General features: G+C 68.5%; 59 protein-coding genes and 1 riboswitch (2 of these 60 only partly in view). Of the genes, 23 read left to right on the forward strand and 36 right to left on the reverse strand.

Features of this window, described 5'->3' with window-relative positions:
* Together recA and ACFWZ3_RS03300 are read right to left on the reverse strand one after the other, a co-directional pair.
* Positions 1–330, reverse strand: the beginning of a protein-coding gene (gene recA, locus ACFWZ3_RS03295; protein WP_439706360.1) for a recombinase RecA. It extends 705 nt beyond the left edge of the window; the window shows 330 of its 1,035 coding nt (coding positions 1–330); the start codon lies at positions 328–330; its stop codon lies beyond the left edge, outside the window.
* 127 nt (positions 331–457) lie between these two features.
* Positions 458–964: a CinA family protein gene (locus tag ACFWZ3_RS03300; RefSeq protein ID WP_439706361.1), complete on the reverse strand. Its 507-nt coding sequence runs from the start codon at positions 962–964 to the stop codon at positions 458–460.
* A 259-nt stretch (positions 965–1,223) separates the two neighbouring features.
* Between ACFWZ3_RS03300 and mutS the strand changes: the two genes are divergently transcribed.
* Positions 1,224–3,809, forward strand: coding sequence for a DNA mismatch repair protein MutS (gene mutS / locus ACFWZ3_RS03305; RefSeq protein WP_439706362.1), 2,586 nt, complete (start codon positions 1,224–1,226; stop codon positions 3,807–3,809).
* Positions 3,810–3,855: 46 nt separating this feature from the next.
* Here the strand turns inward: mutS and ACFWZ3_RS03310 are convergent, their stop codons facing one another.
* Positions 3,856–5,049 carry a trans-sulfuration enzyme family protein gene (locus ACFWZ3_RS03310; protein ID WP_439706363.1) on the reverse strand — a complete coding sequence of 398 codons (1,194 nt, stop codon included), beginning with the start codon at positions 5,047–5,049 and terminating at the stop codon, positions 3,856–3,858.
* A gap of 95 nt (positions 5,050–5,144) precedes the next feature.
* On the opposite strand from ACFWZ3_RS03310, the gene ACFWZ3_RS03315 reads away from it, so the two are divergent.
* Complete coding sequence (locus ACFWZ3_RS03315; protein WP_439706364.1) at positions 5,145–5,618, forward strand: Lrp/AsnC family transcriptional regulator; 474 nt, start codon at positions 5,145–5,147, stop codon at positions 5,616–5,618.
* Positions 5,619–5,622: 4 nt separating this feature from the next.
* Here the strand turns inward: ACFWZ3_RS03315 and ACFWZ3_RS03320 are convergent, their stop codons facing one another.
* Both ACFWZ3_RS03320 and ACFWZ3_RS03325 read right to left on the reverse strand, forming a co-directional pair.
* Positions 5,623–6,027 (reverse strand): RNA-binding S4 domain-containing protein, encoded by a 405-nt coding sequence (locus ACFWZ3_RS03320; protein ID WP_439706365.1) that lies wholly within the window; start codon positions 6,025–6,027, stop codon positions 5,623–5,625.
* Between the two features lie 39 nt (positions 6,028–6,066).
* Positions 6,067–6,966, reverse strand: coding sequence for an AEC family transporter (locus tag ACFWZ3_RS03325; protein ID WP_439706366.1), 900 nt, complete (start codon positions 6,964–6,966; stop codon positions 6,067–6,069).
* A 134-nt stretch (positions 6,967–7,100) separates the two neighbouring features.
* On the opposite strand from ACFWZ3_RS03325, the gene ACFWZ3_RS03330 reads away from it, so the two are divergent.
* From ACFWZ3_RS03330 to ACFWZ3_RS03345, 4 genes are all read left to right on the forward strand, one after another.
* Positions 7,101–8,234 (forward strand): phosphotransferase enzyme family protein, encoded by a 1,134-nt coding sequence (locus tag ACFWZ3_RS03330; protein ID WP_439706367.1) that lies wholly within the window; start codon positions 7,101–7,103, stop codon positions 8,232–8,234.
* Positions 8,235–8,370: 136 nt separating this feature from the next.
* Positions 8,371–8,468, forward strand: a riboswitch (TPP riboswitch).
* A 63-nt stretch (positions 8,469–8,531) separates the two neighbouring features.
* Positions 8,532–10,694, forward strand: a complete 2,163-nt coding sequence (locus tag ACFWZ3_RS03335) for a TonB-dependent siderophore receptor (protein ID WP_439706368.1) — start codon at positions 8,532–8,534, stop codon at positions 10,692–10,694.
* Complete coding sequence (pnuC, locus tag ACFWZ3_RS03340; RefSeq protein WP_439706369.1) at positions 10,694–11,263, forward strand: nicotinamide riboside transporter PnuC; 570 nt, start codon at positions 10,694–10,696, stop codon at positions 11,261–11,263. The genes ACFWZ3_RS03335 and pnuC overlap by 1 nt, the downstream gene beginning before the upstream one ends.
* A 56-nt stretch (positions 11,264–11,319) precedes the next feature.
* Complete coding sequence (locus ACFWZ3_RS03345) at positions 11,320–11,754, forward strand: nuclear transport factor 2 family protein (RefSeq protein ID WP_439706370.1); 435 nt, start codon at positions 11,320–11,322, stop codon at positions 11,752–11,754.
* Between the two features lie 9 nt (positions 11,755–11,763).
* On the opposite strand, the gene ACFWZ3_RS03350 is transcribed toward ACFWZ3_RS03345, so the two are convergent.
* Together ACFWZ3_RS03350 and ACFWZ3_RS03355 are read right to left on the reverse strand one after the other, a co-directional pair.
* Complete coding sequence (locus tag ACFWZ3_RS03350; protein ID WP_439706371.1) at positions 11,764–13,035, reverse strand: FAD-dependent oxidoreductase; 1,272 nt, start codon at positions 13,033–13,035, stop codon at positions 11,764–11,766.
* Between the two features lie 84 nt (positions 13,036–13,119).
* Positions 13,120–13,581, reverse strand: coding sequence for a metallophosphoesterase family protein (locus ACFWZ3_RS03355; RefSeq protein WP_439706596.1), 462 nt, complete (start codon positions 13,579–13,581; stop codon positions 13,120–13,122).
* A 248-nt stretch (positions 13,582–13,829) separates the two neighbouring features.
* Here ACFWZ3_RS03355 and ACFWZ3_RS03360 point away from each other — a divergent pair, with 248 nt between their 5' ends.
* Positions 13,830–13,985 carry a hypothetical protein gene (locus ACFWZ3_RS03360; protein ID WP_439706372.1) on the forward strand — a complete coding sequence of 52 codons (156 nt, stop codon included), beginning with the start codon at positions 13,830–13,832 and terminating at the stop codon, positions 13,983–13,985.
* 67 nt (positions 13,986–14,052) lie between these two features.
* A complete protein-coding gene (locus tag ACFWZ3_RS03365; RefSeq protein WP_439706373.1) occupies positions 14,053–14,994 on the forward strand; it encodes an oxygenase MpaB family protein in 942 nt (313 codons plus the stop codon).
* Between the two features lie 99 nt (positions 14,995–15,093).
* Here the strand turns inward: ACFWZ3_RS03365 and ACFWZ3_RS03370 are convergent, their stop codons facing one another.
* From ACFWZ3_RS03370 to htpX, 6 genes are all read right to left on the reverse strand, one after another.
* On the reverse strand, positions 15,094–16,242 hold the full coding sequence (locus tag ACFWZ3_RS03370; RefSeq protein ID WP_439706374.1) for an acyltransferase family protein: 1,149 nt from the start codon (positions 16,240–16,242) through the stop codon (positions 15,094–15,096).
* Positions 16,243–16,324: 82 nt separating this feature from the next.
* Positions 16,325–17,011 (reverse strand): hypothetical protein, encoded by a 687-nt coding sequence (locus tag ACFWZ3_RS03375; protein ID WP_439706375.1) that lies wholly within the window; start codon positions 17,009–17,011, stop codon positions 16,325–16,327.
* The gene (locus ACFWZ3_RS03380; protein ID WP_439706376.1) at positions 17,008–17,892 is read right to left on the reverse strand and encodes an ATP-binding cassette domain-containing protein; all 885 of its coding nucleotides are present in this window, start codon (positions 17,890–17,892) and stop codon (positions 17,008–17,010) included. The genes ACFWZ3_RS03375 and ACFWZ3_RS03380 overlap by 4 nt, the downstream gene beginning before the upstream one ends.
* A complete protein-coding gene (locus tag ACFWZ3_RS03385; RefSeq protein WP_439706377.1) occupies positions 17,889–18,311 on the reverse strand; it encodes a GntR family transcriptional regulator in 423 nt (140 codons plus the stop codon). The genes ACFWZ3_RS03380 and ACFWZ3_RS03385 overlap by 4 nt, the downstream gene beginning before the upstream one ends.
* Positions 18,312–18,426: 115 nt before the next feature.
* Positions 18,427–20,295: a molecular chaperone HtpG gene (htpG, locus tag ACFWZ3_RS03390; RefSeq protein ID WP_439706378.1), complete on the reverse strand. Its 1,869-nt coding sequence runs from the start codon at positions 20,293–20,295 to the stop codon at positions 18,427–18,429.
* A 151-nt stretch (positions 20,296–20,446) separates the two neighbouring features.
* Positions 20,447–21,340, reverse strand: a complete 894-nt coding sequence (gene htpX / locus ACFWZ3_RS03395; protein ID WP_439706379.1) for a protease HtpX — start codon at positions 21,338–21,340, stop codon at positions 20,447–20,449.
* A gap of 198 nt (positions 21,341–21,538) precedes the next feature.
* On the opposite strand from htpX, the gene gluQRS reads away from it, so the two are divergent.
* Together gluQRS and phbB are read left to right on the forward strand one after the other, a co-directional pair.
* Positions 21,539–22,402, forward strand: coding sequence for a tRNA glutamyl-Q(34) synthetase GluQRS (gene gluQRS, locus ACFWZ3_RS03400; protein ID WP_439706380.1), 864 nt, complete (start codon positions 21,539–21,541; stop codon positions 22,400–22,402).
* Positions 22,403–22,586: 184 nt separating this feature from the next.
* Positions 22,587–23,327 (forward strand): acetoacetyl-CoA reductase, encoded by a 741-nt coding sequence (phbB, locus tag ACFWZ3_RS03405; protein WP_439706381.1) that lies wholly within the window; start codon positions 22,587–22,589, stop codon positions 23,325–23,327.
* Between the two features lie 168 nt (positions 23,328–23,495).
* On the opposite strand, the gene ACFWZ3_RS03410 is transcribed toward phbB, so the two are convergent.
* The gene (locus ACFWZ3_RS03410; RefSeq protein ID WP_439706382.1) at positions 23,496–24,281 is read right to left on the reverse strand and encodes a tRNA threonylcarbamoyladenosine dehydratase; all 786 of its coding nucleotides are present in this window, start codon (positions 24,279–24,281) and stop codon (positions 23,496–23,498) included.
* Positions 24,282–24,418: 137 nt separating this feature from the next.
* Between ACFWZ3_RS03410 and ACFWZ3_RS03415 the strand changes: the two genes are divergently transcribed.
* Genes ACFWZ3_RS03415 through ACFWZ3_RS03425 form a run of 3 tightly spaced genes read left to right on the forward strand, consistent with a single transcriptional unit; the run spans position 24,419 to position 27,216 of the window.
* Complete coding sequence (locus tag ACFWZ3_RS03415; RefSeq protein ID WP_439706383.1) at positions 24,419–24,814, forward strand: cytochrome c; 396 nt, start codon at positions 24,419–24,421, stop codon at positions 24,812–24,814.
* Between the two features lie 24 nt (positions 24,815–24,838).
* The gene (locus tag ACFWZ3_RS03420; RefSeq protein ID WP_439706384.1) at positions 24,839–26,203 is read left to right on the forward strand and encodes a sensor histidine kinase; all 1,365 of its coding nucleotides are present in this window, start codon (positions 24,839–24,841) and stop codon (positions 26,201–26,203) included.
* A complete protein-coding gene (locus ACFWZ3_RS03425; protein ID WP_439706385.1) occupies positions 26,200–27,216 on the forward strand; it encodes a response regulator in 1,017 nt (338 codons plus the stop codon). The genes ACFWZ3_RS03420 and ACFWZ3_RS03425 overlap by 4 nt, the downstream gene beginning before the upstream one ends.
* A gap of 82 nt (positions 27,217–27,298) precedes the next feature.
* Here the strand turns inward: ACFWZ3_RS03425 and ACFWZ3_RS03430 are convergent, their stop codons facing one another.
* The 6 genes from ACFWZ3_RS03430 to ACFWZ3_RS03455 all read right to left on the reverse strand — a co-directional run bounded on the left by ACFWZ3_RS03430 (position 27,299) and on the right by ACFWZ3_RS03455 (position 31,613).
* Entirely contained in the window at positions 27,299–27,601 is a 303-nt protein-coding gene (locus ACFWZ3_RS03430) for an Mpo1-like protein (protein ID WP_439706386.1), read from the reverse strand.
* 235 nt (positions 27,602–27,836) lie between these two features.
* Positions 27,837–28,712 carry a pirin family protein gene (locus tag ACFWZ3_RS03435; protein WP_439706387.1) on the reverse strand — a complete coding sequence of 292 codons (876 nt, stop codon included), beginning with the start codon at positions 28,710–28,712 and terminating at the stop codon, positions 27,837–27,839.
* 12 nt (positions 28,713–28,724) lie between these two features.
* Complete coding sequence (locus ACFWZ3_RS03440; protein WP_439706388.1) at positions 28,725–29,798, reverse strand: NADH:flavin oxidoreductase/NADH oxidase; 1,074 nt, start codon at positions 29,796–29,798, stop codon at positions 28,725–28,727.
* A gap of 171 nt (positions 29,799–29,969) precedes the next feature.
* On the reverse strand, positions 29,970–30,836 hold the full coding sequence (locus ACFWZ3_RS03445; protein ID WP_439706389.1) for an alpha/beta hydrolase family protein: 867 nt from the start codon (positions 30,834–30,836) through the stop codon (positions 29,970–29,972).
* 95 nt (positions 30,837–30,931) lie between these two features.
* Entirely contained in the window at positions 30,932–31,141 is a 210-nt protein-coding gene (locus ACFWZ3_RS03450; RefSeq protein WP_091333775.1) for a cold-shock protein, read from the reverse strand.
* Between the two features lie 262 nt (positions 31,142–31,403).
* On the reverse strand, positions 31,404–31,613 hold the full coding sequence (locus tag ACFWZ3_RS03455; RefSeq protein WP_209614482.1) for a cold-shock protein: 210 nt from the start codon (positions 31,611–31,613) through the stop codon (positions 31,404–31,406).
* 307 nt (positions 31,614–31,920) lie between these two features.
* Here ACFWZ3_RS03455 and ACFWZ3_RS03460 point away from each other — a divergent pair, with 307 nt between their 5' ends.
* Positions 31,921–32,409, forward strand: coding sequence for a hypothetical protein (locus ACFWZ3_RS03460; RefSeq protein WP_439706390.1), 489 nt, complete (start codon positions 31,921–31,923; stop codon positions 32,407–32,409).
* Here ACFWZ3_RS03460 and ACFWZ3_RS03465 read toward each other — a convergent pair.
* Entirely contained in the window at positions 32,406–33,689 is a 1,284-nt protein-coding gene (locus ACFWZ3_RS03465; protein ID WP_439706391.1) for a winged helix-turn-helix domain-containing protein, read from the reverse strand. The two genes, ACFWZ3_RS03460 and ACFWZ3_RS03465, sit on opposite strands and share 4 nt — an antisense overlap.
* A 121-nt stretch (positions 33,690–33,810) precedes the next feature.
* Between ACFWZ3_RS03465 and ACFWZ3_RS03470 the strand changes: the two genes are divergently transcribed.
* Positions 33,811–34,494, forward strand: a complete 684-nt coding sequence (locus ACFWZ3_RS03470) for a hypothetical protein (RefSeq protein WP_439706392.1) — start codon at positions 33,811–33,813, stop codon at positions 34,492–34,494.
* A 176-nt stretch (positions 34,495–34,670) separates the two neighbouring features.
* Entirely contained in the window at positions 34,671–35,759 is a 1,089-nt protein-coding gene (locus ACFWZ3_RS03475; RefSeq protein ID WP_439706597.1) for a phospholipase A, read from the forward strand.
* Positions 35,760–35,850: 91 nt separating this feature from the next.
* On the opposite strand, the gene ACFWZ3_RS03480 is transcribed toward ACFWZ3_RS03475, so the two are convergent.
* Positions 35,851–36,333, reverse strand: a complete 483-nt coding sequence (locus ACFWZ3_RS03480) for an FKBP-type peptidyl-prolyl cis-trans isomerase (protein WP_439706393.1) — start codon at positions 36,331–36,333, stop codon at positions 35,851–35,853.
* Positions 36,334–36,433: 100 nt separating this feature from the next.
* Here ACFWZ3_RS03480 and dacB point away from each other — a divergent pair, with 100 nt between their 5' ends.
* Complete coding sequence (dacB, locus tag ACFWZ3_RS03485; RefSeq protein ID WP_439706394.1) at positions 36,434–37,933, forward strand: D-alanyl-D-alanine carboxypeptidase/D-alanyl-D-alanine endopeptidase; 1,500 nt, start codon at positions 36,434–36,436, stop codon at positions 37,931–37,933.
* Between the two features lie 83 nt (positions 37,934–38,016).
* Here dacB and ACFWZ3_RS03490 read toward each other — a convergent pair whose 3' ends face one another.
* Positions 38,017–38,502: a glutathione peroxidase gene (locus ACFWZ3_RS03490; protein ID WP_439706395.1), complete on the reverse strand. Its 486-nt coding sequence runs from the start codon at positions 38,500–38,502 to the stop codon at positions 38,017–38,019.
* Between the two features lie 100 nt (positions 38,503–38,602).
* Here ACFWZ3_RS03490 and ACFWZ3_RS03495 point away from each other — a divergent pair, with 100 nt between their 5' ends.
* Positions 38,603–38,734: a hypothetical protein gene (locus tag ACFWZ3_RS03495; RefSeq protein WP_439706396.1), complete on the forward strand. Its 132-nt coding sequence runs from the start codon at positions 38,603–38,605 to the stop codon at positions 38,732–38,734.
* 6 nt (positions 38,735–38,740) lie between these two features.
* Here the strand turns inward: ACFWZ3_RS03495 and pncB are convergent, their stop codons facing one another.
* The 8 genes from pncB to ACFWZ3_RS03535 form a co-directional block, all read right to left on the reverse strand.
* Positions 38,741–39,922 (reverse strand): nicotinate phosphoribosyltransferase, encoded by a 1,182-nt coding sequence (gene pncB / locus ACFWZ3_RS03500; protein WP_439706397.1) that lies wholly within the window; start codon positions 39,920–39,922, stop codon positions 38,741–38,743.
* A gap of 46 nt (positions 39,923–39,968) precedes the next feature.
* On the reverse strand, positions 39,969–40,355 hold the full coding sequence (locus ACFWZ3_RS03505; RefSeq protein ID WP_439706398.1) for a hypothetical protein: 387 nt from the start codon (positions 40,353–40,355) through the stop codon (positions 39,969–39,971).
* A gap of 189 nt (positions 40,356–40,544) precedes the next feature.
* Positions 40,545–41,633, reverse strand: coding sequence for an aminopeptidase (locus ACFWZ3_RS03510; RefSeq protein ID WP_439706399.1), 1,089 nt, complete (start codon positions 41,631–41,633; stop codon positions 40,545–40,547).
* Between the two features lie 52 nt (positions 41,634–41,685).
* The gene (locus tag ACFWZ3_RS03515) at positions 41,686–42,093 is read right to left on the reverse strand and encodes a hypothetical protein (protein WP_439706400.1); all 408 of its coding nucleotides are present in this window, start codon (positions 42,091–42,093) and stop codon (positions 41,686–41,688) included.
* A gap of 110 nt (positions 42,094–42,203) precedes the next feature.
* Positions 42,204–42,995 (reverse strand): hypothetical protein, encoded by a 792-nt coding sequence (locus ACFWZ3_RS03520; RefSeq protein WP_439706401.1) that lies wholly within the window; start codon positions 42,993–42,995, stop codon positions 42,204–42,206.
* Positions 42,996–43,130: 135 nt separating this feature from the next.
* Entirely contained in the window at positions 43,131–43,931 is an 801-nt protein-coding gene (locus tag ACFWZ3_RS03525) for a metallophosphoesterase family protein (RefSeq protein WP_439706402.1), read from the reverse strand.
* A complete protein-coding gene (locus ACFWZ3_RS03530) occupies positions 43,928–44,866 on the reverse strand; it encodes a diacylglycerol/lipid kinase family protein (RefSeq protein WP_439706403.1) in 939 nt (312 codons plus the stop codon). The genes ACFWZ3_RS03525 and ACFWZ3_RS03530 overlap by 4 nt, the downstream gene beginning before the upstream one ends.
* An 8-nt stretch (positions 44,867–44,874) precedes the next feature.
* Positions 44,875–45,477: a rhomboid family intramembrane serine protease gene (locus tag ACFWZ3_RS03535; protein ID WP_439706404.1), complete on the reverse strand. Its 603-nt coding sequence runs from the start codon at positions 45,475–45,477 to the stop codon at positions 44,875–44,877.
* A gap of 138 nt (positions 45,478–45,615) precedes the next feature.
* Between ACFWZ3_RS03535 and ACFWZ3_RS03540 the strand changes: the two genes are divergently transcribed.
* The gene (locus ACFWZ3_RS03540; RefSeq protein WP_439706405.1) at positions 45,616–46,497 is read left to right on the forward strand and encodes a PhzF family phenazine biosynthesis protein; all 882 of its coding nucleotides are present in this window, start codon (positions 45,616–45,618) and stop codon (positions 46,495–46,497) included.
* Entirely contained in the window at positions 46,494–46,958 is a 465-nt protein-coding gene (locus tag ACFWZ3_RS03545; protein WP_439706406.1) for a YaiI/YqxD family protein, read from the forward strand. The genes ACFWZ3_RS03540 and ACFWZ3_RS03545 overlap by 4 nt, the downstream gene beginning before the upstream one ends.
* A gap of 186 nt (positions 46,959–47,144) precedes the next feature.
* Here ACFWZ3_RS03545 and ACFWZ3_RS03550 read toward each other — a convergent pair whose 3' ends face one another.
* Together ACFWZ3_RS03550 and ACFWZ3_RS03555 are read right to left on the reverse strand one after the other, a co-directional pair.
* Positions 47,145–48,020 carry an NAD(P)-dependent oxidoreductase gene (locus tag ACFWZ3_RS03550; protein WP_439706407.1) on the reverse strand — a complete coding sequence of 292 codons (876 nt, stop codon included), beginning with the start codon at positions 48,018–48,020 and terminating at the stop codon, positions 47,145–47,147.
* Positions 48,021–48,170: 150 nt separating this feature from the next.
* Positions 48,171–49,346: an NAD(P)/FAD-dependent oxidoreductase gene (locus ACFWZ3_RS03555; RefSeq protein ID WP_439706408.1), complete on the reverse strand. Its 1,176-nt coding sequence runs from the start codon at positions 49,344–49,346 to the stop codon at positions 48,171–48,173.
* 90 nt (positions 49,347–49,436) lie between these two features.
* Here ACFWZ3_RS03555 and ACFWZ3_RS03560 point away from each other — a divergent pair, with 90 nt between their 5' ends.
* Positions 49,437–49,919, forward strand: coding sequence for a YajQ family cyclic di-GMP-binding protein (locus tag ACFWZ3_RS03560; RefSeq protein ID WP_439706409.1), 483 nt, complete (start codon positions 49,437–49,439; stop codon positions 49,917–49,919).
* Between the two features lie 64 nt (positions 49,920–49,983).
* Here the strand turns inward: ACFWZ3_RS03560 and ACFWZ3_RS03565 are convergent, their stop codons facing one another.
* Positions 49,984–50,664: a DUF1345 domain-containing protein gene (locus ACFWZ3_RS03565; RefSeq protein WP_439706410.1), complete on the reverse strand. Its 681-nt coding sequence runs from the start codon at positions 50,662–50,664 to the stop codon at positions 49,984–49,986.
* A 63-nt stretch (positions 50,665–50,727) separates the two neighbouring features.
* Positions 50,728–51,003, reverse strand: a complete 276-nt coding sequence (locus ACFWZ3_RS03570) for a GNAT family N-acetyltransferase (RefSeq protein ID WP_439706411.1) — start codon at positions 51,001–51,003, stop codon at positions 50,728–50,730.
* 142 nt (positions 51,004–51,145) lie between these two features.
* Between ACFWZ3_RS03570 and ACFWZ3_RS03575 the strand changes: the two genes are divergently transcribed.
* Positions 51,146–51,571, forward strand: coding sequence for an OsmC family protein (locus tag ACFWZ3_RS03575; RefSeq protein ID WP_439706412.1), 426 nt, complete (start codon positions 51,146–51,148; stop codon positions 51,569–51,571).
* 76 nt (positions 51,572–51,647) lie between these two features.
* On the opposite strand, the gene ACFWZ3_RS03580 is transcribed toward ACFWZ3_RS03575, so the two are convergent.
* Positions 51,648–52,841 (reverse strand): diguanylate cyclase, encoded by a 1,194-nt coding sequence (locus ACFWZ3_RS03580; protein WP_439706413.1) that lies wholly within the window; start codon positions 52,839–52,841, stop codon positions 51,648–51,650.
* A 177-nt stretch (positions 52,842–53,018) separates the two neighbouring features.
* Between ACFWZ3_RS03580 and ACFWZ3_RS03585 the strand changes: the two genes are divergently transcribed.
* Positions 53,019–53,699, forward strand: partial view of a 3'-5' exonuclease gene (locus ACFWZ3_RS03585; protein ID WP_439706414.1) — the 5' end (the start) only. 1,194 nt of this gene lie beyond the right edge of the window; 681 of the gene's 1,875 nt are visible here — the first part of the coding sequence; its start codon is at positions 53,019–53,021; the stop codon falls past the right edge of the window.

Raw genomic sequence — 53,699 nt, forward strand, 5'->3', positions numbered from 1 at the left:
CACGTTGACGCCGAGCTTCTCGGCATAGGTCGGGTCGAGTGCGTGCTCGGCGTCGACGAACGCGGCGGTGCCGCCGTTCTTCTGGCAGTTGGCGATGGCCTGCAGGGTCAGCGTCGTCTTGCCGGAGGATTCCGGGCCATAGATCTCGATCACGCGGCCGCGCGGCAAGCCACCGATGCCCAGCGCGATGTCCAGCCCGAGCGAACCGGTGGAGACCGTGTCGATGGCCTCGTTGGTGCGGTCGCCCAGGCGCATCACGGCCCCCTTGCCGAACTGCTTTTCGATCTGGCCAAGTGCGGAGGCCAGCGCTTTGCGCTTGTTGTCGTCCATCGTGGGAATCCCGGTGGTGTGGCGAGGAATGGAAGCGATCTTGCCCGGTTCGAATCTCACAGGCTGCGATCTGCTAAGGCCTTGATTATCCCACAGCCGTCAAGCCCCGCCGCCGGCGCAGGGCGCCTCATTCCGTCAGCGCTTTCCGCACGCCGTTGAGCGCGGCGGCCACGCTTTGCCGGCGGATCGCCTCACGGTCGCCATCGAAATGGAACAGCTGCGCGTGGGCGTAGCCGCCGCGTCGTTTCCAGCCGATCCAGACCGTGCCGACGGGCTTTTCCGGCGTGCCGCCCGACGGCCCGGCAATGCCGGTGACCGCCACGGCGACGCCAGCGCCGTAACGCGCCATCGCGCCGGAAACCATCTCCAGCACGGTCTCCTCGCTGACCGCGCCGGTGTGTTCGAGCGTGCGCGGATTGACGCCCAGCAACGCCTCCTTGGCCTCGTAGCTGTACACCACGACGCCTGCGTCGAACCAGGCGGAGCTGCCCGGCTGGTCGGTGAGCGTCTTGGCGATCCAGCCGCCGGTGCAGGATTCAGCGGTGACGAGCATCAGCCTGCGCTGCTGAAGATCGATGGCGACTTCGGCGGCCAGTGCGGAGAGTTCCGCGTCGGTAGGGGCGGGCAGGGGCACAGCGGGCGATCCGTCGGGGACAAGGGGCCGTTCTACCCGCTTGTGGGACGCCACGGCAAGACAAGTCGCTGCCGTGGCCTGCTGTAGGAGCGCACCCTGTGCGCGACCGCCATGCATCCAGGTCGCGCACAGGTGCGCTCTTACAGGAATGCGGGCCATTGCCTCCCATCGACGGGGCCGGGCGACGGCTCACGCCGTGTACACTCCGGTGCCTCCCGCGTGATTACCGCCGCCGGCGACCGCCCGCCTGATTTCCTGCATGAACCTCAACGATTCCGCCTCGCACACTCCCTTCATGCGCCAGTACCTGGCCCACAAGGCCGAGCACCCGGACGTGCTGCTGTTCTTCCGCATGGGCGACTTCTACGAGCTGTTCTACGACGACGCCCGCAAAGCGGCGCGGCTGCTCGACATCACGCTGACCCAGCGCGGGCAGTCGGCGGGCGCGCCGATTCCGATGGCCGGCGTGCCCTACCACGCGGCGGAGAATTACCTTGCGCGGCTGGTGAAGCTCGGCGAGTCGGTGGCGATCTGCGAGCAGATCGGCGACCCGGCCACCTCCAAGGGCCCGGTCGAACGCAAGGTGGTACGCATCGTCACGCCCGGTACGGTGACCGACGCGGCGCTGCTGGAAGAGCGTCGCGACAACTTGCTGCTGTCGATCCACGCCGGCGCGCAGGGCGCCTTCGGGCTGGCCTGGGTGGACCTGAGCTCCGGCCGCTTCCTGCTCAGCGAAGTGCCCCACGCCGAGGCGCTTGCCGCCGAGCTCGCGCGCCTGCAGCCGGCCGAGACGCTGGTCGGCGAGGATGGCGGCTGGCCGAAGCTGGTCACCGCCCTGCCCGGCCTGCGCAAGCGCCCGCCGTGGCATTTCGACCTCGATGCCGCGCGACGCGAACTCAACCGCTTCTTCGGCACGCGCGACCTGTCCGGCTTCGGCGTCGACGGCCTGCCGCTGGCCATCGCCGCCGCCGGCTGCCTGCTGGGTTACGTCGAGGAGACCCAGAAGAACGCACTGCCGCACCTCACCGGCATGGCGGTGGAGAACGCCGGCGAGACCATCGCGCTGGATGCAGCCACGCGACGCAATCTGGAACTGGACACGCACCCGAGCGGCCGCATCGAACACACCCTGCTCGGCGTGCTGGACGAGACGGTGACGCCGATGGGCGCACGCCTGCTGCGCCGATGGCTCAACCGCCCGCTGCGCTCGCGCGACACGTTGCGCCTGCGCCACCAGGCGATCGCCACGCTGATCGAGGCGCGCGCCTACGAGCCGCTGCGCGAGAAGCTGCGCGGCATCGGCGACCTGGAGCGCATCCTGGCCCGCGTGGCGCTGTGCTCGGCGCGCCCGCGCGACCTTTCGACGCTGCGCGATGGCCTCGCGGCCGCGCCGGTGTTGCGCGAGCAACTTGCCGCACTGGACAGCCCGCTGCTGCACACACTGGTCGCGCGTATCGGCGACCACGCCGAGACGGCCGCGCTCCTGCAGCGCGCGGTCGTCGCGCAACCGCCGGTGTTGCAGCGCGACGGCGGCGTCATTGCCGAAGGCTACGACGCGGAACTGGACGAACTGCGCCGCCTGTCCACCAACGCCGACCAGTTCCTGGTCGAGCTGGAGGAACGCGAGAAGGCCGCCAGCGGCATCAGCACGCTCAAGGTCGGCTACAACCGCGTGCACGGCTACTACATCGAGATCACCCGCGCGCAGGCCGACAGGGCGCCGACGCACTACACCCGCCGGCAGACCACCAAGAACGCCGAGCGCTACATCACCGAAGAGCTCAAGGCCTTCGAGGACAAGGTGCTCTCGGCGCGCGAGCGCTCGCTGATGCGCGAGCGCGCGCTGTACGAGAACCTGCTCGCCACGCTGATCGAGCGTCTCGCGCCGCTCAAGGACGCCGCGTCCGCCATCGCCGAGCTGGACGTGCTGGCCTGCCTGGCCGAGCGCGCCGAAACGCTGGACTGGCGCCAACCGGACCTCACCGACGCGCCGGGCATCTGCATCGAGCGCGGCCGTCATCCGGTGGTGGAGAAGGTGCGCGAGGAACCCTTCGAACCCAACGACCTGGACCTCACCGACACCCGCCGCATGCTGGTGATCACCGGCCCGAACATGGGCGGCAAGAGCACCTACATGCGCCAGAACGCGCTGATCGTGCTGCTCGCGCACATCGGCAGTTACGTACCCGCATCGCGCGCGTGCATCGGCCCGGTCGACCGCATCTTCACCCGCATCGGCGCAGGCGACGATCTCTCGCGCGGGCAGTCCACCTTCATGGTGGAGATGAGCGAGACGGCCAACATCCTGCACAACGCCACCGAGCACAGTCTGGTGCTGATGGACGAAGTCGGTCGTGGCACCAGCACCTACGACGGCCTGGCCCTCGCTCGTGCCGCCGCGGTGCACCTGGCCACTGCCAGTCGCGCATTCACGTTGTTCGCCACGCACTACTTCGAGCTGACCGAGCTGGCCGGCGAATACGAGGGCATCGCCAACGTCCACCTGGACGCGGTCGAACATCACCACAAGGAGCGGGGCGAGCAACTGATCTTCATGCACGCCGTCAAGGAAGGCCCCGCCAACCGCAGTTTCGGCTTGCAGGTGGCGGCGCTGGCCGGCCTGCCCAAAGCGGTGATCGCCGATGCGCGCCGCACGCTGGCTGAACTGGAGCGCGGCATGCACGGGCACGCACCGGCCGGCCCGGCGCCCGCACCTTCGCCGCAGTTGGGGTTGTTCGCCGCGCAATCTTCGGCGGTGGAGGAAGCGCTACAAGTCATGGACCCCGATGCGATGACGCCCCGCGAAGCGCTGGAGGCGCTCTACCGGCTCAAGGCGATCGGATAACACGCGCTACGGTCGCACCCATAGCGAACCTGATCGCATCAGCGCCTCAGGCCGCCTCCGACTCGCGCACCGCATCGAGCGCCTGGGCCAGATCCGCCCAAAGATCGTCCGCGTGCTCGATGCCCACGGACAACCGCAGCAGGCCCGGGGTGATGCCGCAATCGGCCTGGGTGGCGGCATCGACGACGCGGTGGGTGAGCCCGGCCGGATGCTGGATCAAGGTGTCGACCGAGCCCAGGCTCACTGCCGGCGTGGCAAGGCGCACCGACGCCATGACCGCGGCCGCCGCGGCATGCCCGCCATGCAGCTCGAAGGCCAGCAGGCTGCCGGGGCCGCGCATCTGGGTGCGGGCCAGATGCGCGTTGGCCACCGTGCCCAGCCCCGGGTAGCACACCCGCGCCACCGAGGGATGCGCGGCCAGCCTGTCGGCGATCACCTGGGCGTTGGCCTGTGCCTTGTGCACGCGCAGGCTCAGCGTCGGCAGGCCGCGGTGCAACAGGTAAGCGCCCAGCGGATGCAACAGCCCGCCGGTCGCCGCCCGCACCTGGCGCAGCGCGGCCGCCCAGTCGGCATCGCAGGCCACCACGCCGGCGATCACGTCGCCGTGGCCGCCGAGGAACTTGGTGGCGCTGTGCAGCACCAGTGTCGCGCCGAGCGAGGCCGGTTGCTGCAACACCGGGGTGGCGAAGGTGGAGTCGACCAGCACCGGTACGCTGCCCGCCGCGCGCACCACGGCGGCGATGTCGACCAGGTCCAGCGTGGGGTTGGCCGGCGTCTCGATGATCACCAGCGCCGTGTCGGGGTTGATCGCCGCTCCCACGTCTTGCGGTCGCACCCAGCGGGTGGCGATGCCCAGCAGCCCGGAGGCCAGCAGATGGTCGGAGGTGCCATACAACGGGCGCACCGCCAGCACGTGCTTGCCGCGCTGGCCGGCCGCCAGCAGGCAGGCCGACATCGCTGCCATGCCCGAGGCAAAGGCGACCGCGTCGGTGGTGCCTTCCAGTCGCGCCAATGCCTGCTCGAAGCGCGCGACCGTCGGGTTGTGCAGGCGCGCGTAGATCGGGTTGGCCGCCTGCGCCGCGCCGCCGACCAGCGCATCGAAGCTGGCGGTGCCTTCGGCCAGGTCGCGCACCGGATAGGTCGTGGAAAGATCGAGCGGGGGCGCGTGCACGCCCAGGTCGGCGAAGTCCTCGCGACCGGCGTGGACGCCGAGCGTTTCGATGTGCTGCTTGTCGGCCATGGCGATGCTCCCGTTCGGTGAATGGGACCAAGGCTAGAATGGGCAAGGTGCTCGCAACCAGCTCACCGAATTCTGTTCAGCCTGAGGGGGCTTTCGTGCAACTTGACCGAATCGACTTCGCCATCCTGCGCGAACTGCGGAAGAACGCCCGGCTGCCCAACAAGTTGCTCGCCGAGCGGGTGGGCGTGGCGCCCTCCACCGCGCTGGAACGCGTCCGCCGGTTGCGCGAGCAGGGCGCGATCTGCGGTTACCACGCCGAAGTCGCACCGGCGGCGCTGGGCATCGGCCTGCAGGCGATGATCAGCGTGCGACTGGCCCGCCACGCCCGCGCCGACCTGGACGCCTTCGGCGGCTACCTGTCGACGCTGCGCGAGGTGCTGGCCTTCTATCACGTGGCCGGCGCCAACGATTACCTGCTGCACGTGGCGGTGCGCGACAGCGATCATCTGCGCGACTTCGCGCTGGATGCGTTCACCACGCGCACCGAAGTGGCACACATCGAGACAAGCCTGATCTTCAGCTTCAAGCGCAACGTGGACCTGCCGGTCTACCGCGCGGCCGTGGAGTGATCCTTCAGCCCTGGTGATCCTTGAACTGCTGGATTTGCCGTCGCGAGCGCTTGTCCGGCCGCGTCGGCGGCCGCAGCAGACCGGCCGCCCCCAGCTTGCGCTGTGCCCGTGCCGCCTCGCGCGCGGCCAGGCTCTCCTCGGTTTCCCGGTAGAGCGCCTGCGCCACCGGAGCCGGTCCGCGCTGTTCGGACAGCGCCAGCACCACGACCTCCAGGCGCTCCTCGCCGCGTCCGATCTGCAAGCGGTCGCCCACATGCACCGCCTTCGACGGCTTGCAGCCACCTCCGTTGAGATCGACCTTGCCGCCATCGATCGCCTGCTTGGCGAGGCTGCGCGTCTTGAAGAAGCGCGCAGCCCACAGCCACACGTCGGCACGTACGGCAGCCAGGTTGTCCTGCGTCTCGCTCATCGGTCGATTATCCCGCAGCCGTCCATCCGGTGGGCCCACTCAGCCGAGCAACGCGCTGCCGAGCGGCACGGTGAGCAGCGACAGCACGATGCCCGCGCCGAGGATGGTGTTGGCCAGCGGCGGGTCCAGCCCGTACTCGTCGGCCAGGATGGTCGCCGACACCATGGGCGCCATGGCCGCTTGCAGCACGCCGACGCTCAACACCAGCCCGCCGACGCCGCTGGCGATGCCGAGCACCCAGCACGCCAGCGGTGCCAGCAACAGTTTCCAGCCCAGGCCGAACCCCGCCGCCACCAGCTGGCGCTCACCCGGGTGAAAGCGGAACTGCAGCCCCACCGAGAACAGCGCCAGTGGCGTCAGCGTGGCACCAAGCGGCGCGAACACGCCCTCGACGACCGGTGGCCAGCCGCCGAGCACACCCGCGGCGATCCCCACCAGCAGCGCCACGAAGGCCGGAAACGTGGCGATGCGCCGCGCGATCATCACCGGCTCCGGCGCGCGCCCGGCGTACAGGCAGGCCACCACGATGCCAGCCGAGGCGAGCACGGGAAACGCGCCGAGCTGGTCGGCCACCACTGCCAGCGTCAGGCCGGGCTGGCCATACAGCGCCTGCATGAGCGGATAGCCCATGAACGAGGTGTTGCCCAGGCCACAGACCAGAATCAGTGCGCCGATGCGCCCGCGCGACCAGCCCAGCCGAGGCCCCAGCAGCCCGAACAGCAGCCACGCGCCGCCGAAGGTGAGCCACATCGCAACGATCGGAAACCACAGTTGCGGATCGAAGCGCAACTTCGGGATCAGCTCCAGCACCAGCGCCGGCAGCGCGACGTTGATCACCCACCAGTTGAGCCCCGCCGCAAGCCCCGCCGGCGGACGCGCCAGACGCGCCACCAGCGCACCCAGCACCAGGCAGGTGAACAGCAACAGCAAGGCGCTCATCAAGCCGTCCGAAACGAAAGGGCGCATAGCATGCCGGAAGCGACGTGATGCCGTGGCTGCAAACTCCGTAGCTGTCTCCATGCCGGCGCGGGCGCGGTGCGTCAATCCATGCACTGCGACGCGATAATGGCCGCATGAACGACACCGACCATCGCGTCCACGGCCTGGCCGAGGACGACGTCCATCCCGACTGGCCACCGCTCGCCCGCGCGGAAGTGACGACGCTGCTGGCCCGCTATCCGGCGATCGCCTCGATCGGCGCCATCGGATGGCACAGCCCGCGCCCGCTGTCGGCCGCCGCGCTGGTCGACACCGCCGTCGGGACCGTGTTCGTCAAGCGCCATCACCGCAGCCTGCGCACGCCCGACACGCTCGCCGAGGAGCACGCCTTCATGGCCTGGCTGCGCGTGGCCGGCATACCGGTGCCGCCGGTGCTGGCCGATGCGACGGGCCAAACGGCCATCGCGCAGGGCGCGTGGACGTACGAGGTGCATGCGCTCGCCGCCGGCACCGACCTGTACCGCGAGACGGCCTCCTGGACGCCGTTGCCCGATCTCGCCCACGCGCATGCAGCCGGCGCCATGCTTGCCCGCCTGCATGACGCTGCGGAAGGCTATGCGGCCAGACAGCGCAACACGCACCTGCTGGTCGCGCGCAGCGAGGTCGTGGAAGCTGCCGACCCGCTCGCTGCCATCGAAGCGCAACTGCCGGACCGGCCAGGGCTCGCGGCCTACCTGTGCCAACGCGACTGGCGCGCCGAAATTGGCCAGACGCTGGCGCCGTTCCACGGGGGCGTGCAGGCCCGGCTCGCCGCGCAACCATCACTGTGGACGCACGGCGACTGGCACGTCTCCAACCTGTGCTGGAGCGCCAACGGCGAAGAAGCCTCCATCACCGCCGTGCTCGACTTCGGGCTGGCCGCCCGGACCTTTGCGTTGTTCGACCTGGCCACCGCGATCGAGCGCAACGCGATCGCCTGGCTGGAGATCGATCGCGGCGATGGAGGGCACCCGGACACCGCGCGCGCGTTGATTGCCGGCTACCGCGAGCAACGCCCGTTGTCCGCCGCGGACGTCCATCTGCTGGCCGACCTGCTGCCGCTGGTGCACGTGGATTTCGCGCTGTCGGAGGTGGAGTACTTCACCGCGGTCACCCGCTCGCCGGCAAACGCCGACGTGGCCTACCACACGTTCCTGCGCGGGCACGCGGCGTGGTTCACGACGGCGCCGGGACGCGCACTGCTCGACGCCATCCACGCGCTTGCCTGACCCCGGACCGTTCGCGCTGAGCAGCGCTCGTGCAGCGAGCGGCGTCAAGGCGCTGCGCAAGCGTGCGCCCCCTCGACTGCGGCCTGCGCTCAGGCGAGCAGTTTGGATTGGACGTCCATTCCATGCTTCAATACCCGTCTTGAAGCGGGGGTGCCCGGCAAAACGCCGGGCTGAGAGAGTCCCTTGGAACCTGATCCGGCTTGTACCGGCGTAGGGAGCTTGATAAGCAGTCGTGCGTCCGTCCGGGCGTGCGCCTGACCGTCGCTTCGTTCGTGTCCCTTATCCGACGAGCCGACGATGACCCTGCCCCGCACTCCCCTGCTGCTTGCCCTCCTCGCCGCACTGGCCCCGGCTGCGCATGCCGCCGACCTGCCCGACGCCACCCAGGCGAAGGAACTGGCGCCCGTGCGCGTGGAGGGCCAAACCCACGATGACCGCCACGGCACCGCCATCGACGCCTACGGCAACGCCTCGCTGCACGACACCCCGGCGGCGGTCACACTGGTCACGCGCAAGCAGATCGACGACCGCCAGATCCGCACGCTGAGCGAACTGGCGCGCGAGGACGCCGCGCTGGGCGACAACTACGCGCCCGTCGGCTACTACCAGGACATCGCCATCCGCGGCTATCCGCTGGACCTGGCCACCGGGCTGCGCATCAACAACCTCACCATCGCCGGCGAGCAGCCGGTCGCGCTGGAGGACAAGCAGCGGGTCGAAGTGCTCAAGGGCCTGGCCGGGTTGCAGGCCGGCGTGATGGAGCCGGGCGGCGTGGTCAACTTCGTCAGCAAGCGCCCCGCCGACGTGCGCGAGGTGACGCTGGGCACCGATTCGCACGGCTCCCGCTACGGCGCACTGGATATCGGCGGCTGGCTCTCGCCGACTTTCGGCCTGCGCGCCAATCTGGCCTGGGAAGACACCCATGCCTACGTGCACCACGCCGACGGGCGCCGCAATTTCTACGCCGTGGCCGCCGACTGGCGCATCACCCCCGACGCCACGCTGGAGCTGGACAGCGACTACCAGGCCAGCGCGCAGCGCTCGGTTTCCGGCTACCAGTTGCTCGGCGGCGACACGCTGCCCGAGCATGCCGACCCCACCCGTCTGCTCGGCTTCGAACCGTGGCAGCAGCCGGTGAGCATCCACGCGGCCAACACCAGCGCGCGCTTCAACTACGCGTTCAACGCCGACTGGCGCCTGCGCCTGGCCGCCGGGCACAGCCGCAGCGTGATCGACGACAACGTGGCGTTCGCCTACGGCTGCTTCTACTCGCCCGCCTGCGCCACCGGCGCGCCGGGCAACTACTTCGCGCCCAACGGCGACTACGACGTCTACGACTACCGCAGCCCCGACGACACGCGCATCGACGACGAAGCGCGCGCGTCGCTGGAAGGGCACCTGGACACCGGCGCCGTCAGCCACCAGCTCACGCTGGGCGCAAGCGCGTTCCGCCGCCTCAACGACCAGCGCACCGACGTCTACGACTACGTCGCCACCGCCAACATCGCCGATGTGGACCCGCCCTACTTCGCGCCCTCGCCCAACCAGCCCGGGCCATCGGTGCGCCGGCTCACCAGCTGGCAGCGCTCGCTGTTCGCGCTGGACCGGCTGCACCTGGGCGAGCAGTGGCAAGTGATCGCCGGCGGCCGCTTCGTGCGCCTGCACGAACGCGCCTACGACGGCGACGGTGCGCCCGAACGCGACACACGCCTCAGCAAGGCGCTGCCGCAGGCGGCCGTGCTGTGGCAACCGGACGAGGCGCTCACCAGCTACCTCAGCTACAGCGAAGGCCTGTCGCTGGGCAAGGAAGCACCGTACTGGACCAGCAACGATAGCCAGATGCTCGCGCCGCGGTTGTCGCGCCAGCTCGAAGCCGGCATGAAATACGCCGTCGGCAGCGCACTCGATCTCAGCGCCGCCCTGTACCGCATCCGCCAGCCCTACCAGTTCGCGCAGCCGGACGATTCAGACTACGGCTTCACCTTCGTGCAGCGGGGCGAACAGGTGCACACCGGGCTGGAACTGGGTGCGCACGGCCACGTCAGCGAGAACCTCGATCTCACCGCCAGTGCGAGCTTCATCCACGCCCGTGCGCAGGACACCGGCACGCCCGCGTACGAAGGCCACCAGGTCGTCAACGTGCCGCGCCTGCGTGCGGCCGTGTACGCCGACTACCGCCTGCCGTTCGCTCCGCAGCTGAGCCTGCTCGGCGGCTGGCGCTACGCCTCGCCAAACGCCGCCACGCCGGATGGCCGCGTGCGCGTTCCCGCCTACAACGTGTTCGACGCTGGCGTGCGCTACGCCACCACGCTGGGCGGCCATGCGCTCACCGCACGGTTGTCGATCGACAACCTGTTCAACCGCTTCTACTGGCGCGACACCGGCAGCGCCTTCGGCGACAGCTACCTGTTCCCGGGCGCACCGCGGCTGGCCCGGCTGTCCGTAAGCTACGCGTTCTGATGGATGCCATCGAACTCTTCGGTGCGGTGCTTAGCGCGTGGGCCGTCTGGCTCACCGCGCGGCGGCGCCCGTGGTGCTGGCCGGTGGGCCTGGCGTCGGTGGGGGTCTACAGCGGGATCTTCATCGACGCCAAGCTCTATTCCGACGCCTTGCTGCAGGCGGCGTTCGCCGGGATGATCGTGTACGGCTGGCTGCGCTGGCTGAAGCACCTGGGAAGCGACGGCCGCGTGCAGGTGGCGACGCTCCCGCCACGCCAGTGCGTTGGCCACCTGGTCCTGGGCCTCGCCGGCGCGCTCGCGCTCGGTTACGCCATGCATCGCTGGACCGACGCTGCGCTGCCCTGGCTGGACGCGGCACTCACTGCCTTCAGCCTGGTCGCGATGTGGTGGGAGGCGCGCCGCTACATCGCCGCCTGGTGGCTGTGGATCGTGGTCGACGTGATTTACGTGGGCGAGTACGTCTACAAGGACCTGCTGATCACCGCGGTGCTCTACGCCGGCTTCGTCGTGCTTGCGGCCATCGGCCTGCGCGACTGGCGCCGGGCCTCGCAAACCGTGCCGGAGGCATAGCCCGCGCCAGGGTGAGCCTTCCGCGCAGGCTCCGCACACCCCACCCGGGAACCACCATGACCAAGCTGCTGGCAATCTCCGCACTGGCGTTCGGCCTGCTCCCCATCCACGCATGGGCGGCCTGCGGCACGACCGACCCCACCAGCACCGCCACACAGGTCGTGCAGGCCCAGGTGGACGCCTACAACGCGCACGACACCAAGGCCTTGGCCGCGTGCTACGCGGCCGATGCCCGCCTGGTCGGCCTCTCCGGCACGCGACCGCCGGTCGAAGGTCGCGCCGCGATCGCGAACGCCTACGCCAGCCTGTTCGCGAGCCAACCGAAGGCGTTCGGCGTGGAGATCCTCAAGCGCACCGCCAGCGGCGCCATCGTGGTGGACCTGGAACGGGTGCACGGGATGGCCGGCGACAAGCCGTGGCCCGACGCCTTTGCCGTATACGAAGTGCGCGACGGCCTGATCGTCAACGCGTGGTTCCCGCCGACCCGGTAAGGCGCCGTTTCAGCCCGCGCCGGCCTCGCCGTCGGGCGCGTTCCAGCACGACGCTTGCGGACGCCGCTCCATCGCGTCCAGGAAGGCCTCCGGCAACGCGAACCGCCCGAACCAGCCGTGCCGCGTGCCCGACAACACGCGAAGCATCTGCCCGCGTGCGCCAGGCATGCGCGAGAGTGGATGGAAGACGCGGTCGCGCAAACGCGCCCAACCGTCGCGTTCGGACTGGAACAGCGGCGTCAGCCAGCGGCTCCAACGGTGGTAGATCGCCACGTGCGCGCGCCGCCGGGCCGCGTACCGCGCCAGCGCTTCAGACACGTCGTCTGCCGCACGCAGCGCATCGCGCAGGGCATGCGCGTCGAGCAGCGCCATGTTCACGCCCTGGCCCAGCTGCGGGCTCATCGCGTGCGCCGCATCGCCGAGCAGCACGGCGCGTCCGCGATACCAGTGGGTGTGCATCGCGTCCCGGTAGCGCGCCTGGGCCAGTCCCGCCGGCACCGGCGTACCGGCGAGCCGCTCGTGCGCCCGTGGCCAGACCGCCGCCACGCTTGCACGCCACGCCGCCTCGTCCTGCCCGGCGGTGCCCAGCTCCGCCACCGGCAGGCTCCAGAAGAAGCTCAGGCGCGGTACCGGATCGCCCGGTCGCGTGCCGACCGGCAACATGCCAGCCATGCGGCGCGCGCCGACATAACGTTGTTGCAGCACATCGCGCCCGGCCCAGTCGCCCGCAGGTACCAGGCACCACTGCGCACCCCAGGGATAGGGCCGATCCACGCGCGCCGTGCTTACCTGCGAACGCAGGATCGAGGCCGCGCCATCAGCCACCACGACCAGGTCGAACCCCTCATGGCGTCGGCCCTGCGTGTCGACCAGCGCGCCCTGCTCCGCGTCCACCTGCACGACGCGGACGCCATGGTGGAGATGGCGGCCGTGCGTCCATGCCGCATCCAGCAGGGAGAACAATGCGGCGCGCTGCATGCCCAGGCCACACAGGCGCGGATCGAGCTCGGCATAGCGCATGTCCATCACCGGCCGACCGGCGACGGTCTCGCCGTACAGCCGCGACACCGGCGCGGCGTAACGCATCACCTCATCGAGCAGTCCCAGCTCCCACAGGACCCACTGCCCGACCGGCTGCAACAGGAATCCGGCGCCGACCGGGCCCAGCCGCGGCGCCTGCTCGAAGACTTCCACATGGTGATCGTCGCCAGACAGCAGCAATGCCGTGGCCTGGCCGCCCGTACCGTAGCCGACCACCGCTATGCGCAATCGCCTTTCCATGCCTTTCCCCCGTTCCCTTGCGGAGGCAAGGATAGCTGTCACCCCGACCTTGCTTGCGACGCCCGTTCGAGGGGCGAAAACCCGTTAGCCATCCAGCTCCACGATCCGCGGCATCACCTCGCGCCCATCGATAAGCAGCTCGCCCACGCCGATCGGCAGCTTGAACCGCCGCCGCCCGGCGCTGCCGGGATTGACGTAGAGCACGCCTTCGCGTTGCTCGACCAGCGGTTTGTGCGAGTGCCCCGAAATAACCACGTGGATGCCCTCGGCGCGTGGATCGATTGCCAGTTGCTTGAGGTCATGCACCACGTACAGCCGCACCTCGCCCAGTTCGAGCGTGGCCGTTTCCGGCAAATGGTCGAATGCCGGGTCGCGATCGTTGTTACCGCGCACGGCGGTCAACGGTGCGATGGCCGACAGCGCGTCCAGGAGAGCGGGCTCGCCGATGTCGCCTGCATGGATGATGCGCTGGCACCCGTGCAGGAAGTCCACCGCCGCTGGACGCAGCAGGCCGTGGGTATCGGAAATCAGGCCCACGCGGAACATCGTGCCGGTCACCCTTTCGCAGTCATCGCCCTGCACGCTAACGCGCCTGGCGCGACCGTACCGTCACGGTCGCTGCAGCTGTCGGTGTCCGTCCGCGACTGTCCGGACGCGCGGGCACGGTGTCCGCGGACGGCCCACGCGCGCACGGGAAAATACCCGCAAGCCGCATGGCACCGTGCTTTTAAACGTTGGCACGCGTTGTGCCATCTCATCCGCGAAAGCTTCTTTCCACCACGCGGAGAATCACCATGAAATTCGAAACTATCCTGCTGCAGAGCTTCTTCGCCGTCTGCATGCTGCTGTGCCTGGCCGTGATGAGCGCGATGCTGGTCCTGCCCTCGCCCACCGCCGTGGCAGCGGCCAGCCAGGCGCATGCCGCGGCGCCCGCCAGCGCGGAAGGCTGAGACCGGGGCGAAGCCTTCGCGGATCGGGCGCGACCGCCCAGGGATGGCGCAACCCTATACTTGCGCCATGGCTTCGCCACTGAACCGGCTTCACCGCGCCGCGCACGAACCGATCCGCCGCTGGGTGCTGGGCGCCTTTCCACGCGATCCCGGCAGCACGCTGGACTACGACCACCCGCGCGGCGATCCGGGCCTGTTCGGACCCGACAGCGTGACCTGGCGCATCCACGCCGACTTCCCGGGCATGCTCGCCGGCGGCTTGGCCGCGCTGATGATGCAGACGTTGCACCCACTGGCCCTGGCCGGTGTCTGGGACCACTCGAACTTCCGCCAGGACCTGGTCGGTCGCCTGCGCCGCACCACCACTTTCGTCGGCGCCACCACCTACGCGCCGCGGGCAGCCGCGGAAGGATTGATCGAGCGGGTACGTCACATCCACGGCTTCGTGCTCGGTACCGCCGAGGACGGCACGCCTTACTCGGCCGACGACCCGGCCCTGCTCACGTGGGTGCATGTCACCGAAGCACACAGCTTCCTTGCCGGCTATCGCCGCTTCGCCCATCGCACGGTGTCTCCCGCGATGGCCGATCGCTACTACGACGAAGTGCGCCGCATCGCCAAAGCGCTGGGCGCGCGCGACGTGCCCGCATCGGAAGGCGAGGTCGCCGATTATTTCGCGGGCATGCGGCAGCAACTGGCCTATACCGGGCGCTCGCGCGAGGTCCTGCACATCCTCGGCGGCGTGCGCCTTCCCGTTCCATTTGCCAGCCTTTCGCGCGACGTGTTCCTGCATGCCGGCATTGCACTGCTGCCGGCATGGGCGAGCGAACTCTTACATCACACGCCGCGCCAACGCCGGCAGGCGCGTGTCGCTGCGCGATTGCTGTGGTCGATGGCGCCGGCGTTCCGCGCGGCGCTCGAGGAAAGCGGCGTGGTCAGCCGCTCGTGCCGCCGCGTGGGGGTAGACCCGCAAGCCATGCGGGAGTGGCCCGAAGAGGCGTCTCCGTAAAGCACGACCCGCCGTACATGCGCGAGGACGATCGGCTGGCGCGGAAACACAAGCCTTTGCGGCTCATGGCCAGGCCGCCGCCGGAACCGCCGTCGATCATCATGCTGCGGTCGCTTCCGCCACCGGAAGCCGCGTACCGAGCAGCTTTCCGATCACGGTCTTGCGCACGAGCACGTGATAGCTGAAAAGGCAGAGCGCGGACGTCGCCACCACCGAGATCGCGAACTTGGCGCCCCACCCCATCTCGATGTCCAGCAGCCGGTACTGGATGGCGAACAGAACCGGCAGATGGGTGATGTACACCCAGTACGACGCGTCGGACAGATAGCGCAGCACGCGGTTGGCGTGATCGAGCAACGATCGTCCGGCGACCAGGCAAACGCAGGTCATCCAGACGCTGACATAGGCCTCGGCTGTGGCGATGAGCACGGTCGCAGACGGGTTCGCCGCAGCGGGTACATGCCGCTTGAGCAGATTGCAGTACACCCCGTAGAGCGCGAGGCTCGCGACCAGCAACCATGGTGCGGCGCGGCGAAGCCGTTGGATCAGCGCTTCGTGACCGAACAGCAGACAGCCGCAGGCAAAGAACGGTCCATAGAAGCCGAACGCCCAGAACTGCGGAAACATTCCCTCTGGCGCAGGATGCGGAGCACTCACCGAAGCGAGGGCCGGCACCAGCAGCAGCGGAAGCAGCCCCAGGTGCCACGCCGGGTTCAAGCTACGGATGAAGTCGCCGAGTTTATCCAGTCCCAGACTCCTGGCCGCCCAGACCAGCACATAGAAGAACAGCAGGTAGTAAAGAAACCACAGGTGGGCCGTGCTGAACGGCCGCGTCGGCGGGTTCGTCATCCGCGAGAACTGCTGGATCATCACCAGCACCGGCGAGGGATGCTGCACGCTCGCCGCCGCGTGCAGCGTGCAGTACGCCATGGCGGCGATCACCAGCGGGCAGAAGATCACCAGCGGCACGGCGATGCGCCTGAGGCGGTTGCGGAACAAGCCTGCCATGCCGCGCTTGTGCAGCAGCATCGCAGCGAAGAAGCCGGCGACCAGGAAGAACAGCGGCATCCGGAACAGGTGCAGGAACCAGATGCAGAGGTCCACGTAACCGGATTGCGCACGATCGGCGGCGGGATAGAACGGATGCATCAGCGGGCTGTAGGCCAGTGCAGCGTGGAACAGCACCCCGGAAAGCATGGCCAGGGCGCGCAGGTTGTCCATGTAATGAAAGCGTGTTTTGTCGTGCACGGTGGGACCTCCGAACGGATCCGTCGGATCGCTGACAGGTAGAGGTGATCGAGCCCGCGCTGCGGGAAGCTCGCTGAGCGGCTCAGTAGAACGCTTTTTTTCGACCGTGCACCCAACCGGTCCAGACCAGGATGGCGGCGCTGAAGATCAGCTGGACCAGCAGGATGGCAACGATTACCGGCCCGAACACGATCGCGTCGGTATTGACGTGATCCCTGATCGCCGGGAGCTGCCCCATCAGCATGATGAAGGGGTTGATCAACACCATGCTGCCGATCATGGCGAAGATGTTCCAACCTTCCGATTCAACCCCCATGGCGACGCTCAGGGACACGGCGTACGCGGCCAACACATGGCCAAAGACGAGCAACGAAAGAACCGTGACCCCATTGGGGACCGGCGTCGTGAAGATCACCAGCATCGTGCCCGCGAGCATGATCATGAAAGGCACGAAGAACGTGATCAGATTTGCGGCCAGCTTGGCCAGGTAATAGTCCAGTGGCGTCACCGGCAAGCTCATCACGAACGCCAGCGTGTGTTCCTTGCGTTCGGACAACAGCGACGTCGATATCGAGAAACACGAAGCACATACCAGGACGATGATCATCAGCAGCGAGCCGAGGTAGAAACTCCAGCTCCTTGCCATGCCGATCAGGCACAGCGCCACGATCCCGGCAACCACGCATGTCGCAAGCTGCTTCTGGAACAACTGCCAGTCCTTGGCCACCAGCAGCTTGATCACGGGCAGGTTGAGTTGGGCGAGAGTCATGCCGCACCTCCAGCGCGCACGGTGGTAACGAAGATGTCTTCCAGGCTCATTGCCTCGGTGCGGCGGATCTCCATGCCCTGGGCCTGCAGGCGCTGGAGCAGGCCATCGCTGAACCGGCGCACCTTCAGCTCCAGGAGGGAACCGTTCTGCCGCGACGCGGCGATCTCCGGCCACGCGCTCCTGTCCGGCATCCATGGCCCTTGGCAGACGATGCGCCGCCAATCATCGAGGAACGCTTCCTTGTCCCTGGATGCGAGGAGCTCACCCTTGTGGAGAAAGGTGATGGTGTCCGCGATCTGCTCGACGTCGCTGGTGTTGTGGGAGGAAAACAGCACGCTGCGGGCCTCGTCGCGCAGCACGTCGGACAGCGCCTGCAACACCTCGTCACGCGCCACAGGATCGAGCCCCGTGGTTGGCTCGTCGAGCAAAAGAAGCCGCGGCCGACGCGCGAAATTGAGCATCAGCAGCGCCTTGACCCGTTGCCCGTGGGAGAACCCCCCGAGGGTCTGTTCCGCGCGCAGGTCGAAACGACGAAGCAGCTCGGCCGCATAGGCCTCGTCCCAGCCGGGATAGATGGCACGGACGAAGTCCATGTGCCAGCGCAAGGTCTGGCTCTTGAACAGGCGCATGTCTTCGGTTGCGAAGCCGAGCTCCTTCTTGGCGGCAACCTGCTGCGCGGGCATGGCGTGGCCGAGCACTTGGACAGTGCCGGTGTCGGCAAGCACCTGCCCGCTGAGGATGCGCAGCAACGTCGTCTTGCCTGCGCCGTTGACGCCGACCAGCCCCATGACCTGTCCCTCGGACATGCCCAGGCTGATGTCCCTGAGCACAAAGCCCTCATAGCGCTTGCTCACTCCGGACAAGGCGAATGCGGTGGTCATGATGCGGGTCCTTCGTTGGGATCGGGGCGCCGGTCGAACGGCTCGTCGTCGAGCAGTTGCCGGATGTCTTCCAGGGACATGCCCAGCTGGCGGGCGATGGCCAGCATGGCGTCGAAGTGCTGGGTGAACTCGGCCCGCAGCAGGCTCGTCGGCAGGCTCGGCGACTCCGCCACGAACGAGCCCATGCCATGCCGCGTTACGATCACGCCTGCCAGGCTCAGCTCGGCGTAGGCACGCTTGACCGTGATCACGCTGACCCGGCTGGCGCTCGCCAATTCCCGGATCGATGGCAAGGGCTGGCCCGCCGGCCAGTCGCCGGCCATGACCTTGGCCGTGATCTGGTTGACGATCTGCTGGTACATCGGGGTGCTGTCGCCGGTGGACAGAAACAGTTCGGGATCGATGTGTGCATACTGCATATACACAGTATGCACAGCGTTCAACTCGCTGTAAAGCGGTCACTCACGCCAAAAAAAGCCCGCGAAACGCGGGCTCTTCTTGTCTGCGAAGCGACAGGCGGCGCGGTGGCGCGCCCTACCCCAGCAACACGCGGTTCATGCGTCGCACGAAGGCGGCCGGATCAGGCAGTTGCGCACCGGCGGCGATCTCGGCTTGCTCCAGCAGTAGGCTGGCCAGGTCCGCGGCCTTGTCCTTGTCGGCTTCGGTTTCCACCCGCTGCACCAGAGCGTGTTGCGGGTTGATCTCGAGCGTCGGCTTGGACTCGGGCATGTCGTGGCCGGCTTCGCGCAGCAGGCGGGCCAGGTGCGGGGCCATTTCGTAGTCGGACAGGGCCAGGCACGACGGGCTGTCGGTGAGGCGGGCAGACACCTTGACGTCGCCGACGCGATCGCCGAGCAGTTCCTTCATCTTCGCCAGCAGGGGCTCGGCCGCCTTGGCGGCTTCCTCCTGCTTCTTGCGGTCGGCCTCGTCCAGCGGCACCTCGCCCTTGGCGACGCTCTGGAGCTTCTTGCCGTCGTACTCGCTCAGCGAGCCGAGCATCCACTCGTCGATGCGGTCGGACATCAGCAGGACTTCGATGTCCTTCGCCTTGAACGCTTCCAGCTGCGGGCTGCCGGCCGCGGCGGCATAGCTGTCGGCGGTGATGTACCAGATCGCGTCCTGGCCGACCTTCATGCGGCCGATGTAGTCGTCGAACCCCACCGTCGCACCGGCACCCTCGCTCCGGGTGGAGGCAAAGCGCAGTAGCTTGGCGATGCGCTCGCGGTTGTTGGCGTCCTCGGCGATGCCTTCCTTGAGCGTGTTGCCGAAGGCCTTGTAGAAGGTGGCGAACTTCTCCGGCTCGTCGCGGGCGAGCTTTTCGATCAGGTCAAGCACGCGCTTGACGCAGGCAGCCTTGATGCGGTCGAGCTGGCGATTGTGCTGCAGGATCTCGCGGCTGACGTTGAGCGGCAGGTCGTCGGCGTCGACCACGCCGCGCACGAAGCGCAGGTAGTTCGGCAACAGCTCCTCGGCCGCGTCCATGATGAAGACGCGCTTGATGTAGAGCTTCAGGCCCTTGCGCTCGTCGCGGCCGCCCATCATCAGGTCGAAGGGCGGCTGCGCCGGCAGGTAGAGCAGCGTGGTGAAGCTTTGGCTCCCTTCGACGCGATTGTGCGTCCAGGCCAGCGGATCGTTGAAGTCGTGGCCGAGCGACTTGTAGAAGCTGATGTAGTCCTCGTCGCTGATTTCGCTCTTGGGTCGCGTCCAGAGGGCGCCGGCGTCGTTGATGGTTTCCCATTCGCCGGTGGGCTTCCCGTCTTCCTCCTTGGGCATGCGGATCGGGAAAGCGACGTGGTCGGAATACTTGCGGATCAGCGAGGCGAGCTGCCAGCGCTTGAGGAACTCGTCCTCGTCGGCTTTCAGGTGCAGGACCACCGTGGTACCGCGTTCGCCAAGCTCGACCTGTTCGAGCGCATACTCGCCCTTGCCGTCGCTCTCCCACTTCACGCCCTCGCCCGCCGGTGCGCCGGCGCGGCGGGTCAGCACGGTGACCTTGTCGGCCACCACGAAGGCGGAGTAGAAGCCCACGCCGAACTGGCCGATCAGGCGCGCGTCGGCCTTCTGCTCACCGCTCATCGCCTCCAGGAAACGTCGCGTGCCGGAGCTGGCGATGGTGCCGATGTTCGCCACCACTTCGTCGCGACTCATGCCGATACCGTTGTCGCGCACGGTGACGGTACGCGCCTGTTCGTCCCAGCTCACGTCGATGTGCAGCTCGCCCTCGCCGGCCAGCAGCTCCGGCTGCGCGATCGACTCGAAGCGCAGCTTGTCGCAGGCGTCGGAGGCGTTGGAGACGAGCTCGCGCAGGAAGATTTCCTTGTGCGAGTAGAGCGAGTGGGTGACCAGGTGCAGAACCTGGGCGACTTCGGCTTCGAATTTGCGGGTTTCGGTGGATGCGGTCATTGCAGTGGTGCTTCCAGTGGTTGTGGTTTGAACCCCTCTCCCTCCGGGAGAAGGTGCCCGACAAGGCGGGTGAGGGTCCGGACGGAGCGCGCAGCCCACGCGGCCGGACCCGCTTCCCGGCCCCTCTCCCGGCGAGGACAGGGGCTAAAGCTCAGGCGCGCGCCGCCTGCAGCGCCGCGATGCGCGCGTCCAGCGGCGGATGGCTCATGAACAGGCGCTGCAGCCCCGCGGCCATGTGGCCGGAGATGCCGAAGGCGGCCATCGCCTTGGGCAGCGTCGTCTGGCCATGGTCGCCCTTGAGCCGCTGCAGTGCGGAGATCATCGACCCGCGGCCGGCCAGCTGCGCACCCGCGCGGTCGGCGCGGAACTCGCGCCAGCGCGAGAAGGCGGCCACGATCATCGAGGCGAACAGGCCGAAGACCACCTGCAGCACCATCACCGTGACGAAGTAGCCCATGCCGATGCCGCCGCGGTTGTCGCGGCCACCGTTGAGCCAGCTGTCGACCAGGTTGCCGACCACGCGCGCGGCGAGGATCACCAGCGTGTTGAGCACGCCCTGGATCAAGGTGAGCGTCACCATGTCGCCGTTGGCGACGTGGCCGATCTCGTGGCCGAGCACGGCCGAGACCTGCTCGCGATCCATCTGTTGCAGCAGGCCGGAGCTGACCGCCACCAGCGAGCTGTTCCTGGTCATGCCGGTGGCGAACGCGTTCATTTCCGGCGCGTCGTAGATGGCCACTTCGGGCATGCCGATGCCGGCGGCCTGGGCGTGGTGGCGCACGGTGTCGACCAGCCAGCGCTCGGCGGCGGTCTGCGGCTGCTCGATCACGCGCGCGCCGGTGGAGTACTTGGCGATGGTCTTGGACATCGCCAGCGAAATGAAGGCGCCGCCCATGCCGAACACCGCGGCGTAGACGAGCAATCCGGTCATGCCGCCGTAGCCGTGGGCGGCGGCCCACTGGTCGATGCCGAACAGGCGGCAGACGATGCTCAGCAGCAGGAGGACGGCGATGTTGGTGGCAAGGAAGAGGACGATTCGACGCACGGCTGTCTCGTTTGGCAGTCATGGAAAAGCGGTTCGCACCGCGGGGGAGATTCGGGGCGCGGGCAGCCGGTTTCAAGGGGAAAGCCGCCCCGCAGAGGTTCAGACCAGCCCCCGTGGCGTCGGTTCCGGGGTCACGCCTGCCTGCGACTTCGCGCCGCCCCATCCCGGCGCACGCCGGCACGTCGGTAGACTGCGCGGATGACCTACTGCGGCCGCTTCGCCCCTTCCCCCACCGGCCTGCTGCACTTCGGTTCGCTGGTGGCCGCGGTGGGCAGCTGGCTGTGCGCGCGCCATGCCGGCGGGCGGTGGCTGGTGCGGGTGGAGGACATCGATCCGCCGCGCGAGGTCGCCGGTTCGGCGCAGGCGATCCTGACCGCGCTGCCAGCATTCGGGCTGGTCGCCGACGCACCCGCGTTGTTCCAGTCACAACGCCGCGACGCCTACGACGCCGCCTTCGAGCGCCTGCGCGCCGCCGACCTGGTGTTTCCCTGCTGGTGCAGCCGGGCACAACTGGCGGCCGAGGGCGGGGCGCATCGCGACGGGCGCTGCATCGCGTTGCCCGAGCCGAACCGCCCGCCCGCCTGGCGGTTGCGCGTACCGGACGTGACGATCGACTTCGACGACGCGCAACAGGGGCCGCAACGGCAGAACCTGCGGGACGAAGCCGGTGACTTCGTCATCCGTCGCGTGGAGGGCTACTACGCCTACCAATTGGCCTGCGTGGTGGACGACGCGTTCCAGGGCATCACCGAGGTGGTGCGCGGCAACGACCTGCTCGACTCCACCCCGCGGCAGATCTGGCTGCAGCAGTGCCTCGGCCTGCCCATGCCGGCGTACCGCCACCTGCCGCTGGCGCTGGATGCACAGGGGCGCAAGCTGTCCAAGTCCGAACAGGCGCATCCGGTGGACCCGACCGAGCCGTTGCCAGCGCTGCGCAAGGCGCTGGCCTTCCTGGACGTCCAGACGTCCGCGGGCGCACACAGCCCCGCGGCCCTGCTGGAAGCCGCGCTGAAGCGTTTCGATCCCGCCCGCCTGCCCCGCCTGGCTGCGCGCCCCCTGTAGGAGCGCACCTGTGCGCGACCGCGGGGCACCGGATCGCGCAAGCTTGGGTCATCGCGCGGATGCCGCATGGCGGTCGCGCACAGGTGCGCTCCTACCGGAGGCCAGGGGCAGCAGCTGTCATGAAGTTGGGGTATACATGCAGGGCACGCCAGCGTCGGCGTCCTCGCATCGGGAAATCTCGGCAATGAACCCACGCACCGCACTGGTCACCGGCGGCACGGGCGGCATCGGCAGCGCGATCGTCCGCTACCTGGCGCGCCAGGGACACCGCGTCGCCACCAACTACCGCGACGAGGCCAAGGCGCAGGCCTGGCGTGAACGCATGGCCGCAGAAGGCATCGACGTGTGCATGGTGCCGGGCGACGTGGCCGACCCGGGTTCGTCGGAGGCGATGGTGCGGGCCGTGGAAGCGCAATGCGGTCCGGTGCAGATCCTGGTCAACAACGCCGGCATCACCCGCGACACCACCTTCCACAAGATGGATTACCAGCAGTGGACCGAGGTGGTGAACACCAACCTCAACGCCTGCTTCAACGTCACCCGTCCGGTGATCGAGGGCATGCGGGCGCGCCGCTGGGGCCGCATCGTGCAGATCAGCTCGATCAACGGCCAGAAGGGTCAGTACGGCCAGGCCAACTACGCCGCGGCCAAGGCCGGCATGCACGGATTCACCATTTCGCTGGCGCAGGAGAATGCCAAGTTCGGCATCACGGTCAACACGGTGTCGCCGGGCTACGTGGCAACCGACATGGTGATGGCCGTCCCGGAGGAGGTACGCGAAAAGATCGTGGCGCAGATCCCGATCGGGCGGCTCGGCAAGCCCGAGGAGATCGCGCACGCCGTGGCGTTCTTCACCACCGACGAAGCGAGCTGGATCACCGGATCGAATCTGGCGATCAACGGCGGTCACTACATGGGGTGGTGAGCCATGGATCCTTCCCCGTTCACGGGGGAAGGATCCCGAAGGGCGGATGGGGGAAGTCTTGCCTCGAATCCACCCATGCATCGCGCCCAAGGGCGCCCCCATCCGCCTGTCGGCACCTTCCCCCGCGTTCGCGGGGGAAAGCTCGATGGCGACCTCTTTGGAGGCGAGCTACTTCTCCAGCACTTTCTCCAAGACCTTCCCCACCGCCGCAAACGCGAACGCTCCGGTGATGTGCGTCGCCGCCCCCAACCCGCCGCCGCAGGCCAGGTTGAGTGAGTCCCCGCCCGGCGGGCGCAACCCGCACACGCTCCCATCCGGTTGCGGGTATTGCACGTTCTGCAGCGAATACACCGCCGACACGCCGAAGTAGCGGTCCGGGTTGCGCGGAAAGCTGAAATCCTGCCGGAGTTTCTTGCGGATCAGGCTGAACATCGCATCGTGCTCGGTACGCGAAAGATCGCGCACGCGGATCTGCGTCGGATCGGTGCGCCCACCGGCCGAACCCACCGTCACCATCGGCAACTTGCGCCGGCGGCACCAGGCGATCGCCTCCAGCTTCACGCGGAAGGCATCGCAGGCATCCAGCACCACGTCGTAGCCACGATCCAGCAGCTCGTCCAGCGTGGCCGTGGTGAGGAAACGCTCGATCGCCTCCAGCCGGATGCGCGGGTTGATCGCGTGCGCGCGCTCGGCCATCACGCCCACCTTGGGCTTGCCCCACTGGCCGTCCAGCGCATGCAGCTGGCGGTTGGTGTTGGACAGGCACACCTCGTCGGCATCGATCAGGGTCAACCGCCCCACGCCGCTGCGCGCCAGCGCCTCGACCGCCCAGGAGCCAACCCCGCCGATGCCGATCACACAGACGTGGGCGTTCATCAGGCGCTCGATGGTGCCCCGGCCGTACAGGCGCTCGACGCCCTCGAAGCGCTCGACCGGATAATGCGGGCCGCTCATGCGACCTGCCCGGGGACGGGGTGGATGCTGCCTGCCATCGCGTGCGGTTTCCTACGCGGAAAAGCCCATTTTACGGCTACGAAAGGCGTCGATGCTTCGGTATTCTGGCCTTTCACACTCTTCAAGGGCGGTCCACCATGAATGCACGTTCCGCACTCCTTATCCTGCTCGGCCTGGTCATCGGCGTCCTCGGTACCGTGTTTGCGATGAAGTCGCTGGGCGACCGCAATCCGATGCCGCACGCGGTGATGACGGTGATGGGCCATCACATGGGCGCGCTCGGCCAGGCGGTCAAGTCCAAGCAGTGCGACGCCGCGCAGGTCAACGATCACCTCTTGCGCCTGCAGTCCACCGCGTCGGACATCCCCACCGCCTTCCCTGGTGCGGAACAGGACTTCCTCGACCATTCCAACCGCCTGCGGACCGCCCTGCAGGGCGCCGTGCAGGCGCACCCGACCGACTGTGCCGCGCTCGCCCAGGCGGTCAAGCCGGTGAACGACGCCTGCAAATCCTGCCACCAGCAATACCGGTAAACCGAACCCGCACGGCCGGATGCCATGTCGACGCCAGGGATGACCCACGCACCGCACCGCCGCCGTTCCCGGCTGCAGCAGTTGCGGCGGCGGGTGGACAACGCGATGTTCACCCGGGCGCGCTACTCGCAGCCGATGATGCCGGTGATGTGCCTGCTCGGCGGCCTGTTCATGCCGCTGTACTGGTTCCTGTGGACCTACGTGCTGCCGCAGCCCTACAGCAACCTGGGGCTGCACGCGGCCGGGTGCGTGGTGCTGTTGCCGCTGGCGCTGCAGCGCTGGTGGCCGCGTTCGTTCAAGCCGTGGTTGCCGCTGTACTGGTACGCGGTGATCACGTTCGTGCTGCCGTTTTTCTTCGGCTACCTGTTTCTGCGCAACGGCGGCACGATCGTCTGGATGGGCGCGCACCTGTTCTCGATCTTCATCACGATGATGTTGTTCGACCTGGCGAGCTTCGCGCTGATCTACAGCCTCGGCACGGCGTTCGCCGCGCTGGCGTTCCAGCTCGGACCGCACGACGTGTGGCCATTGCACGCGCTGCTGCAGTACGCGCCGGTGCTGGCGCTGACGCTGATCCTGGGACCGCTGGCCAGTCTCTCGCAGAAGTTTGCCGACGAAGCCAAGGTCAAGGCGCTGATCGGCGCCTCCAACAACATCGCGCACGAGCTGCGCACGCCGCTGGGTTCGGTGCAGATGGCCGGTCGCGCGATCGGCCGGTACCTGCCCAACCTGCTGGAGAGCCACCGAGTGGCCGAGCGCGCCGGCCTGCCGGTGGCCGCGCTGCGCGGGCCGCACCTGCAGGCGCTGCAGCGCGGCATTGCGGTGATCGAGCACGAGGTCAACCACGCGCACACCGTGATCGACATGCTGCTCATGGCCGCCAAGCCGATGGGCACCCTGCAGTTCGAACCACTGCACGTGCGCGCCTGCGTGGCGCAGGCGCTGGCGCGCTATCCGTACGCCTCGCAAGCCGAACGCGAGCGCGTGCAGCTGTCGACCGAACCGACCGACTTCGTGCTGATGGGCTCGGAAACGCTGCTCACCCATGTGCTTTTCAACCTGCTGCGCAATGCGCTGTTCCACACCGGCCGTGCCGGCAAGGGTGAAATCCACGTGAGCCTGGACAGCGACAGCAGCGGCCACTGCATCCGCGTTCGCGACACCGGGCCGGGCATTCCGCCGGACGTGCTGCCGCGCATCTTCAACCGCTTCTATTCCCACAGCGACGGGCGGGACGGCACCGGGCTGGGCATCGGCCTGGCCTTCTCGCAAAGTGCCGTCGAACGCATGGGCGGGCGCATCAGCTGTCGCTCACACTGGGGCGAATACACCGAATTCTTCGTGACGTTTCCGCCATACGTGCCATCTGGACAGGGACTTTCGGCATGAGCATCGACTTCCACGGCGACATCCTGCCGTTCCACTTCCCCACCACCACGCTACTGGTGGACGACCACGAGAAATACCTCGACAGCATGCCCCTGCTGCTCGACCCGAGCCTGCGCCTGCGCAGCTACAGCTCGCCGCGCCGGGCGCTGGCCGAGCTGGGCAGCCACGGTATCCGCGCGGTGCCGGGCGGCGGCTGGATGTACCACTGGAAGGACCGCTCCTCGCAGACGCGGGAACTGGTCGCGCTGGACATCGATTCGATCCATCGGGTGATGTTCGACCCGGAGCGTTTCGCCGAGGTGTCGGTGGTGGTGGTCGACCTCACCATGCCGGAGATGGACGGCATTTCGTTCTGCCGGGAACTGGCCAACCCGCACATCGGCAAGATCCTGCTCACCGGTACTGCCGACGACTGCACCGCGATCGAAGCGTTCAACGCGGGCGTGATCGACCGCTTCATCCGCAAGAGCGATCCGCAGGCGATCGACAAGCTGCAGCTGGGCATCCGCGCGTTGCAGCGACGCTACTTCGAGCGCGTGGGCGGTTTCGTCGCCGAGGCGCTGGCGCTGGGCAACGTGCGGTTCCTGCGCGACAAGGCGTTCCAGCAGGCGTTCCGTGGCCTGGTCGGCGACTTCCCGGCAGTGGAGTGCTACCTGCACGTCAACCCGACTGGCATGCTGCTGCTGGACGAGCGTGGCCGCGGGCGATTCGTGCTGATCCAGACCGACGAGGACCTGCGTGCGCATTACGAGATCGCCAGCGACCTGGGTGCCCCGGCCGAACTGCTGGCTGCGCTGCGCGAGGGCGACCGGCTGCCCTGGTTCGGCGAGGGCGACGGCTACTACCGCGAGGGCATCCGCGACGCGGAAGCGCTGCTGCATCCGGCGGTGACGGTGCGCGGCGAGCAGTGGTATCACCTGGCGCTGATCGAGGACGTCTCGCGCTTCCAGCTCGGCAAGCTGCGCAACTATCACGACTGGCTCGGCGAACAGGACCAGGCGCTGGGCGCCTGATGACTTCGTGGGGTGGGCTTTGAACCCACCATGGCATCGGGCGGTGGGCTGAAGCCCACCCTGCGCCATCCACGGACGGGCGCTACATCCGCTGGCGACCGCGCAGGATGTCCCAGTACATCACCCAGTCGCCGGCCAGGCTGTAGAGCGGGTGGCGGAAGGTCGCCGGACGGTTTTTCTCGAACATGAAGTGGCCGATCCAGGCAAAGCCGTACCCGGCCAGCGGCACCAGCCACAACCAGCGTGCGTCGCGGGTCGCGATCGCCACGACGATCACCAGCAGCACCAGCGTGCTACCGGCGAAATGCAGCCGACGGCAGGTCCGGTTGCGGTGTTCGCTGAGGTAGTACGGGTAGAAGTCGCGGAAGCGGGCGAACTCGGACATGGTGGCGACAACGTTCCGGCAGGTGGTGCGACGAGCGTGCGCTTAGCCGGTAGCAGGTTCAAGCCGTAGCCGCCAAACCTCCGTGCGGCAGAGCGCAAGCGTGTCGCGCTGCAGTCAAAGGCAAGCCAGGGCGGGGAAGCGTCCGCACAGTCGCTTCGACTCTTCGCTCACCGGTGGCGAGCCACGCTCAGCGCGGACGGTTGTTCGGCTGGCCCGAACCGGGCTCCGGTTCCCATCAGTGCTCCGGCAGCGGAATGAACTCCTTGTCGTCGCCCGGCACCACGCCAAAGTGCCCGGCCACCCAGTCCGACTTCGCCCGCTCGATGCGCTCGCGTGAGCTGGCGACGAAGTTCCACCACAGGTGCCGTTCGCCATCCAGCGGCGCGCCGCCGAACAGCATCAGCCGGCTCGGCGCCCGCGCACGCAGCGGCGCCGCGACGCTGCCGCCCTGCACCGCCATGCGGTCGGCGCCGACCACGACCTCGCCCCACTGGACTTCGCCCTCGACCACGTAAACGCCCCGTTCGGCGTGCTCGCCCGGCCAGTCCAGCGTGGCACCTTCGGACAGGTTGGCCTCGATCAGGAACATCGGCGCGAACACCTTCACCGGCGAACGCTCGCCGTAGGCAGAGCCCGCGATCAGCAACAGGTCCGCGCCATCGCGGCGGATGCGTGGCAATTCGTCCGCGCCGTGGTGATGGAACTCCGGCGCCACCTCGGCGTCCTCGCGCGGCAGCGCCACCCACAGCTGGATGCCGTGCAGGCGCTGGCCGTCGCGACGCTCGTCGGGCGGCGTGCGTTCGGAATGCACGATGCCGCGGCCGGCCGTCATCCAATTGACCTCGCCCGGGCGGATGTCGGCCAGGCTGCCGAGGCTGTCGCGGTGGCGGATCGCGCCCTCGAACAGCCAGGTGATGGTGGCCAGGCCGATATGCGGATGCGGCCGCACGTCCATCCCCTTGCCGGGCGCGAAACCGGCCGGTCCCATGTGGTCGAAGAACACGAACGGGCCGACGTGCCGCGCCAGCAGCGCGGGCAACAGGCGACGCACGGTGAAGCCGTCGCCCAGGTCGTGTTTGCGGCCTTCGATCAGTCGTGGCGTGTGGTCCATGCTCGAGCTCCGCTACCAGGCGCGCTGGTACTGTACCGGCGCAACCAGCGATGCGCCCAGCTCCTGTGCCGCGCGGCGCGGGAAGTACGGGTCGCGCAGGCTCTCGCGGGCGATCAGTACCAGGTCGGCTTCGCCCTTCTCGATGATGCCGGCCGCCTGTGCCGATTGGGTAATCAACCCCACGGCGCCGGTGGGGATGTCGGCCTCGCGCCGGATACGCGCGGCGAACGGCACCTGGTAGCCGGGGCCGACCGGGATCTTCACGTGCGGCACCAGGCCGCCGCTGGACACGTCGATCAGGTCCACGCCCAGCGGTTTGACTTCGCGCGCAAGGCGCACGCTTTCCTCCGCGCTCCAGCCGTGCACGCCGTCTTTCCCGGAAACCCAATCGGTCGCGGAGATGCGCAGCCACAGCGGCAGCGATTCCGGCCACACCTCGCGCACCGCTGCCAGCACCTCGCGCACCAGCCGCGTGCGGTTCTCGAAACTGCCGCCATGAGCGTCAGTACGATGGTTGCTGAGCGGCGAGAGGAACTGATGCAGCAGGTAGCCATGCGCGGCATGCACCTCGACCAGTTGGAAGCCCGCGGCGAGCGCGCGCTTTGCAGCCGCGCGGAAATCGTCCACCACCTTGCGCAAACCCGCCTCGCCCAGCGCCTGCGGCGTGTGCCAGCCCTGGTCGAAGGGGATCGCCGAAGGCGCCACCGTGGTCCAGTCGCCATGCCCTGCCGGGAGCGGACCGCCGCCCTCCCACGGACGCTGCGCGCTGGCCTTGCGCCCGGCATGCGCGAGCTGCACGCCGGCCACGGCGCCCTGCCTGCGAATGAAGGCGGTGATCGGTTGCCAGGCGGCCACCTGCGCCTCGTTCCAGAGGCCGGTGTCGCCGGGCGAGATGCGCCCCTCCGGCGAAATCGCCGTGGCTTCGGCGACCACCGCCGCCGCTCCGCCCACCGCACGGCTGCCCAGATGCACCAGGTGCCAGTCGTCCGGCACGCCGTCGATGGCCGAGTACTGGCACATCGGTGCGACGACGATGCGGTTGCGCAGTGTCAGGCTGCGCTGCGCGAAGGGGGTGAACAGTTCCATGCGATGGCCTTGCGGCGAGACAAGCCCATCAGATGACGCCGTGCGGGGCCCGCTTCAAGAGGCGGGTTCCATCGCCCTCCTCCGGGGCCTGAGCCACGAGGTCTTCTGTAGGAGCGCACCCGTGCGCGACCGTGATCGCCATGCTTCGGGCGGTCGCGCACGAGTGCGCTCCTACAGGGGTTGCGGGCGTGGAACCAGCCACGCGTTGATGTGCGCGGCTACCGGGTCGGGCGTCTTCATCCAGCCAAAATGGTCGGCCGGGCCGTGCAATTCGTCGGGACCGAGCACCTCGCGCGTGATGCGCGCGTGCGGCAGCTTGCCCAGCAGCCATTCCAGCGAGGCGGCAGGGCCCAGCCAGTCGTCGCGCAGGCGCACGGCCAGCACCGGGCCGGCGAAGGCCGCCATGCCTGCCTCCAGGTCGCCCATGCCCGCGGCCGCGTAATGGCCGGTGCGGCCCGTGCGCGCCCAGTCGTCGATCACCCCACGCGCCTCGTTTCCACCGAAGCCAATGCGGCGCCCGGGGAAATGCCCGGACAGCCGGGCCAGCACAGGCGCCGCCATGTAGGACGCGCCGATCAGCCAGGCGTGGCGGAAGTTTCTCCAGTACGGCGCACCACTGGCCACCAGCGCCAGCCCGGCAGTCTCCGCGGGGCGCGCGCCGGCATACATGGCGGCCAGTTGTCCGCCGAGGCTGTGGCCGCCCAGGTAGCTGGTCGTCCCGGGCCAGGCCGCGTGCACAGCGGCGAGTCCACGGGGTAAGTCGTCCTGCAGCAGGGTGCGGTAGCTCCAGTCCTGCCGCCGTCCCGCACGCTGGTCGCTGGAGCCGATGCCGCGCCATTCGTGCAGTGCCACCGCCGTGCCGCGCCCTGCCAGCGACTGGGCCAGCGGCAGGTAGTGCTTCGCCGGCACGCCCATCGCGGGGAGCCAGTAGAGCCAGCGGCCTTGCGCCGGTTCGCCGACCAGCAGCAGCTCGCTGGCCGCGCCATCGGCGGCCGTCACGCGTTCGATGCGCACGGTGTCGTCGGGATCGGCTTTCATCGGTTCGCGCCCAAAAGCCACAGGCTAGCGAAGCGCCGGCGCGCGCACAAAAAAAGGCCGGCTTGCGCCGGCCTTTGGCAAACGTTCGATCCGCCTCAGGCCGGGGCGACTTCGTCCGCCTGCAGGCCCTTCTGGCCCTGCACGACCTTGAAGCTCACCTTCTGGCCTTCTTTCAGGCTCTTGAAGCCCGTTCCGCTGATGGCGCGGAAATGCACGAAGACGTCGGGGCCACTCTCCCGGCTGATGAAGCCAAAGCCCTTGGCGTCGTTGAACCACTTGACGGTGCCAATCTCACGATCCGACATGACTCACTCCGTTCTGCACGATGCTGAGACAAGTCGACCTCCCCTTTGGCCGACGACTTACTGGGCATGCAGGGAGCGGGTGGAGCGAGGCGCGATTCGTCGAATCGGCGCTTCGGGGCACGCACGTGGACCGAGCAGACACAGTGCCCCAAGCATAACGGAAATTTCCTGAAAGCAAGGGGTGCCTGAAGGCCCACTTTCCAGGCACGAAAAAAGCCGGGCATCGCTGCCCGGCTTTTCGTGGCTTTGCGGAAAAGACCGCTTAGGCCGGCATGACCTCGTCGGCCTGCAGACCCTTCTGGCCCTGCACGACCTTGAAGCTGACCTTCTGGCCTTCCTGCAGGCTCTTGAAGCCGGTGCCGCTGATGGCACGGAAATGCACGAACACGTCCGGGCCGTTGTCGCGGCTGATGAAGCCGAAGCCCTTGGCGTCGTTGAACCACTTGACGGTACCGATCTGACGATCAGACATGAAACACTCCACTAGGTTGAATCAAAGAGACTCGACCGCCGCAACACGCGGGGCCGACTTACTGGTGTGCAAGGAAAACCCTAGGGGTGATTCGATGAAGCGCCGGTCGGCGGCATCGGGCCACATGACTCTGGTGACCCCGGCAAACACAGTGGGCGCATCATAGCCGGTTACCGATCGCCTGTGCGACCGTCAAGCTGAATGACGCGCGGCCTTGTTCCGCCGGGAAAATTTCAGATTTCCTTCACGGTGCCGTTTGTCTAGTGTCGAGGTCGCCAGCCGCACTGCAGCCACAGGAATGCACGCCATGAAGCTCGCCCTCCCGCGCCTGACCATCGCCCTGCTCGGCGCCGGCCTGTTGCTGGCCGGTTGCGCCAACCACCCGGCACGCTCGGGCCCGGCCAGCCAGCCCCAGGCAACCGGCGAGGCTCGACCGGCACCCGCCACGCAGTCCGGCGAAAGCCGGCAGACCCGCACCGGCAACGAGGAGCGCGGTACGGCCCCGAGCCCGGCGGAGAAAGCGGCCTTGCCGGAAACCACCGGCGTCCCTGCATGCGACGACTATCTGGCCAGCTACGTCGCCTGCCACCAGGCCGCGCAGATCTACAAGCCGGATCAAATCCAGGGTCGCTACGAGGCGATGCGCACCAGCCTGCTGCGCGACTCGCAGGACCCGAAGATCCGCCCCAACCTGGCCGCACGCTGCAACTCGCTGGCGAGCCAGCTACGCCAGGCGCTGCACGGCAAGTCCTGCCAGTCCGCTCCGGCCGCCTCGGGCAGCCAGGCCGGCGACTAACCGGCCAACCCGGCGCTCTTCCAATGGGCGCGCACGGCGCGCCCGAAGGCGGCCGGTTCGCTGCGTTCCAGCCGAAGCGCCGGCGTCCCGTGCCATTGCGCGGTACGCGCGATCGCATCGGCCACATCCCCGGCCAGTCGTGGTGTGGCCTCCTGGCCGGCCTCCAGGAACAACGCCTTGATCTCGAACACGCCCTCGCCGCGATGTGCCTTGGCGTCCAGCCGTCCTACCAGACTGCCGCGATGCAGGATCGGCAACACGTAATAGCCGTAGCGCCTTTTCGGTGCGGGCGTGTAGCACTCGATCGCGTATTCGAAATCGAACATGGCCTGCGCGCGGGCACGGTCCCAGACCAGCGGGTCGAATGGCGAGAGCAGGGTCGTGTGGGTCGCCCGCAGCTGGCCTGCGCGCACCTTGTCCAGCAGCGGCGCATGGTCGCGGTGGACGTAGCCCGGCGCGCTCCAGCCCTGCACCGGAACCATCATCAGCTCGCCCGCGGCGACCAGCGGCGCCAGTTCGGCGTCGTCCACCGCGGGCTTGAGCCGGTAGTAATCGGCAATCCAGCGCGCCTGGGTGATGCCCAGCGCGCGCACGCTGTCGAGGATGAAGCGCTGGCGCAGGCCGGGGGTGTCCAGCGGGCTCGGCACGAAGGGAGGATCGAGTTTCTCCAGCACGCGGCCGGCCAGGTCGTACACGCGCTGGAAGCGCTCGCGCCGGGGAATCATCAGCTCGCCCAGCGCGAACCAGGCTTCCAGCCAGCGCTTTTCCGGCTTCCATTCCCACCAGCCGCTGACGCCGCGGTCGGCACGCGGAAAGTCGGCCGCACGCACAGCGCCCTGCGTGCGGATCCGTTCCAGCAGTCCGTCCATGTCGGCGCGGTGGTCGCGATGCATGCGCGCCGCGTGGCGATGCGCCCAGTGCGCGCCACGCTCGCGCCATGCGCGGTGCAGGGGCAGGTCCGCCGCAGGCACGAAGCAGGCCTCGTGCGCCCAGCACTCAGCGATGCGCCCCTGCGCCAGCGCCTCGTCGAGCCAGCTGCCGTCGTAATGGCCCAGGCGCGCGTGCAGCACCAGGTAGGGGCTGCGCGCCACGACATGGATGGAATCGATCTGCAGCAGGCGCATCTGCTCGATCGCCGCCACCACGTCGCCCGGACGCGGGCGCCGGCCCAGCGGCCGCAGCAGGCCCTGTGCGGCCAGATGCAGGCGACGGGCCTGGGCCAGGCCCAGCGGTGCCGTTTGGCTGGATAAAGCGGGAGACAACGTGGTCTGGGACTTCACGGAACCCTGCTGCGCAAGATGAGGCCGCGTTTACAAATCGTTTGTTAGCGTGCCGGAAGCGCGGCGGCCCCATCGATTGTTCCAAGCCCGCGCCCCCGCATTCTGGCATGGAGTATCGATGATGAAATTCCGCAAGCCATGGCTGTCCGCGCTCGTCGCCGGTTCGCTGCTCGCGTCCGGCGTACTGATGGCGCAGGACGTTCCCACGCCCCCGACGCCGCCCCCGCCGCCGTCGGACCCGAGCAACCCGGCGCCGCCGCCGCCGACTACCCCGATGCCGCCGCCCCCGGCCGGCGCACCGCAGTCGAACATGCCGCCGACGCCCCCGCCGCCGCCCGACCCCAATACCACCCCGCCGGCACCGCCGACCAGCTCGGGCATGCAAAGCATGCCGCCGCCGGCATCCAGCGCGCCGCCGCCCATGGGCAATGACTCGGGCGGCATGAACGGCAACCCGGGCATGAACAATGGCATGGACCACGGCAACATGGACGCCAACGGCAACATGAATGCCAATGGCAACGCGAACGGCAACATGAACGCCAACGGCAACATGAGTGGCGGCATGAACGGCGCGGGCATGAACGCCGGTGGCAACGCCAACGTGCAATTCAAGTCCTCGATGCCGCCGGCCTCCTCCGCCGGACCGGCGCCCGACTTCAGCCAGCTGGCCAACGGCAAGAAGTCGATCACCATGCAGGAAGCCGCCAGCTACCCGCCGCTGGCCAACGATTTCGGCTATGCCGACAAGAACGGCGACGGCCGCGTTACCCAGCGCGAGTACGAGGCCTGGCAGTCCCACTGAGTTTTCGCGCGACACTCCCCTCGCCGGCCTCGCGGCCGGCTTTTTTTTGCCCGCCGGGCCGGGCGGCCGTTCCCCCTCCTGGCATCGCCCGCAACGACGGCCTGTCCGCCCGTCACGGCCGGTTGGGCCATCGCTCGCTAGACTTCGCGCCTTTGCCCCAGGAAGCGACGCCCTTGATCAAGCACGGTACGACCGCGGTGCTCGCGGCACTTGGCGGGCTCTGGGTTTGCGCGGCGCACGCGCAGAACCCCGACCCGATGGACATCCGCGCCTGCACCGCCATCGAAAGCGACGCGCAGCGGCTGGCCTGCTACGACCACGCCACCGGCCGCGTGAACCTGCCGGTGGCGCAGAAGCGCGTCGACGAGGAAACCGTCCTGCCGAGCGTATTCGGCCACGACCGCAACCCCGGCCAAGTCGCCACGCAGGAGAACCCGGAGGTGTCCGCGCCGCTGTCCCTGCTGGACAGCCGCTGGGAGCTTTCGCCCGAGGCCAAGCTGGGCACGTTCAACGTGCGCGGCTACAAGCCGGTCTACCTGCTGCCGGTGTTCGCCACCAGCAACCAGAACGAGCGTCCGCAGAGTCCCAATCCGCTCAACACGGTGACCACGCCGGAGCGGCTGGACAACGTCGAGGCCAAGTTCCAGCTCAGCCTGAAGACCAAGCTGTGGCAAGGCGTGTTCGGCGACACCGGCGACCTGTGGCTGGGCTATACCCAGTCCTCCCGCTGGCAGGTCTACAACGACCGCCTGTCGCGTCCGTTCCGCGAGACCAACTACGAACCCGAGGCGATGCTGGTCTTCGACACCCATTACGACCTGCTGGGCTGGGATGGTCGCCTGCTGGGCATCGGCATCAACCACCAGTCCAACGGTCGCTCCAACCCGCTCTCGCGCAGCTGGAACCGGGTGATCGCCGACATCGGCTTCGAGCGCGGCAACTGGACCGTCATGCTGCGGCCGTGGTGGCGCATCCCCGAAAGCGGCAGCGACGACAACAACCCGGACATCAACGACTACATGGGCCGCGGTGAAGTGCAGATCGTGCACGAATGGAACGGGCAGGAATTCGGCATGTTGCTGCGCCACTCGTTCCGCGGCGGCAGCCGCAGCCATGGCGCCGCGCAGTTCACCTGGAGCTTCCCGCTGGCCGGCAACCTGCGCGGCTACATGGAGCTGTTCAAGGGCTACGGCGAAAGCCTGATCGACTACAACCACAACGCCACCTACCTGGGTCTGGGCGTGTCGCTGCTGGACTGGTACTGAAAATGCAGGAGCCCGCTTGCGGGCGGTGCTCTTCGGCGAGAGCCGAAGGGCATCGCCCGCAAGCGGGCTCCTACAAGGGTGGTGCCGGTGCTTAGTGGTCGTGGCCGCCCGGGCCGTGCACGTGGCCGTGCTGAAGCTCTTCCGCACTGGCCTCGCGCACGTCGGTCACCTCGACGTTGAAGTGCAGAGTCTGCCCGGCCAGCGGGTGGTTGCCGTCGATGTGCACCTTGTCGTCGTCCACGCGCACCACGGTCACGTTGATCGCGCCCTGCGGGCCGCGGCCCTGGAACTGCATGCCGGGCTGGATGTCCTCCACGCCCTGGAACGCCTCGCGCGGCACTTCCTGCATCAGCTCGGCATGGCGCGGACCGTAGCCTTCCTCCGGCGACACGTCGACCTTGAACTGGTCGCCCGCCTGGCGCCCGGCCATCACCTTCTCCAGGCCCGGCACGATCTGGCCGGTACCGTGCAGGTAGGACAGCGGCTCGCGTCCCTCGGAGCTGTCGATGACGCGTCCCTCGTCGTCGGTCAGCGTGTAGTGGAAAGAGGCGACGGTGTTGTCTGCGATCTGCATGGCACTCTCGTTGTCGGTGAATGGGCCAGCTTAACAGGTCGGGGTCGAGGCCCCGTCACACCGGCCTGCGCCGTTGCCGGGCGATTGCGATACTGCGGGGATGAAGCTTCTCCGCCTGATTCCCCTGCTCGCCCTCGCACTGGCTCCGCTGCACGCGGTCGCCATGGACCTGCCCGCCACGCGCGCGGCGATCGACGCACACCTCGCCCAACCGCGCTTCGCCGCCGCGCGCTGGGGCATTGCGGTGGTGTCGCTCGACAGCGGTCGCACCCTGTATGCGCACGATGCCGACAAGCTGTTCCTGCCCGCGTCGACCGCCAAGCTGTACACCGCGGCGCTGGTGCTGAACGGGCTGGATGCAAGCTACCGCATCCCCACCCGCGTGCTCGGCCCCGCTCCGGGAAAGCGCGGGCGCGTGCAGGGACCGCTGGTGCTCTACGGCATGGGCGATCCCTCGCTGGGTGCCGACCCGTCCACCGCGGACTGGGCCGACGCGCTGACCGATCAACTGGCGGCCAGGGGCGTGCGCCGCGTACAGGGCGATCTGGTGGCCGATGCCAGCTACTTCGCCGGACCGGCGATCGGCGACGGCTGGGAAGCCACCGACCTGCTCGCCGGCTTCGCCGCGCCGGCCTCGGCACTGAGCGTGTACGAGAACCAGCTGCGGCTGATCGTGACGCCGGCGGCGCGCACGGGCGAACCGGCGCAACTGGCGTTCGAGCCGCCCGCCGCGGCGATGCCGCTGGACGACCGCCTGCTCACTGGCACCGCGGACGACATCAATCTCTACCGCGCGCCGGGCAGCGAGCTGTTGCACGCCTTTGGGTCCATCCCGGCGCAGTCACGGCCGCGCCGTTTCCGGCTGGCCATGGCCGATCCGGCCCAGGTGGCCGGCCAGATGCTGCTGCAGTCGCTGCAGCGACATGGCATCACGGTCGATGGCGAAATGCGCGTGCGGCGCTGGCCGCAGCCGCAGGATACGGCGCTGCGGGCAGGCACCATCGTGCTGGCGCAGGTGCAATCCCCACCGCTCGCCACGCTGCTGCGCGAGGGACTGAAGCGCTCGCAGAACCTCTACCTGCAGAACCTGCTGCAGCTGGCCGGTACGCGCGCCCATGCCGCGGCAACGGACGACCCGCTCGCGCCGTCCGGCTTCCTGGGTGCGGCCGACTGGGGTATCCACGCGTTGCGCCAGTTGCTCGACCGTATCGGTATCCCGCCGTCGGCCAGCCTGGTCGGCGAAGGCACCGGACTCTCCCGCCGCGACCTCACCACCCCGAACGCGCTCGTCCGCCTGCTCGCCTTCCTCGCCAACGGCCCGGACGCCGCCCGCGTGCGTGACATGCTGCCGGTGGCCGGCGTCGACGGCACGCTGGCCTCGCGCATGCGCGGCACGCCGGCCGCGGGCAACGTGCACGCCAAGACCGGCAGCATGACGTATGTGAACTGCCTGGCCGGCTACGTCACCAGCGCAGCCGGCGAGCACCTGGCGTTCGCGATCCTGCTCAACGACTACGTGCCGCCGGAGGGCAAGTCGGCCAGCGCTGAGGTCGATACGATCGCCATCCTGCTGGCCGGACTGGACGAGCGCAGCCTGTAGGAGCGCACCCTGTGCGCGACCGCCTTGTCCTTCGCAACGGGTACATGGCGGTCGCGCACAGGTGCGCTCCTACAGGGATGAGGTCAGCTTGTGATCCGTCGCGCCAGATCGGCTTCGATCTTCTCCGGCGTATCGGTCGGCGCGTAGCGCCTGACGACCTGCCCTTCGGGATCGACCAGGAACTTGGTGAAGTTCCACTTGATCGCCTCGCTGCCGAGCACGCCCTTGCCCTCGCGCTTGAGCCAGCGATAAAGCGGATGCGCACCGGCCCCGTTGACCTCCACCTTGGCGAACAACGGGAAGCTGACCTCGTAGTTGAGGCTGCAGAACTGGCGGATCTCCGCCTCGTTGCCCGGCTCCTGGTGCCCGAACTGGTCGCAGGGAAAGCCGAGCACGGTCAGCCCGCGCTCTTGCCACTGCCGGGACAGCGCCTCCAGCCCGGTGTACTGCGGGGTGAAGCCGCACTTGGAGGCGACGTTGACGATCAGCAGCCAGCGCCCGCGCCACTGTGCGAGCGAGCGCTCCTGGCCGTCGATATCGCGCGCGGAAAAATCGTAGACGCTGCTCATGCAAAGGCTCCCATAAGGTGTCGGCGAGTCTACGCCGGCCGCGGCATATGCACATGAGCGATGGTCATTTCCCGCCCGGCGCCACGGAGACGATGCTGCGATGATGCACCTGATCCTTTCTTCCCTGATCGCGCTCGCCACGCTCGTGCTGCTGGCCTACGCGGCGTGCCGCGAGGCGCCGCGCCGGCAGGTGCGCGTGCGTGCAAGGCGCGACCGCCACATCGGCCTGTAGCCCGCCTCAAGCCTCCGGCGGAATGTCGAACACCTGCCGCAGGTAGGTGACATATGCCGGGTCGTCGCACATGTTCTTGCCGGGCGAATCGCTGAGCTTGGCCACCGGCTGGTCGTTGCAGCGGACCATCTTGATGACGATCTGCAGCGGCGTGGGCCCTACATCGTTGGTCAGGTTGGTGCCGACGCCGAAGGCGAGCTGGCAGCGCCCGCGGAAATGGCGGTAGAGCTGCATCACCCGCGGCATGTCCAGCGCGTCGCTGAACACCAGGATCTTGGTGCGCGGATCGACGCGGTTGGCGCGGTAATGCGCCAGCACTTTCTCGCCCCAGTCGAACGGGTCGCCCGAGTCGTGCCGGGTGCCATCGAAGAGCTTGCAGAAATACATGTCGAAGTCGCGCAGGAACGCGTCCAGGCCGTAGACGTCCGACAGCGCGATGCCCAGGTCGCCCCGGTATTCCTTCGCCCAGGTCTCCAGCGCCACGCGCTGCGAATCGCGCAGCCTTGGTCCCAGCGCCTGGTGTGCCTGCAGGTATTCGTGCGCCAGCGTGCCCAACGGAGTGAGGCCGAGCTTCCACGCCATCCAGACGTTGCTGGTGCCGGCCAGTTGCTCGCCCAGGCCATCGCGCAGGGTGCGCACCACCTCCTCGTGCCAGTCGCGCGAGAAGCGCCGGCGGGTGCCGTAGTCGGCGATGCGGCAGTCGGCGTACTCGGGATCCGCGCGCAGCAGCTCGATCTTGGCCTTCAGGCGTGCGCGGCCTTCGGCGAGGCCGAGGCCGGGCCGCGTGTTGCGGAAATAGACCTCGTTGACGATCGCCAGCAGCGGGACCTCGAACAGGATCGTGTGCAGCCACGGGCCGCAGATGCGGATCTCGATCTCGCCGTTGGCCGCTGGCGAGGGCGTGATCTCCACGTACTTTGCGTTGAGCTGGAACAGCCCGAGGAAATCGACGAAGTCGCTCTTGATGTAGCGCCAGCCACGCAGGTAGTCGAGCTCCTCGGGCGTGAAGCGCAGACGGCACAGCGCGTCGAGCTCGGCGCGGATCTCGTCGATGCAGGGCACCAGGTCGATGCCCGGATTGCGGCACTTGAAGCGGTACTCCACGTGCGCAGCCGGATAGTGGTGCAGCACCACCTGCATCATCGAGAACTTGTACAGGTCGGTATCGAGCAGGGACTGGACGATCATGCGCTGGCCTGGCGGGACCCGGCGCGAAGCCGGATCGGAACACGCATTATCCCTGCGCCGGCGCCAGCGCGGCGAGTTGCGCGTCGATCGCGCGCACGAAGGCATCCGCACCCGGCCAGCTGGTGATGCGGCCGAGCTTGCGCGTGCCGGAAAATACGAAGAACGCCGGGATGCCGTGCAGGCCGAAGCGCGTGGCCATGCCGGGATCCTCGTAGACGTTGTCGTGGAGCCAGCGCACGCGCGGCCACTGGAAGCGCTCGCGCGCCAGCAACATGGCGCGCTTGGCGATGTCGCAGTTGGGGCAGTCGCGGCCCCACAGGAACAGGATGGTCAGGTCATCGACCGGCTCGGCCAGCGTGGCATCCAGCTCGGGCTCGCGCACGCGGCGCATGGGGAACTGCTCGAAGAATTGCGCAACGGTGGTGTCGGCCATGGTCCCGAGGTTGGGGCGTGGGTGGCAGGTGCCAAGGTCCGGCGCGGGCATGCTCAGGTGTCGCGTGGATTCCGCTCCGCTCGAACCTCATCGGCCTGCCGGCCGTCTGCCTCCGCGGGCGAGCGGGACGACAGGGCGGCCAGCTTGCTGCTCAGGTTGAGCGCAGGTCGAGGCCGGAGTCGAAGGTCCCTACTCGCTCGCAGGCCCGACCGGCTTCGACGCGGCAGCGAGGCGTTCGAGTGCCCGCGTCCGCTCGGCCACAGGCTTGTCAGCCAGCGCACCGACCGCGGCATAGAACGCGCCCCAGTCCCGCTCCGAGCGCCCGAACAGCACCGCGAAGGCGCCGGTCCAGCGGTCGTACAGGCCAAAGGGCAGCAACTTGGCGTTGTTTATCGGCGCAGCCACCCAGGCGTCGTAACGCGCGTCGCCGGACCCGCGGCTGTCCCGCCACTGCGCATAGCGACGGCGGAAGGCTTCGATCTGCGCCTGCTTGCCGCGCGCCAGCGAGGCCTGGTCGTCCGTGCTCGCGTACAGCGCCTTCAGGCGCTCGCGCAGGTCCAGCACCAGCGTGGTGAAGTCCTGCGCCATCGCCTGGTCGCGTGGATCGGGCGGCGGCAAGCCACGCGCCTTGCGCCACTCGCGCAGGCCCTCCTGCTCGACGAAGCTGGCAAACGATTCGTTGAAGGCCGTGTCGCCCTTCACGTACAGCCGCTGGTGCGCGAGCTCGTGGAAGATGGTGCCGGCCAGTTCGTCGTCATCCCAGCGCAACATGCTCGAGACGATCGGATCGGCGAACCAGCCCAGCGTCGAATAGGCCGGCACCGGCCCGATCCACACATCGTCGCCCTGCGCCTTCAGTTCCGCCGCGCGGACCTGCGCGCGGGCCTGCTCGAAGTAGCCCCGGTAGGCCACGCAGCCGGCGATCGGAAAACACTGGGGCAGCGCGTCCACCGAATAAGGCAGCGTGGCAAAGACGTTCCAGGCCACGTAGGGTCGATGCAGGTCTACATAGCTGGTGTAGCTGCGGTTGTCCGGCAGCGCCAGCGCAGCCGAGGCGAACCGCCGCGCCTGTGCGGCCAGGCGCAGGCGGCGCGCCAGCTGCGGATCGGTGGCCGGGTCGCGCACCACCTTGGCGATCGGCCGCCGGTGTATGAGCAACGACGCCTGCCCATGCGCCACGTGGGCGTAATAACGCAGGCTGCCGCAGCCCCCGAGCAGAAGGCACAACACGAAAGCGACCAGGCGCGCGGCGCGCCCGCGAAGGGACGGAAAAGCCATGCCGCGATTGTGCCAAGCGAACGCTTCCGGCACGAGGCGCGGCTAACGCCGGTCAGTCTCGGTCGTGACCACGCCGTCCGTGCGAATCGTGGCGGTCATGGCCATGGTCGTCCCGGCCACGCCACGAGTGGCGGTCATGCCGGCCATCGCGATACCCGTGCCGATCACGGCTCCAGTCACGCCCACGGTAATGGTGCGAGTCCCGATGCCAGGTACCGCTGATGCCGACGCTCACCCCGGATGAATAGCAGCAACCATAGCCCCAGCCGGGTCCGTAGTAGCTGCCGTAGCCGCCGTAGCCGTAATAGTCCGGCTCGTAGATGACCGACGGGCCCTCGCCGTAATAGGCATCGCCCTGGTAGCCGTTGCCGCGCACGTAGCTGTACCCAGGGTCGTAGTAACAACCCGACAGCGCCGCCGTGCCAAGCACCAGCGCCAGTCCTGCAAGCATGCGTTTCATGGGCTCAACCTCCGTGACTGCTGTCACGCAGGCCACGCTAGTCGCGGCGGTTTGAATGCGCCCTTAAGCGCCGCGCCCGGCGGATGCACGGGCGCGGCGAGGGAGCGACGTCAGATCTTGGCGCCGCGCTGGCCGGTGTGCACCGGAATGGTGGTCTTGGGCGCATCGGTAGGAAGCTGCGGGCTCTCGGGCGTATGGATGGCCGATTCGCCATGCGGCTGCGACTGTCCATCCGCTGGACGCCCCGATGCCTGACGCGTGCGCTTCTGCTTGGCATCGAGCAAAGCCTGGATGTGCGCGACCGCTTCTTCCGGACTGATGTGCTGGGTCGAAGGCGCGGCCTTGCGCGGTGCTGCCGCCTTGCGCGGAGAGGCACTCGGCCGGCTCGCCTTGCCCGCGGGACCGGCTTTCTTCGCTGCCGGCTTGCTCATGGACTTCGCCCCGGCGGTGGTGCCCGATGGCGCCTTGCGCGTGGCCGACTTCTTCGGCAGCGCCTTGGGCGCCGTCTTCCGGGCCGCGTTCGGCGTGGTCTTCCTGGTGGCGGCTTTTTTCGCTGCAGCTTTCTTCGGTGCGGCTTTGGCGACCGCTTTCCTGGCGGCGGCCTTCTTGACCGCGGCTTTCTTCGGCACCGCCTTCTTTGCCGTTGCCTTCTTCAGTACGGCCTTCTTTGCAGTGGCCTTCTTCGGCGCCGCCTTCTTCACTGCGACCTTCCTGGCGGCCGTCTTCTTCGATGCGCCCGCGGACTTGCCGGCAGCCTTCTTGGCGGCCGGGCGAGAAGCGGTGCGGTTGATCGGTGTCTTGATGCCGGCCTTGGCGGCGGCGGTCTTCTTCGTCGCCTTGCTTCCGGCGGCTGCCTTCTTTGCCGCGGATTTCTTCGCGGCCGACGTGCGGGTCGTTGCCATGCGTCATCACTCCTGCGGTGGTCGGTGCAGCCTTGCCCGCATGCTTCAGCCAAGCGGCGGAAAGACCTGCACGTCCAGTATTGCGCGGGCGTCCTCCGCTGTCATGCGCGATTGCGGCATGAAGCGTCGCGCGATTCAGGGTGCATGCGGGACGCGCAGCGCGAGATCCTGCCGCTGGTGGCAGGCGAAGACACCGCACGTGGCATCGTAGTCCCAGCGCTCGGCCGCGCAGGCATCGGCGGCCACGCGATGGAGCACATTGATCGAATTGGGGATGCCACCGCGTACCCGATGCGACACCGCGGTGCCGGCCTGCACCACCCACAGGGGGCGGCCGCCAGGCGCCGGCAAGGGGCGGACGTAAGGCAGATGGATGTGGCCCCCCAGCACCAGTTGCGCGCCGGCCGCCGCCCACGCATCGGCCGCCTGCGCGTGGCCGCGCAGCAGGTTGCCCCGGTCGGATGACTCGATCACCGCCATCGGCTGGTGCACCACCACCACCCGCAGTTGGCCCGGTGCTGCCTGGCGCAGCCGCGCCGCCACCCGTTCGATCTGCGCCGGCGACACCTCGCCCTGCTTGTGGCGCCACCAGCGCGTGGTATTGACCCCCAGCACCAGCCATTCGGGCGACGACCACGCCGGCTCCAGTTCCTCGCCGAACGCCGCGCAGTAGCGTGCGTAAGGCGCCCGCAGGCGGGTAGCCAGGGCGTACAGCGGAATGTCGTGGTTGCCGGGGATCGCCAGGAACGGCGCCGGCAGGCTGGCGACGAACGCGCGCGCCGCGGCGAACTGCGCCGGTCGCGCGCGCTGGGTCAGGTCACCGGACAGCACCACCAGCGCCGGACGGCGCTCATGCACCAGTTGCCGCAGCGCCTCCAGCACCGGCGCCCGCTCGGTGCCGAAATGCGAGTCGGACATGTGCAGCAACAGGCTCACGGGTGCCGGTCCCGCGGTACCAGCAACCGCAGCGGCTGTGGCGCGACCCGGAAGCGCAACGGCAACGGCAGGCGGACGATCTCGCCGTCGATGGCGAGCTTCAGCTCCCGGCGTCGCGGCAAGGCCACTTCAAGTTCGGTGAAGGCGAAGCTGTCGACTTTCTCCACGTCGCCCAGGTGCCCGAACAGCCCGCGCACCGCCGTCAAGATCATGCGCCAGCGCGCCAGCGGCGGCAGCACGATGCCGACCAGCGCGCCATGGCTCACCGCGGCGGCTTCGGGAATGCCGATGCCCTCCAGTTGCAGGCGGTTGTCGCCCACCACCAGCGTGGTGCTGCGCCGCATGTGCTGCTGGCCGTCCTCGTTGAGCGTCAACCGCAGATCCGGGTAATTGCCGAGCAGCGCGCGCAAACCGGACAGCAACGCAACCAGGCGGTGGCGGCCGAAGCGCCGCTTGTCCTGCTCGCGCCGTTCGAGCAGTTCCGGATAAAGCCCCAGGCTCGCGTTCACCAGGAACACGCGGTCGTTGACCATGCCCACCTGCACCGGCGTTTCCTGCGCGTCGAGCAAGCCCCGCATGCCCGCATCGGCATCGGCTTCGGGAAGGCCATGGCAGCGGCCGAAGAAGTTGAACGTACCTTGCGGCAGCACGCCCAGCGGCAGGCCGGCTGGCAGCACGGCCTGGACGACCGCGTTGATGGTGCCATCGCCGCCGGCCACGACCACCGCCCCGCCCTGCGCCCGGGCCGCCGCGGCCGCCTGCTCCGCCATCTCGCCCAGGTGCCGCGGGTGTTTCGCGCAGAACAGCCGGTAGGGATGCCCCGCGGCATCGAGCGTGCCGCGGATGGCCCGTTCCGTCGCGCCGGCGTCGCCGCTGCCGGAGCGGCGGTTGAGCACCACGAAGAACGGTCGTTGGCGGTCTGGCGCCGGGGGCATGGACCTCCCTACATGCGTGGGTTGGAAAGCTCCGCAAGGAAGTGAGTAAACACCCTGGGCTCTATCAGCAGGGTGAAGACCACGCCGAAGGCCGCACCCCACAGATGCGCGCTGTGGTTGATGTTGTCGCGGCCGGTGCGGTCCATGTAGATCGAATAGCCGACGTAAAGCACGGCATACAGCACGGCCGGCATCGGCAGCACGAACACGATGATTTTCGACCAGGGCGCCAGCAGCACGTAAGTGAACAGCACCGCCGACACCGCGCCGGAGGCACCGAGGCTGTGGTAGTTCGGGTTGCGGCGGTTCTTGATGTAGGTGGGCAGGATCGAAACCACCAGCGCGGCGATGTAGAACAGCACGAAGCCCAGCCGGCCCAGTTCGGCGGCATAGAACTGCTCGATCAGCCGTCCGAAGAAGAACAGCGTGATCATGTTGAACAACAGGTGGCCGAAGTCCGCGTGCACCAGCCCGTAGGTCACCAGGCGGTGGTACTCGCGATGGCGCTGGATCGCAGGCGGCCAGAGGATCAGGTTATCCAGCAGTTTCGGCTTGTTGAAGGCCAGGAACGAGACGACGCAGGTGATGGCGATGATGGCCAGGGTGATCATGAGCGCTGGGGCTTCCTGAGCAACGGGCGGACCGTCCATCTTGGCGTCACCCTTGCGCCTTGTCGACTCGCGCGGCCACGGGTGCGACATCAAGGCGTATCATGCGCGGCTTTATCCGCCCGCTCCCCACGGACACGCATGGAACCGATCCGCTATCTCCATCTGGACGTCTTTGCTGCCACCTGCGGCGGCGGCAACCACCTGGGCGTGGTGACCGACGCGCGCGACTGGAGCGACGATGAGATGCAGCGCTTCGCGCGCTGGACCGCGCTGGTGGAAACCACGTTCCTGCTGCCGCCGTCGACGCCACAGGGAAGCTATCGCGTTCGTATTTTCACGCCGCAGCACGAGATTCCGTTTGCCGGCCATCCCAGCGTCGGCAGCGCGCACGCGGCGCTGGCCTGCGCACTCGCACAGCCGGTTGATGGCCTGCTCTGGCAGGAATGCGGCGCCGGAGTGTTGCCGATTCGCGTCGAAGGCGAGGGTGAGTCGCGCGACCTCCTGCTGAAATCGCCCGGCGAGCGGGTGCTCGCCACCGGCCGTGATGCGCACCCGCTGCTGGAAGCCACGCTTGGCGGCATCGAGCTGGGCATGCTGCCGCCGGCGCTGGTCGACGGCGGGCGCCGCTGGTGGCTGGCCGAGGTCGCCGACGAGGCGAGCCTGCGTGGCTGGCTGCCCGACCACAGCGCCATCGGCGCGCTGGCCCGCGCCACCGGCAGCATGGGCCTGTGCGCATTCGCACGCAGCGCGTCGGGTGACTACCAACTGGTGGTGCGCGCCTTCCCCGCCGGCGTGGGTATCGTCGAGGACCCGGCTTCGGGCGCCGCCAACGGCCTGATCGCCGCGTACATCGCCCAGGCCGAGCCGCACGGTGCGCTGGCGCGCGGCTACGCGATCAGCCAAGGTCGCGAGATGGGCCACGACGCGCGCCTGCTGGCCCGCATCGAGCCGGACGCGATCTGGGTCGGTGGGCGCGCGCGCACGGTCGTCGACGGTTTGCTCCACTGGAACGACGCGTGAGCGGCACGCCGCAGATCTGGGTCGATGCCGACGCCTGCCCGGGGCCGATCAAGGACATCCTGTTCCGCGCCGCCGAGCGCGCGCAGGTGATGGTCACGCTGATCGCCAATCAGATGCTTCGCACGCCCTCCACGCGCTGGGTGCGTGCGATCCAGGTGGCCGGCGGGTTCGACGTGGCCGACAACGAGATCGTGCAGCGCCTGGCCGCGGGCGACCTGGTGGTGACGCAGGACATCCCGCTGGCCGCGCAGGCCATCGACAAGGGCGCGCTGGCGCTGCACCCGCGCGGCGAGCTGTACACGCGCGAGACCATCGCGCAGCGGTTGTCGATGCGCAACTTCATGGACGAGCTGCGCGGCGCCGGCGTGGATACCGGCGGCCCGGCGGCGTTCCATGCGCGCGACCGGCAGGCCTTCGCCAACCAGCTCGACCGCTGGCTGCAGCAACGGCCGAAGCCGTAACCGCGGCAAAACCCGCACATGTAGGAGCGCCCTTGGGCGCAACCGCCATTCAGAGCCTGGGCGGTACAAGCGCCCAAGGCGAAAAGGCCGCTGTGCGAGATGGGTCCGTGCAGCGTGTCTGCTGCCCTAGCCCCCGGTCGCGCCCAAGGGCGCTCCTACAGAAGAGCGGGCGGCTTTCGGCTCGTGTCATGTGAGATGTGCGCGGCGCGCGGCCACCTGCGCCAGCGCCGCCCAGTCCAGCCCCTCGCCGCCGGCGGCCAGCGCCTCGATCAGCGCATCGCGCACCACGCCGGCGAACGGCAGCGGCACCCGCGCCGCCTCGCCCGCGGCGAGCGCAAGGTTGACGTCCTTCAGGCCCAGCGGCAACGCGAAGCCCGGCGGTGCGTAGCGCTCCTCGGCGATCAGCGTTCCGTAGCCCTGGTAGGCCGGCGCGGCGAACAGGGTGTTGGTCACGATCTCCAGGAAGTCGGCCGCACTGACGCCATGCGCCCGCGTCAGCGCGCTGGCTTCGGCCATGCTTTCGATCGCCGAGGCGAGCATGAAGTTGCCGGCCAGCTTCACCACGTTGGCGCGCTCGGGCGCCTCGCCGACGGGCCACAGCCGGCTGCCCAGCACCTCCAGCAAAGGACGCACGGACTCCACGACGTGCGGGTGCCCGGCCACCACGATGTTGAGTTTCGCAGCCGCGGCCATGTCCGGTCGGCCGAACACCGGCGCGGCGACGTAGCCCAGCCCGCGCTCCGCGTGCGCCTGGGCCAGCTCGCGTGCCAGCGCCACCGAGATGGTTGCGTGGTTGACGTGCACGGTGCCGCGATCCATCTCGTCCAGCACGCCACCGTCGAGGAACACCTCGCGCACCGCCTGGTCGTTGGCCAGCATGCTGTGCACGACCTGGCCCTGCACCGCCCGCCCGGGCGTGCGCGCGACCTTGGCGCCGAGCGAGGCGAGCGGCTCGGCGGGGCCTTCGGAACGGTTCCACACGGTCAACACGTGGCCGGCGGCGAGCAGGTTGCTGGCCATGGCGCTGCCCATGGCGCCCAGGCCGAGGAAGCCGATGTTCATGCGTTTCTCCATCGTTGGACTTTGCCTGTAGGAGCCCGCTTGCGGGCGATGCTCCCGGCCTCGGTGTGACTTGAGAGCATCGCCCGCAAGCGGACTCCTACACGGACGCGGCCAGGATGACGCAGCGGGCATCCATGCCGCGCGAATACCTCAAGCCACCTCACCGGCCGCATGCGCTGATGCCCACGCCCACTGGAAGTTGTACCCGCCCAGCCAGCCGGTCACGTCGACCACCTCGCCGATGAAGTACAGCCCCGGCACGAGCTTCGATTGCATGGTGCTGGAGGACAGGCCGTCGGTATCCACGCCACCGAGGGTCACCTCCGCGGTGCGGTAGCCCTCGGTGCCGCTGGCGACCAACGGCCAGTCGTTGATGCGCGTGCCGATCGCGGCCAGCTCCGCCTCGCGGTACTGGCGCATCGGTCGATTGCCGAAGTCGAGCTCGCACAGGCGCTGCGCAAGCCGCTTCGGCAGCACGTCGCCCAGCACGGTCTTCAGCTCGGCCGCCGGGCGTGCCGCGCGCTGGGCAGGCAGCCAATCCGCGGCGTCGCGGTCGGGCAGCAGATCCAGCCGCAGTTCCTCGCCCGGTTGCCAGTAGGAGGAGATCTGCAGGATCGAAGGCCCGCTGACACCGCGATGGGTGAACAGGAGCCCCGCACGGAACGCCTGCCGCCCGCAGCGCGCCTCGACCGCCAGCGCCACGCCGGCGAGGTCCGCGTAGCGCTCCTGATGTTTGCCGCTCAACGTCAGCGGCACCAGCCCGGCGCGCGTGGGCAGCACGGCGTGGCCGAACTGGCGCGCCAGTTCGTAGCCGAAGCCGGTGGCGCCCATGCTCGGAATCGACAGCCCGCCGCTGGCCACCACCAGCGCTTGGGCATGCACTTCACCGCGCGCCGTGGCCACATTGAAGCCGGCCTCGCCGTGGCGCACGCGTTCCACCGCGCAGCCGGTCTCCACGCGCACGCCGGCGGCCGCGCACTCGTCCAGCAGCATGCGCACGATCTGCTTGGAGGAGTCGTCGCAGAACAACTGGCCGAGTTCCTTCTCGTGGTACGCGATGCGATGTTTTTCCACCAGCGCGATGAAATCCGCCGGCGTGTAGCGCGCCAGCGCTGACTTCGCAAAGTGCGGGTTGGCCGACAGGTAGTTGGCCGGCGTCACGCCCAGGTTGGTGAAATTGCAGCGCCCGCCGCCGGACATCAGGATCTTCTTGCCCGGCTTGTTGGCGTGGTCGAGCACCAGCACGCGCCGACCGCGCTGACCGGCGGTGATCGCGCACATGAGGCCGGCGGCACCTGCGCCGATGATGAGGACGTCGGTTTTCATGATTGGCAGGGAACGCGCACCGGGCGCCGGCCGCACATTATCGCCGAGCGCTTACACTTTGACGCCTTCCAACCCGATCAGGTGCCCACCATGCCCTCTTTCGACGTCGTCTCCGAAGTGGACAAGCACGAACTCACCAACGCGGTCGACCAGGCCAACCGCGAGCTGGCCAGCCGCTTCGACTTCAAGGGCACCGACGCCAGCTACGAGCTGGACGGCTACGTGATCACCCAACGCGCGCCCAGCGATTTCCAGCTGCAGCAGATGCTCGACATCCTGCGCGGCCGCCTGACCAGCCGGAAGATCGACATCCGCGCACTGGACGTGTCCGAGCCGGAGGTGAACCTGGCCGGGGCGCGGCAGAAGATCACCGTCAAGCAGGGCATCGAGCAGCCGGTGGCCAAGAAGCTGGTGGCGGAGCTGAAGGCGGCCAAGCTCAAGGTCGAGGCGCAGATCAACGGCGACAAGCTGCGCGTGACCGGCAAGAAGCGCGACGACCTGCAACTGGCGATCGCGCACCTGCGCAAGTCCGAGGTCGAGCTGCCGTTGCAGTTCGACAACTTCCGCGACTAGCCTGTAGGAGCGCCCTTGGGCGCGACTGACATCCCGGTCGCGCCCAAGGGCGCTCCTACAGGAGTTACGAACCCTGCCCCGCCACGATGTTCACGCTGACCGCCACGATGAACACGTTGAAGAAGAAGGCGATCACGCCGTGCACCAGCACCATCCGGCGCAATTCGCGGCTGGTGACCTGCACGTCGGAGACCTGGAAGGTCATCCCGATCACCACCGCGAAATAGGCGAAGTCCCAGTAGTCCGGCTCGCCGCCGCCGGGAAAGTCCAGTCCCTTGTGCTGCTCGCCATAGCCGCCGTAGTAGCCGTGCGCGTAATGCAGGGCGAACAGCGTGTTGAGGAAAGCCCAGCTGAGCATGATGCTCGCGGCCGCCACCACGATGGCGAGCAGCCCACCGGTCTTGCCGGCCTCCAGCTCGGTGCCAAGCGCCACCAGCACGACCGTGGAGATCGCCACGCCGCTCCACAGAATGCCCCAGCGTCCGGCGTCCTGGCGACGCGCCTTCTCACGCATGCCTGCCGGTGTGGCCCGGGCGAATTCGCGCAGCTGCAGCGCCATGAAAGACAGCGCGCCCGCATCGAAGCCAAGCAGGAACGCGGGCGCCGGATGCATGCCCAGTGCCCATGCCGCGACCGCCACCGCCAACAGCACGATGGCGCCGATGACCAGCGAGGGCCGCACCCGCAGCGCATGCAATACGCCGCGGCGATGGTGCCGCTTATCGTGGGGATGGGAATCGCTCATCGGGCCTCCTGAGACCGGCGCGGGCCAGAGTGTGGCCGACGCCGCACAGCGGGCACAACGGGATCAGGCGCGCAGGTCGGCGAACTCGGGGTGCCGGCGCAGCCAGGCCGCCGCGTAGCCGCAAGCGGGCACCACCGTCCAGCCTTCGGCGCGCGCGGTTTCCATCGCGGCCTGGGTCAGCGCCGAGGCGATGCCGCGGCCTTCCACCGCGACCGGCACACCCGTGTGGGTGATCGTCATGACCTTGTCGGACAGTCGGTAATCCAGCTCGCAATGCTGGCCGTCCACCTCGGTGTCGAAGCGCTTGGCCGAGGGATCGTGCCGGATGTCGAAGCTCATGCCGATGCTCGTCGATGGAAAGCGGAAAGCTTACGGCCGGCGCCGGCAAAACGCGCGTGAAGCGGGTGCCGGCGTGCGTTCGCGCGGCCTGCATGGCGCGGCGCCCACACTGGCCCGTCCATCCGAGCCCGAGGGAAACGCCATGAAGAAATCCGCTTCCGCCACCTGGACCGGCGGCCTGAAAGACGGCCAGGGCACCCTTTCCACCCAGACCGGCGTGCTGCGCGAGGCGCCATTCGGTTTCAAGTCGCGCTTCGAGGACGGCCCCGGCACCAACCCGGAGGAACTGATCGGCGCAGCGCTGGCCGGCTGCTTCTCGATGGCGCTGTCGCTGGGCCTGGGCAACGCTGGGCTGACGCCGGAGCGAATCGAGACGAAGGCGCAGGTGACGCTGGACAAGCAGGGCGACGGCTTCGCCATCACCACCATCGCGCTGAACTGCCGCGCCCGCGTGCCGGGCGCCGATGCCGACACGTTCCAGCGCATTGCGCAGGAGACCAAGCAGGGTTGCCCGGTGTCCAAGGTGCTGCGCGCCGACATCTCGCTCGACGCCGCGCTGGAAGGGTGACCCTCGGGAAGGCGCAGGGTGGGCTTCAGCCCACCGCGGCCGTGCGGGAAAGTGAGTCGAAGCCCACCTGCGCGCATCAGGCCAGCAGGCGTCGCCCCACCAGGACCGGATCGGATGCCATCACCCGGTTGCGGCCCGCGTGCTTGGCCGCATAGAGCGCCGCGTCGGCGCGTTGCAGCAGGGCTCCCACGTCACTCTCGCCCGGCTCGGCCCCCGCGACGCCGATCGACACGGTCAGCTGCAGCAGATGCCCGTCGACCAGCAATGGCGTGGTCTCGACCGTGGCGCGGATCCGTTCGGCCAGCACCAGCGCCTGCTCCAGGTTGGTGTCGGGCGCCAGCACCACGAATTCCTCGCCGCCGATACGCCCGATCACATTGCCGGCGCGCAACGTGGCCCGGATGCTGTCCACCAGTGCCAGCAGCACCTTGTCGCCACCGCCGTGGCCGAAGCGGTCGTTGATGCTCTTGAAATGGTCGGCGTCGATCATGAGCACGCCCATCGAGCGCCCCGCGCGTTGGGCCTGGGACAGCATCCGGGTGGCGCTTTCGGTCAGTGCCAGGCGGTTCTTCACGCCGGTCAGGGTGTCGACCCGCGCCAACAGGTGCAGTTCGCGCTGCAGCGTTTCGTTGTAGAGCAGCAGGAAGCCGATGCTGAGGAACAAGGGCTGCATGCCCGAGAGCAGCACGTAGAGGTAATTGACCGTATCCGGCTGGATGATGTCGGCGGGCGGGTTGAGGTCGAACCACAGCTGGCCGTTGCGCCACACCAGCAGCAGCGCGGCCGCCGAGCACATCACCACCAGCGCCATCCGCGCCCGCGTGCCTTGCCGCGGGCCGCCGCGCAGCAGCGCCTGCATCCGCAGCGCGATGTCGGCCATGATCGCGGCCGAGCCCCACAGCACGCGCACGCGGTAGTCCGGATCGACCACCCCGAACCAGGCCACCCCCAGCCAGCCGACCACGCCGATCGCCAGCGCGGTGCGCCAGCGCAGGGGCTCCCCCAGCAACATGCGCAGGGCGACCACCGACATGCCCTGCGCCAGCAAATTGAGCGCGTTGCCGCCCAGCAGCAACTGCGCCGGGTGCAGCCAGGCCTGCGCCGCCAGCATCGTCCAGGCGGCCGATTCGACCGCCAGCGCGGCGGCGCGCAGCTTCAGGCTGGTGCGCGCTGCGCCCGGTCCGCCGTGGGTACCTGCCCACAGCAGAACGGCCAGCACCAGCGACTGGACGGCACTGATCAGCGACAGCGTTTCGATATGCATGGGCATGCTGGGCTCTCCCCGCGCCCGAACGTGACGATGGCGCCCGCCCTGGATGTCGCGTGTCCGCGATGGCGTCCTGTGCCTGGTCGTCGCCCGTCATATCGGCGCTGGCTGCCTCGACTTTAGCGTTGACAGCGTGCGGAAGTTCGATACTTTCCACGCAAAACGCCCGACGGACGCCGAATGGCCACCCAGATCCCCTCCCGCAACAGCTGCCTGCCGCGCATGACCGCCGGCGAGAAGCGCTTCTCCGAGCGGCTGGAACAGAAGCTGGAGGACGACTACCTGCTCTGGTACGACGTGCCCGTCGGCCTGAAGCAGCGCCGCCCGGACTTCGTGGTGTTCCATCCACGCCGCGGGCTGCTGGTGCTGGAGGTGAAGGACTGGAAGGCCGAGACCATCCAGCACGCCGACAGCACCCAGTTCACACTGATCACCGAGCGTGGCCTGGTGAAGGAGAACCATCCACTGCTGCAGGCCCGCGCCTATGCGCTGGAGATCGGCGTGGTGCTCGAACGCGATCCGGCGCTGCGATTCCCCGAAGGCCACCGCCATGCCGGCAAGATCATCATGCCGTGGGCCTGGGGCGTGGTGTTGTCCAACATCAGCCGCAAGCAGTTCGAGGAGGGCGGGCTGGACGCGGTGATCCCGCCGCACCTGGCGATCTGCCGCGACGAATTCTACGAGTCGGTCGAGTCGGAGGACTTCCAGGAGCGGCTGTGGGCGATGTTCCCCTATGCGTTCCCGGTGGCCATGACGCTGCCGCAGATCGACCGTGTGCGCTGGCACCTGTTCCCCGAGTTGCGCGTGGAACCCGGCAGCGGCCAGTTCGGCCTGTTCGGCCCGACCGATGCGGCGGTGCGC

The sequence above is a fragment of the Frateuria sp. GZRR35 genome, from assembly GCF_051900415.1.
Taxonomy (GTDB): Bacteria; Pseudomonadota; Gammaproteobacteria; order Xanthomonadales; family Rhodanobacteraceae; genus Frateuria_A.

Bases quoted from the DNA above. Each gene is read 5' to 3' on its own strand.
- ACFWZ3_RS03555 (WP_439706408.1), bottom strand. From the start codon at position 49,346: ATGAAAACCGACGTCCTCATCATCGGCGCAGGTGCCGCCGGCCTCATG.
- ACFWZ3_RS03490 (WP_439706395.1), bottom strand. From the start codon at position 38,502: ATGAGCAGCGTCTACGATTTTTCCGCGCGCGATATCGACGGCCAGGAG.
- ACFWZ3_RS03510 (WP_439706399.1), bottom strand. From the start codon at position 41,633: ATGGCTTTTCCGTCCCTTCGCGGGCGCGCCGCGCGCCTGGTCGCTTTC.
- ACFWZ3_RS03410 (WP_439706382.1), bottom strand. From the start codon at position 24,281: ATGAGCGGCCCGCATTATCCGGTCGAGCGCTTCGAGGGCGTCGAGCGC.
- ACFWZ3_RS03565 (WP_439706410.1), bottom strand. From the start codon at position 50,664: ATGAGCGATTCCCATCCCCACGATAAGCGGCACCATCGCCGCGGCGTA.
- pncB (WP_439706397.1), bottom strand. From the start codon at position 39,922: ATGATCGTCCAGTCCCTGCTCGATACCGACCTGTACAAGTTCTCGATG.
- ACFWZ3_RS03505 (WP_439706398.1), bottom strand. From the start codon at position 40,355: ATGGCCGACACCACCGTTGCGCAATTCTTCGAGCAGTTCCCCATGCGC.
- gluQRS (WP_439706380.1), top strand. From the start codon at position 21,539: ATGACCTACTGCGGCCGCTTCGCCCCTTCCCCCACCGGCCTGCTGCAC.
- htpG (WP_439706378.1), bottom strand. From the start codon at position 20,295: ATGACCGCATCCACCGAAACCCGCAAATTCGAAGCCGAAGTCGCCCAG.
- ACFWZ3_RS03470 (WP_439706392.1), top strand. From the start codon at position 33,811: ATGAAATTCCGCAAGCCATGGCTGTCCGCGCTCGTCGCCGGTTCGCTG.
- pnuC (WP_439706369.1), top strand. From the start codon at position 10,694: ATGGATGCCATCGAACTCTTCGGTGCGGTGCTTAGCGCGTGGGCCGTC.
- ACFWZ3_RS03330 (WP_439706367.1), top strand. From the start codon at position 7,101: ATGAACGACACCGACCATCGCGTCCACGGCCTGGCCGAGGACGACGTC.
- ACFWZ3_RS03320 (WP_439706365.1), bottom strand. From the start codon at position 6,027: ATGAGCGAGACGCAGGACAACCTGGCTGCCGTACGTGCCGACGTGTGG.
- ACFWZ3_RS03360 (WP_439706372.1), top strand. From the start codon at position 13,830: ATGAAATTCGAAACTATCCTGCTGCAGAGCTTCTTCGCCGTCTGCATG.
- ACFWZ3_RS03385 (WP_439706377.1), bottom strand. From the start codon at position 18,311: ATGCAGTATGCACACATCGATCCCGAACTGTTTCTGTCCACCGGCGAC.
- ACFWZ3_RS03375 (WP_439706375.1), bottom strand. From the start codon at position 17,011: ATGACTCTCGCCCAACTCAACCTGCCCGTGATCAAGCTGCTGGTGGCC.
- ACFWZ3_RS03445 (WP_439706389.1), bottom strand. From the start codon at position 30,836: ATGAAAGCCGATCCCGACGACACCGTGCGCATCGAACGCGTGACGGCC.
- ACFWZ3_RS03335 (WP_439706368.1), top strand. From the start codon at position 8,532: ATGACCCTGCCCCGCACTCCCCTGCTGCTTGCCCTCCTCGCCGCACTG.
- ACFWZ3_RS03420 (WP_439706384.1), top strand. From the start codon at position 24,839: ATGTCGACGCCAGGGATGACCCACGCACCGCACCGCCGCCGTTCCCGG.
- dacB (WP_439706394.1), top strand. From the start codon at position 36,434: ATGAAGCTTCTCCGCCTGATTCCCCTGCTCGCCCTCGCACTGGCTCCG.
- ACFWZ3_RS03480 (WP_439706393.1), bottom strand. From the start codon at position 36,333: ATGCAGATCGCAGACAACACCGTCGCCTCTTTCCACTACACGCTGACC.
- ACFWZ3_RS03365 (WP_439706373.1), top strand. From the start codon at position 14,053: ATGGCTTCGCCACTGAACCGGCTTCACCGCGCCGCGCACGAACCGATC.
- ACFWZ3_RS03355 (WP_439706596.1), bottom strand. From the start codon at position 13,581: ATGTTCCGCGTGGGCCTGATTTCCGATACCCACGGCCTGCTGCGTCCA.
- ACFWZ3_RS03540 (WP_439706405.1), top strand. From the start codon at position 45,616: ATGGAACCGATCCGCTATCTCCATCTGGACGTCTTTGCTGCCACCTGC.
- ACFWZ3_RS03560 (WP_439706409.1), top strand. From the start codon at position 49,437: ATGCCCTCTTTCGACGTCGTCTCCGAAGTGGACAAGCACGAACTCACC.
- ACFWZ3_RS03345 (WP_439706370.1), top strand. From the start codon at position 11,320: ATGACCAAGCTGCTGGCAATCTCCGCACTGGCGTTCGGCCTGCTCCCC.
- ACFWZ3_RS03310 (WP_439706363.1), bottom strand. From the start codon at position 5,049: ATGGCCGACAAGCAGCACATCGAAACGCTCGGCGTCCACGCCGGTCGC.
- ACFWZ3_RS03435 (WP_439706387.1), bottom strand. From the start codon at position 28,712: ATGGACCACACGCCACGACTGATCGAAGGCCGCAAACACGACCTGGGC.
- ACFWZ3_RS03440 (WP_439706388.1), bottom strand. From the start codon at position 29,798: ATGGAACTGTTCACCCCCTTCGCGCAGCGCAGCCTGACACTGCGCAAC.
- ACFWZ3_RS03425 (WP_439706385.1), top strand. From the start codon at position 26,200: ATGAGCATCGACTTCCACGGCGACATCCTGCCGTTCCACTTCCCCACC.
- ACFWZ3_RS03455 (WP_209614482.1), bottom strand. From the start codon at position 31,613: ATGTCTGATCGTCAGATCGGTACCGTCAAGTGGTTCAACGACGCCAAG.
- ACFWZ3_RS03380 (WP_439706376.1), bottom strand. From the start codon at position 17,892: ATGACCACCGCATTCGCCTTGTCCGGAGTGAGCAAGCGCTATGAGGGC.
- ACFWZ3_RS03550 (WP_439706407.1), bottom strand. From the start codon at position 48,020: ATGAACATCGGCTTCCTCGGCCTGGGCGCCATGGGCAGCGCCATGGCC.
- ACFWZ3_RS03515 (WP_439706400.1), bottom strand. From the start codon at position 42,093: ATGAAACGCATGCTTGCAGGACTGGCGCTGGTGCTTGGCACGGCGGCG.
- ACFWZ3_RS03430 (WP_439706386.1), bottom strand. From the start codon at position 27,601: ATGTCCGAGTTCGCCCGCTTCCGCGACTTCTACCCGTACTACCTCAGC.
- ACFWZ3_RS03325 (WP_439706366.1), bottom strand. From the start codon at position 6,966: ATGAGCGCCTTGCTGTTGCTGTTCACCTGCCTGGTGCTGGGTGCGCTG.
- ACFWZ3_RS03535 (WP_439706404.1), bottom strand. From the start codon at position 45,477: ATGATCACCCTGGCCATCATCGCCATCACCTGCGTCGTCTCGTTCCTG.
- ACFWZ3_RS03575 (WP_439706412.1), top strand. From the start codon at position 51,146: ATGAAGAAATCCGCTTCCGCCACCTGGACCGGCGGCCTGAAAGACGGC.
- ACFWZ3_RS03520 (WP_439706401.1), bottom strand. From the start codon at position 42,995: ATGGCAACGACCCGCACGTCGGCCGCGAAGAAATCCGCGGCAAAGAAG.
- ACFWZ3_RS03415 (WP_439706383.1), top strand. From the start codon at position 24,419: ATGAATGCACGTTCCGCACTCCTTATCCTGCTCGGCCTGGTCATCGGC.
- phbB (WP_439706381.1), top strand. From the start codon at position 22,587: ATGAACCCACGCACCGCACTGGTCACCGGCGGCACGGGCGGCATCGGC.
- ACFWZ3_RS03580 (WP_439706413.1), bottom strand. From the start codon at position 52,841: ATGCCCATGCATATCGAAACGCTGTCGCTGATCAGTGCCGTCCAGTCG.
- ACFWZ3_RS03450 (WP_091333775.1), bottom strand. From the start codon at position 31,141: ATGTCGGATCGTGAGATTGGCACCGTCAAGTGGTTCAACGACGCCAAG.
- mutS (WP_439706362.1), top strand. From the start codon at position 1,224: ATGAACCTCAACGATTCCGCCTCGCACACTCCCTTCATGCGCCAGTAC.
- ACFWZ3_RS03460 (WP_439706390.1), top strand. From the start codon at position 31,921: ATGAAGCTCGCCCTCCCGCGCCTGACCATCGCCCTGCTCGGCGCCGGC.
- ACFWZ3_RS03495 (WP_439706396.1), top strand. From the start codon at position 38,603: ATGATGCACCTGATCCTTTCTTCCCTGATCGCGCTCGCCACGCTCGTG.
- ACFWZ3_RS03350 (WP_439706371.1), bottom strand. From the start codon at position 13,035: ATGGAAAGGCGATTGCGCATAGCGGTGGTCGGCTACGGTACGGGCGGC.
- ACFWZ3_RS03530 (WP_439706403.1), bottom strand. From the start codon at position 44,866: ATGCCCCCGGCGCCAGACCGCCAACGACCGTTCTTCGTGGTGCTCAAC.
- ACFWZ3_RS03570 (WP_439706411.1), bottom strand. From the start codon at position 51,003: ATGAGCTTCGACATCCGGCACGATCCCTCGGCCAAGCGCTTCGACACC.